The 56,151-nt window shown below is 60.7% G+C and carries 54 protein-coding genes (1 of these 54 only partly in view); 28 read left to right on the forward strand and 26 right to left on the reverse strand.

The genetic code is table 11. The features are described 5' to 3' along the window. The 8 genes from glyA to ATO7_RS13690 all read right to left on the reverse strand — a co-directional run. On the reverse strand, positions 1 to 392 hold the beginning of the coding sequence (gene glyA / locus ATO7_RS13655; RefSeq protein WP_169712865.1) for a serine hydroxymethyltransferase. Its footprint begins 874 nt before the window's first position; the window shows 392 of its 1,266 coding nt (coding positions 1-392); its start codon is at positions 390 to 392; its stop codon lies off the left edge, out of view. Between the two features lie 18 nt (positions 393 to 410). Further along, positions 411 to 1,505, reverse strand: a complete 1,095-nt coding sequence (nadA, locus tag ATO7_RS13660) for a quinolinate synthase NadA (protein WP_083562583.1) — start codon at positions 1,503 to 1,505, stop codon at positions 411 to 413. 86 nt (positions 1,506 to 1,591) lie between these two features. Continuing rightward, positions 1,592 to 3,271: a hypothetical protein gene (locus ATO7_RS13665; RefSeq protein WP_083562585.1), complete on the reverse strand. Its 1,680-nt coding sequence runs from the start codon at positions 3,269 to 3,271 to the stop codon at positions 1,592 to 1,594. Beyond that, positions 3,255 to 5,048 carry an aspartate--tRNA ligase gene (aspS, locus tag ATO7_RS13670; protein ID WP_083562587.1) on the reverse strand — a complete coding sequence of 598 codons (1,794 nt, stop codon included), beginning with the start codon at positions 5,046 to 5,048 and terminating at the stop codon, positions 3,255 to 3,257. Before aspS ends, ATO7_RS13665 begins: the two co-directional genes overlap by 17 nt. Before the next feature lie 32 nt (positions 5,049 to 5,080). Further along, positions 5,081 to 5,698 (reverse strand): DUF502 domain-containing protein, encoded by a 618-nt coding sequence (locus ATO7_RS13675; protein ID WP_083562918.1) that lies wholly within the window; start codon positions 5,696 to 5,698, stop codon positions 5,081 to 5,083. A gap of 14 nt (positions 5,699 to 5,712) precedes the next feature. After that, positions 5,713 to 5,994, reverse strand: a complete 282-nt coding sequence (locus tag ATO7_RS13680) for an FmdB family zinc ribbon protein (protein WP_083562589.1) — start codon at positions 5,992 to 5,994, stop codon at positions 5,713 to 5,715. Positions 5,995 to 6,132: 138 nt separating this feature from the next. Further along, positions 6,133 to 6,900: an SDR family NAD(P)-dependent oxidoreductase gene (locus ATO7_RS13685; RefSeq protein ID WP_083562591.1), complete on the reverse strand. Its 768-nt coding sequence runs from the start codon at positions 6,898 to 6,900 to the stop codon at positions 6,133 to 6,135. 12 nt (positions 6,901 to 6,912) lie between these two features. Then, complete coding sequence (locus ATO7_RS13690) at positions 6,913 to 7,830, reverse strand: hypothetical protein (RefSeq protein ID WP_146680357.1); 918 nt, start codon at positions 7,828 to 7,830, stop codon at positions 6,913 to 6,915. 135 nt (positions 7,831 to 7,965) lie between these two features. On the opposite strand from ATO7_RS13690, the gene ATO7_RS13695 reads away from it, so the two are divergent. The 9 genes from ATO7_RS13695 (at position 7,966) to ATO7_RS13735 (ending at position 15,473) form a co-directional block, all read left to right on the forward strand. Beyond that, positions 7,966 to 8,799 (forward strand): hypothetical protein, encoded by an 834-nt coding sequence (locus ATO7_RS13695; protein WP_083562920.1) that lies wholly within the window; start codon positions 7,966 to 7,968, stop codon positions 8,797 to 8,799. Next, the gene (locus ATO7_RS13700) at positions 8,796 to 9,569 is read left to right on the forward strand and encodes an HAD-IIB family hydrolase (RefSeq protein ID WP_083562595.1); all 774 of its coding nucleotides are present in this window, start codon (positions 8,796 to 8,798) and stop codon (positions 9,567 to 9,569) included. Before ATO7_RS13695 ends, ATO7_RS13700 begins: the two co-directional genes overlap by 4 nt. Then, a complete protein-coding gene (locus ATO7_RS13705; protein ID WP_083562598.1) occupies positions 9,562 to 10,782 on the forward strand; it encodes a glycosyltransferase family protein in 1,221 nt (406 codons plus the stop codon). The genes ATO7_RS13700 and ATO7_RS13705 overlap by 8 nt, the downstream gene beginning before the upstream one ends. Continuing rightward, positions 10,782 to 12,536: a sugar phosphorylase gene (locus tag ATO7_RS13710; RefSeq protein WP_083562599.1), complete on the forward strand. Its 1,755-nt coding sequence runs from the start codon at positions 10,782 to 10,784 to the stop codon at positions 12,534 to 12,536. Before ATO7_RS13705 ends, ATO7_RS13710 begins: the two co-directional genes overlap by 1 nt. A gap of 39 nt (positions 12,537 to 12,575) precedes the next feature. Further along, entirely contained in the window at positions 12,576 to 13,001 is a 426-nt protein-coding gene (gene msrB, locus ATO7_RS13715; protein ID WP_083562602.1) for a peptide-methionine (R)-S-oxide reductase MsrB, read from the forward strand. Between the two features lie 9 nt (positions 13,002 to 13,010). Then, the gene (locus ATO7_RS13720) at positions 13,011 to 13,334 is read left to right on the forward strand and encodes a putative signal transducing protein (protein WP_083562604.1); all 324 of its coding nucleotides are present in this window, start codon (positions 13,011 to 13,013) and stop codon (positions 13,332 to 13,334) included. Between the two features lie 123 nt (positions 13,335 to 13,457). After that, entirely contained in the window at positions 13,458 to 13,922 is a 465-nt protein-coding gene (locus ATO7_RS13725; RefSeq protein ID WP_083562606.1) for an Mpo1 family 2-hydroxy fatty acid dioxygenase, read from the forward strand. Next, positions 13,919 to 14,716, forward strand: coding sequence for an SDR family oxidoreductase (locus ATO7_RS13730; RefSeq protein WP_083562608.1), 798 nt, complete (start codon positions 13,919 to 13,921; stop codon positions 14,714 to 14,716). Before ATO7_RS13725 ends, ATO7_RS13730 begins: the two co-directional genes overlap by 4 nt. A 37-nt stretch (positions 14,717 to 14,753) precedes the next feature. Further along, on the forward strand, positions 14,754 to 15,473 hold the full coding sequence (locus ATO7_RS13735) for a Crp/Fnr family transcriptional regulator (protein WP_083562610.1): 720 nt from the start codon (positions 14,754 to 14,756) through the stop codon (positions 15,471 to 15,473). A 63-nt stretch (positions 15,474 to 15,536) separates the two neighbouring features. On the opposite strand, the gene ATO7_RS13740 is transcribed toward ATO7_RS13735, so the two are convergent. From ATO7_RS13740 to ATO7_RS13755, 4 genes are all read right to left on the reverse strand, one after another. Then, positions 15,537 to 18,056 (reverse strand): S8 family serine peptidase, encoded by a 2,520-nt coding sequence (locus ATO7_RS13740; protein ID WP_083562612.1) that lies wholly within the window; start codon positions 18,054 to 18,056, stop codon positions 15,537 to 15,539. A 154-nt stretch (positions 18,057 to 18,210) separates the two neighbouring features. Next, the gene (locus ATO7_RS13745) at positions 18,211 to 19,479 is read right to left on the reverse strand and encodes a CehA/McbA family metallohydrolase (protein ID WP_083562614.1); all 1,269 of its coding nucleotides are present in this window, start codon (positions 19,477 to 19,479) and stop codon (positions 18,211 to 18,213) included. Positions 19,480 to 19,661: 182 nt separating this feature from the next. Further along, positions 19,662 to 19,874 carry a cold-shock protein gene (locus ATO7_RS13750; protein ID WP_083562616.1) on the reverse strand — a complete coding sequence of 71 codons (213 nt, stop codon included), beginning with the start codon at positions 19,872 to 19,874 and terminating at the stop codon, positions 19,662 to 19,664. Between the two features lie 296 nt (positions 19,875 to 20,170). Beyond that, positions 20,171 to 21,190 carry an AraC family transcriptional regulator gene (locus ATO7_RS13755; protein ID WP_083562618.1) on the reverse strand — a complete coding sequence of 340 codons (1,020 nt, stop codon included), beginning with the start codon at positions 21,188 to 21,190 and terminating at the stop codon, positions 20,171 to 20,173. Between the two features lie 123 nt (positions 21,191 to 21,313). Here ATO7_RS13755 and ATO7_RS13760 point away from each other — a divergent pair, with 123 nt between their 5' ends. Genes ATO7_RS13760 through ATO7_RS13775 form a run of 4 tightly spaced genes read left to right on the forward strand, consistent with a single transcriptional unit; the run spans position 21,314 to position 23,843 of the window. Then, positions 21,314 to 22,072, forward strand: a complete 759-nt coding sequence (locus tag ATO7_RS13760) for an SDR family NAD(P)-dependent oxidoreductase (RefSeq protein ID WP_083562619.1) — start codon at positions 21,314 to 21,316, stop codon at positions 22,070 to 22,072. Beyond that, complete coding sequence (locus ATO7_RS13765) at positions 22,072 to 22,941, forward strand: SDR family NAD(P)-dependent oxidoreductase (RefSeq protein ID WP_240499479.1); 870 nt, start codon at positions 22,072 to 22,074, stop codon at positions 22,939 to 22,941. Before ATO7_RS13760 ends, ATO7_RS13765 begins: the two co-directional genes overlap by 1 nt. Before the next feature lie 57 nt (positions 22,942 to 22,998). Next, a complete protein-coding gene (locus ATO7_RS13770) occupies positions 22,999 to 23,451 on the forward strand; it encodes a hypothetical protein (protein WP_146680358.1) in 453 nt (150 codons plus the stop codon). Positions 23,452 to 23,462: 11 nt separating this feature from the next. Next, entirely contained in the window at positions 23,463 to 23,843 is a 381-nt protein-coding gene (locus tag ATO7_RS13775) for a hypothetical protein (RefSeq protein WP_083562624.1), read from the forward strand. A 44-nt stretch (positions 23,844 to 23,887) separates the two neighbouring features. Here the strand turns inward: ATO7_RS13775 and ATO7_RS13780 are convergent, their stop codons facing one another. Together ATO7_RS13780 and ATO7_RS13790 are read right to left on the reverse strand one after the other, a co-directional pair. Further along, on the reverse strand, positions 23,888 to 24,130 hold the full coding sequence (locus tag ATO7_RS13780; RefSeq protein ID WP_146680359.1) for a hypothetical protein: 243 nt from the start codon (positions 24,128 to 24,130) through the stop codon (positions 23,888 to 23,890). 622 nt (positions 24,131 to 24,752) lie between these two features. Continuing rightward, the gene (locus tag ATO7_RS13790) at positions 24,753 to 26,969 is read right to left on the reverse strand and encodes a YgiQ family radical SAM protein (protein WP_083562923.1); all 2,217 of its coding nucleotides are present in this window, start codon (positions 26,967 to 26,969) and stop codon (positions 24,753 to 24,755) included. 226 nt (positions 26,970 to 27,195) lie between these two features. Between ATO7_RS13790 and ATO7_RS13795 the strand changes: the two genes are divergently transcribed. The 3 genes from ATO7_RS13795 to ATO7_RS13805 all read left to right on the forward strand — a co-directional run bounded on the left by ATO7_RS13795 (position 27,196) and on the right by ATO7_RS13805 (position 30,029). Further along, complete coding sequence (locus tag ATO7_RS13795) at positions 27,196 to 28,329, forward strand: ferredoxin reductase (RefSeq protein ID WP_146680360.1); 1,134 nt, start codon at positions 27,196 to 27,198, stop codon at positions 28,327 to 28,329. 22 nt (positions 28,330 to 28,351) lie between these two features. Then, positions 28,352 to 29,464 carry a fatty acid desaturase family protein gene (locus ATO7_RS13800; protein WP_083562630.1) on the forward strand — a complete coding sequence of 371 codons (1,113 nt, stop codon included), beginning with the start codon at positions 28,352 to 28,354 and terminating at the stop codon, positions 29,462 to 29,464. A 70-nt stretch (positions 29,465 to 29,534) separates the two neighbouring features. Next, on the forward strand, positions 29,535 to 30,029 hold the full coding sequence (locus tag ATO7_RS13805; protein ID WP_158523216.1) for a gamma-glutamylcyclotransferase family protein: 495 nt from the start codon (positions 29,535 to 29,537) through the stop codon (positions 30,027 to 30,029). 13 nt (positions 30,030 to 30,042) lie between these two features. On the opposite strand, the gene ATO7_RS13810 is transcribed toward ATO7_RS13805, so the two are convergent. Genes ATO7_RS13810 through ATO7_RS13820 form a run of 3 tightly spaced genes read right to left on the reverse strand, consistent with a single transcriptional unit; the run spans position 30,043 to position 33,569 of the window. Then, positions 30,043 to 30,870 carry a class I SAM-dependent methyltransferase gene (locus ATO7_RS13810; RefSeq protein ID WP_083562634.1) on the reverse strand — a complete coding sequence of 276 codons (828 nt, stop codon included), beginning with the start codon at positions 30,868 to 30,870 and terminating at the stop codon, positions 30,043 to 30,045. Between the two features lie 28 nt (positions 30,871 to 30,898). After that, positions 30,899 to 32,560: a BCCT family transporter gene (locus ATO7_RS13815; RefSeq protein WP_206044943.1), complete on the reverse strand. Its 1,662-nt coding sequence runs from the start codon at positions 32,558 to 32,560 to the stop codon at positions 30,899 to 30,901. Beyond that, positions 32,499 to 33,569 (reverse strand): hypothetical protein, encoded by a 1,071-nt coding sequence (locus ATO7_RS13820; RefSeq protein ID WP_083562636.1) that lies wholly within the window; start codon positions 33,567 to 33,569, stop codon positions 32,499 to 32,501. The genes ATO7_RS13815 and ATO7_RS13820 overlap by 62 nt, the downstream gene beginning before the upstream one ends. 130 nt (positions 33,570 to 33,699) lie before the next feature. On the opposite strand from ATO7_RS13820, the gene ATO7_RS13825 reads away from it, so the two are divergent. The 5 genes from ATO7_RS13825 to ATO7_RS13845 are packed head-to-tail and all read left to right on the forward strand — an operon-like array spanning position 33,700 to position 37,086. Beyond that, a complete protein-coding gene (locus tag ATO7_RS13825; protein WP_083562637.1) occupies positions 33,700 to 33,888 on the forward strand; it encodes a PLDc N-terminal domain-containing protein in 189 nt (62 codons plus the stop codon). A 6-nt stretch (positions 33,889 to 33,894) separates the two neighbouring features. Then, positions 33,895 to 34,968, forward strand: a complete 1,074-nt coding sequence (locus tag ATO7_RS13830) for an AI-2E family transporter (protein ID WP_083562639.1) — start codon at positions 33,895 to 33,897, stop codon at positions 34,966 to 34,968. Then, positions 34,968 to 35,999: an amidoligase family protein gene (locus ATO7_RS13835; RefSeq protein ID WP_146680361.1), complete on the forward strand. Its 1,032-nt coding sequence runs from the start codon at positions 34,968 to 34,970 to the stop codon at positions 35,997 to 35,999. The genes ATO7_RS13830 and ATO7_RS13835 overlap by 1 nt, the downstream gene beginning before the upstream one ends. Beyond that, positions 35,996 to 36,661 carry a gamma-glutamyl-gamma-aminobutyrate hydrolase family protein gene (locus tag ATO7_RS13840; protein ID WP_083562642.1) on the forward strand — a complete coding sequence of 222 codons (666 nt, stop codon included), beginning with the start codon at positions 35,996 to 35,998 and terminating at the stop codon, positions 36,659 to 36,661. Before ATO7_RS13835 ends, ATO7_RS13840 begins: the two co-directional genes overlap by 4 nt. Further along, on the forward strand, positions 36,658 to 37,086 hold the full coding sequence (locus tag ATO7_RS13845; protein ID WP_083562644.1) for a YqaA family protein: 429 nt from the start codon (positions 36,658 to 36,660) through the stop codon (positions 37,084 to 37,086). The genes ATO7_RS13840 and ATO7_RS13845 overlap by 4 nt, the downstream gene beginning before the upstream one ends. A gap of 5 nt (positions 37,087 to 37,091) precedes the next feature. Here the strand turns inward: ATO7_RS13845 and ATO7_RS13850 are convergent, their stop codons facing one another. The 3 genes from ATO7_RS13850 to ATO7_RS13860 are packed head-to-tail and all read right to left on the reverse strand — an operon-like array spanning position 37,092 to position 41,830. Next, positions 37,092 to 40,229: an efflux RND transporter permease subunit gene (locus ATO7_RS13850; RefSeq protein WP_083562646.1), complete on the reverse strand. Its 3,138-nt coding sequence runs from the start codon at positions 40,227 to 40,229 to the stop codon at positions 37,092 to 37,094. A 9-nt stretch (positions 40,230 to 40,238) separates the two neighbouring features. Then, the gene (locus ATO7_RS13855) at positions 40,239 to 41,312 is read right to left on the reverse strand and encodes an efflux RND transporter periplasmic adaptor subunit (RefSeq protein WP_083562648.1); all 1,074 of its coding nucleotides are present in this window, start codon (positions 41,310 to 41,312) and stop codon (positions 40,239 to 40,241) included. Beyond that, on the reverse strand, positions 41,309 to 41,830 hold the full coding sequence (locus tag ATO7_RS13860; protein WP_146680362.1) for a GbsR/MarR family transcriptional regulator: 522 nt from the start codon (positions 41,828 to 41,830) through the stop codon (positions 41,309 to 41,311). The genes ATO7_RS13855 and ATO7_RS13860 overlap by 4 nt, the downstream gene beginning before the upstream one ends. Positions 41,831 to 41,964: 134 nt before the next feature. Here ATO7_RS13860 and ATO7_RS13865 point away from each other — a divergent pair, with 134 nt between their 5' ends. Both ATO7_RS13865 and ATO7_RS13870 read left to right on the forward strand, forming a co-directional pair. Continuing rightward, positions 41,965 to 42,537, forward strand: a complete 573-nt coding sequence (locus ATO7_RS13865; RefSeq protein ID WP_083562653.1) for a DUF3228 family protein — start codon at positions 41,965 to 41,967, stop codon at positions 42,535 to 42,537. A gap of 62 nt (positions 42,538 to 42,599) precedes the next feature. Continuing rightward, positions 42,600 to 43,754: a PQQ-dependent sugar dehydrogenase gene (locus ATO7_RS13870; RefSeq protein ID WP_206044929.1), complete on the forward strand. Its 1,155-nt coding sequence runs from the start codon at positions 42,600 to 42,602 to the stop codon at positions 43,752 to 43,754. Between the two features lie 3 nt (positions 43,755 to 43,757). Here ATO7_RS13870 and ATO7_RS13875 read toward each other — a convergent pair whose 3' ends face one another. The 3 genes from ATO7_RS13875 to ATO7_RS13885 are packed head-to-tail and all read right to left on the reverse strand — an operon-like array spanning position 43,758 to position 45,769. Next, on the reverse strand, positions 43,758 to 44,516 hold the full coding sequence (locus ATO7_RS13875; protein ID WP_083562657.1) for an HvfC family RiPP maturation protein: 759 nt from the start codon (positions 44,514 to 44,516) through the stop codon (positions 43,758 to 43,760). Then, positions 44,509 to 45,351, reverse strand: a complete 843-nt coding sequence (locus tag ATO7_RS13880) for an HvfB family MNIO-type RiPP peptide maturase (protein WP_083562659.1) — start codon at positions 45,349 to 45,351, stop codon at positions 44,509 to 44,511. Before ATO7_RS13880 ends, ATO7_RS13875 begins: the two co-directional genes overlap by 8 nt. A gap of 10 nt (positions 45,352 to 45,361) precedes the next feature. Continuing rightward, complete coding sequence (locus ATO7_RS13885) at positions 45,362 to 45,769, reverse strand: HvfA family oxazolone/thioamide-modified RiPP metallophore (RefSeq protein WP_083562661.1); 408 nt, start codon at positions 45,767 to 45,769, stop codon at positions 45,362 to 45,364. A gap of 209 nt (positions 45,770 to 45,978) precedes the next feature. Between ATO7_RS13885 and ATO7_RS13890 the strand changes: the two genes are divergently transcribed. Together ATO7_RS13890 and ATO7_RS13895 are read left to right on the forward strand one after the other, a co-directional pair. Next, on the forward strand, positions 45,979 to 46,773 hold the full coding sequence (locus tag ATO7_RS13890; protein WP_083562663.1) for an SDR family oxidoreductase: 795 nt from the start codon (positions 45,979 to 45,981) through the stop codon (positions 46,771 to 46,773). Between the two features lie 17 nt (positions 46,774 to 46,790). Further along, positions 46,791 to 47,129, forward strand: a complete 339-nt coding sequence (locus ATO7_RS13895) for an STAS domain-containing protein (protein WP_083562665.1) — start codon at positions 46,791 to 46,793, stop codon at positions 47,127 to 47,129. A 14-nt stretch (positions 47,130 to 47,143) separates the two neighbouring features. Here the strand turns inward: ATO7_RS13895 and ATO7_RS13900 are convergent, their stop codons facing one another. Both ATO7_RS13900 and ATO7_RS13905 read right to left on the reverse strand, forming a co-directional pair. Beyond that, a complete protein-coding gene (locus ATO7_RS13900; protein ID WP_206044930.1) occupies positions 47,144 to 47,383 on the reverse strand; it encodes a c-type cytochrome in 240 nt (79 codons plus the stop codon). Positions 47,384 to 47,651: 268 nt separating this feature from the next. After that, positions 47,652 to 50,246: a penicillin acylase family protein gene (locus ATO7_RS13905; protein WP_083562666.1), complete on the reverse strand. Its 2,595-nt coding sequence runs from the start codon at positions 50,244 to 50,246 to the stop codon at positions 47,652 to 47,654. A gap of 306 nt (positions 50,247 to 50,552) precedes the next feature. On the opposite strand from ATO7_RS13905, the gene ATO7_RS13910 reads away from it, so the two are divergent. From ATO7_RS13910 to ATO7_RS13920, 3 genes are all read left to right on the forward strand, one after another. Next, positions 50,553 to 51,695, forward strand: coding sequence for an acyl-CoA dehydrogenase family protein (locus ATO7_RS13910; protein ID WP_083562668.1), 1,143 nt, complete (start codon positions 50,553 to 50,555; stop codon positions 51,693 to 51,695). Between the two features lie 11 nt (positions 51,696 to 51,706). Beyond that, on the forward strand, positions 51,707 to 52,867 hold the full coding sequence (locus ATO7_RS13915) for an acyl-CoA dehydrogenase family protein (RefSeq protein ID WP_083562670.1): 1,161 nt from the start codon (positions 51,707 to 51,709) through the stop codon (positions 52,865 to 52,867). Between the two features lie 141 nt (positions 52,868 to 53,008). Beyond that, positions 53,009 to 55,594, forward strand: coding sequence for a S8 family serine peptidase (locus ATO7_RS13920; protein ID WP_083562673.1), 2,586 nt, complete (start codon positions 53,009 to 53,011; stop codon positions 55,592 to 55,594). A gap of 83 nt (positions 55,595 to 55,677) precedes the next feature. Here ATO7_RS13920 and ATO7_RS13925 read toward each other — a convergent pair whose 3' ends face one another. Next, positions 55,678 to 56,022, reverse strand: coding sequence for a hypothetical protein (locus ATO7_RS13925; RefSeq protein ID WP_083562675.1), 345 nt, complete (start codon positions 56,020 to 56,022; stop codon positions 55,678 to 55,680). Between the last annotated feature and the right edge of the window lie 129 nt (positions 56,023 to 56,151).

Here is a 56,151-nt window from a genome sequence, read left to right on the forward strand (position 1 = left end):
GAGCCATGGGTCAGGTGACCGCCATGGGCCAGCGAGAAACCAAGAAACTTGTCACCCGGCTGCAGCAGCGCCAGAAACACCGCGGCGTTGGCCTGGGCTCCCGAGTGCGGCTGCACGTTGGCGAACTTGGCGCCAAACAGCTGTTTGGCCCGCTCGCGCGCCAGATCTTCACTCTGGTCAACAAACTCGCAACCACCGTAATAGCGACGGCCCGGCAAGCCTTCCGCGTACTTATTGGTCAGCACCGTGCCTTGAGCCTGCATCACGGCCGGCGAGGCATAGTTTTCTGACGCGATCAGCTCAATATGCTGTTCCTGGCGCTTGGCCTCGGCATCGATGGTGGCAAACAGTTCCGGATCGGCTTCGGACAGCGTCGGGAAATTCACGTACACGGGCGGTCAATCTCTCTATCAGGTGATTTGCAGCATGCGTTCCAGGGCCAGGCGCGCCGGTTCAGCGACCTCGGCTGGAACACGAATCTGGTTGACGACCTCACCGGCAACGAGATTCTCCAGCGTCCAGGCCAGATGTTGCGGATCGGTGCGGAACATCGTCGAGCACATGCACACCACCGGTGACATGAACTGAACGTTGACCCCTTTGGGCTTCATTTCGTGGTGCAGACGGTTGACCAGATTGAGCTCGGTGCCAACCAGCCACGTGGTGCCGGGCTCGGAGGCACGCACGGTCTTGAGTATCGCTTCGGTGGAACCGACCACATCGGATTTCTGGCACACCTCGAAGCTGTTCTCCGGGTGCGAAATCACCTTGCCGTTGGGCTCACGCTCGCGGAAGCGGTCGATATGTTCCGGTTTGAACATCTGGTGGACCGAGCAGAACCCCTTCCACAAAATGATCTTGGCCGCCTTGATCTGTTCGGCGGTGAGGCCGCCCTGCGGTTTGTCGAAATCCCACACGACCATCTGCTCGAGCGGAATCCCCATGCCGTAGCCGGTGTTGCGCCCCAGATGTTGGTCCGGGAAGAACAGCACTTTCTCACGCTGATTGAAGGCCCACTCGAGGATGCCGCGGGCATTGGTCGAAGTGCACACCACGCCACCGTGACGTCCGCAGAAGGACTTCAGATCGGCCGCCGAGTTGATGTAGGTCACCGGGGTGACCGTTTCATCCGGATCCAGCACCTCGGACAGCTCACGCCAGGCGCGCTCAACATTGGCCAGATTGGCCATGTCCGCCATCGAACAGCCCGCTGCCATGTCCGGCAGAATCACGCTCTGCTCCGGGCGGGTCAGGATGTCAGCAACCTCGGCCATGAAGTGCACGCCACAAAATACGATGAAGTCGGCATCAGATTCCGCCGCTTCGCGTGACAGCTTGAGCGAATCACCGGAGTAGTCGGCGTGCTTGAACACCTCGTCGCGCTGATAGTGGTGGCCCAATATGGCCAAACGCTCGCCCAGCGCCGCTTTGGCCGCAACAATGCGCCCTTCGCAGCTGGCATCGTCGAGCGCGTCGAAATCCTGAATGGCAAGTGATGCAGTCATGGCGTCACCTCATACGTCCATGCCGATAATTCGGCTGTCTATTTTCGCCCAAATCAGCGCGCGGCGCAGCAACAGGCTGGCGCGCCCTACTCGGCGGGCGTCTCCTCGGGGCTGGGATTGACCAGCAGTTCAATCGTGCCGGCCACATCGCGCGCCTGTAGCTCTTCATCGAAGTACCGCGCGGTCAGCGTGACGCTCTGGTCCATCTCCTCGGTCATGATGCTGACCACACCACGGCCACCGGATTGATTGCCCACATAGGCCACTTCCGGATCGGATGAGGTCCACACCACCAAGGTGGTGATGTCCTGGGTGGTCTGCGCTTCGCCAATGCCAATATCAGCAACAGCGCGCAGCTCAACCAGTTGCCCGAACACCGGTTCGCCCTCGGCGATTTCGACATTCAGCGCGTAAACCTCGGCCACTTCGATCTCTTCACCATCTTCAGCCTGCTCTTCGCTTCCCACGATCAGCGTGGTCAACGGCGCCTCCTCAGGGCCGTCGCCACCGACGCGCAACGCCGAAACCTCAACCACACCGGTCAAGGCGGTGGAACTGAGCGCAACACCACGCGAACCATTGGTGTTCAGCACCGAGGCCAGCGACGGTTCATCAGAAGCCCAGACCACATCGCGAGTCAGATCCCAAGTCACGTCACCATCCGGACCACTGAACTCGCCGGTCACGCTGAAGGCCAGACTCGAACCCTGCAGCATCAAAGTATCGCGCGGCTGAATATCCAGCGAAGCCGGATCCAGCGTCACGTCAAGCACGTTCAGGGTGATCGGTGCGGTAACCGTTTCGTCGCCTTCCACCTCGCTGTCCGGGTCGAAGGTCGCGGTGACTTGCGCGCTGCTGCCACCCGCTTCAACCAGCGAGGTGATCACACCGGCGCCACGCAGGCTGGCGAACCCAACATCCTCATCATCCAGGCTGAACAGCACGCGGCTGGTCATATCCTGGGTGAACCCGCCACTGAAATGGCCAATGGCACGCAGCGCGACGCTGGCATCCGGCGGCACACTGACTTCACTCAGAGGACTGTCGCGGTCATCAGCACGCACCAGCTCAATGCTGTCCAGCGTCTGGTTCAACACACTGACGTCGACACCCACGGTGGTGTCGCAGAAATCGATACGGAACTCGACTCGATCCACGCCTTCTGCATCATCACGTGCGCTGAGCAGACCATTGGCGCTGTCGATGGTGCTGGCGGAAGCATCTTCCTCGGCACCCACTACGCTCCACTGCCCTAGACCGGAAAAATCCGCGGCCAGCAGCGCACTCTCACTGTGCAGCACGCCCGTGGCGCTCATGAATACGCTCTGGCCTTGAATCAGGGTCTGATTCTTGGGCGTGACGCTCAGATCGGTCTCGCTCACCGTCACTTCAATAGAATCTTCGAAATCGAGATAGTTGACGGTGAGCGTGGCGGTGCCGGGCGCGATCGGCAGAATGACACCGTTGACGAAAAACTGATCGTCCGGCGCCGGGTAATCCCCGTTGCTGACAGCCAGCACATCCGGATTGCTCGACGACCAGGTTGCCCGACCGGCAAAGTTCGACGCGGTTCCGTTGTCAAAGGTCAACACCGCACTGGGCGTGTTGATCTGGCAACGAAAGACCTCGCCACTTTCGGAATCCCCATTGACAAACAGCTCCAGGCTTACAGGCCCATTGCCATCGCCAATGCTGCCGCAGGCGGAGAACAGCACCGCCGACGCGAGGCCGGCGGGCAGAGTCAGGTGCTTAGCTATTGCTTTCATCAGTTTTCGCTTTGGCCCGCAGACGAATGCCCAGCTCACGCAGTTGCGCGTCGCTGGCCAGCCCCGGGGCGTCGGTGAGCGGGCAGCTTGCGGACTGGGTCTTGGGGAATGCGATGACGTCACGGATCGACTCCGCAGCGCACATCAGCATGACCAGACGATCCAGGCCGAAAGCGATGCCACCATGCGGCGGGCACCCATATTTCAGCGCGTTCAGCAGGAAGCCGAATTTCTCCTGCGCTTCCTCATTGCTGATACCCAGCACATCAAACACGGCTTGCTGCATCTCTGCCGTGTGAATACGTACCGAGCCACCACCAATTTCATTGCCGTTCAGCACCATGTCGTAGGCTTGGGACATGGCGCCACCGGGATCGTTCCGCAAGGCCTGCGCCTGCGGATCGGACGGCGCGGTGAACGGGTGATGCAGGGCCTGCCAGCGCTTGGCGTCGGCGTCCCATTCGAACATCGGCCACTCTTCAACCCACAACGGCGCCCAGCCTTCGGCGGTCAGCCCCATGTCCTTGCCCACTTCCAGGCGCAGTGCGCCCAGTGCGCCATTCACGACGCTGGCTTTGTCAGCGCCGAAGAACAGCAGATCGCCATCCTGCGCACCGGTGCGTTCGAGAATCCCGGTGACGGTGGCCTCGGGCAGGAACTTCAGAATCGGCGACTGCAATCCTTCCAGACCCTGAGCGATCGAATTGACCTTGATGTAGGCCAGACCCTTGGCCCCATAGCGACCGACATACTTGGTGTAGTCGTCGATCTCCTTGCGCGTCAGACGCCCGCCCTGGGGCACGCGCATCACCGCCACGCGGCCATCCGGATCGGCAGCCGGACCGGCAAAGACCTTGAACTCCACGCCCTGCATCAGATCGGCAACTTCGACCAGTTCCAGCGGGTTGCGCAGGTCCGGCTTGTCGGAACCGAAACGCTGCATGGCTTCGGCATAGGACATGCGCGGGAACGGATCCGGCAGCTGCACATCCATCACATCCGCAAACAGCTGGCGGATCATTTTTTCCATGCGCTGCTTGATCTCTTCCTCGTCGAGGAACGAGGTCTCAATGTCGAGCTGGGTGAATTCCGGCTGACGATCGGCGCGCAGGTCTTCATCACGGAAGCAGCGGGCAACCTGGTAGTACAGGTCGCAGCCGCCCATCATCAGCAACTGCTTGAACAGTTGTGGCGACTGCGGCAGCGCAAAGAATTCGCCCGGGTGGGTACGGCTCGGCACCAGATAGTCGCGCGCACCTTCCGGCGTGGCGCGGGTCAGTACCGGCGTTTCAATCTCCAGAAAACCGCGGTCTTCCAGATGGCGGCGCAAGTAGCCGATCACTTTGGCACGCAGACGCATGCGCTGCTGCATGACCGGGCGGCGCAGGTCCAGGAAGCGATAGCGCAAACGGGTTTCTTCGCCGGCTTCGTCTTCGTCGAGCTGGAACGGCACCGGCTCCGAGCGACTGAGGATATCCATCGACAGCGCGTAGACCTCAACCTCACCGGTGCTCAGATCAGTGTTCTCGGTACCCGCAGGACGGCGCCGCACGCGCGCGCGGACCTTGATACAGAACTCCGAACGCAAACGTTCCGCATCGGCGAAGAGCGCCGGCTCATCCGGGTCGAAAACCACCTGCAGCAGGCCACTGTGGTCACGCAGGTCGGCGAATATCACGCCACCATGATCGCGCCGCCGGTGGACCCAGCCTGAAACGGTGATTTCCTGATCAATCTGCTCCGCGGTAACCGCGCCGCAGTAATGTGTTCTGTACATGTAGGAATGCTGCGCCAAAAAAGCGCGCTAGCTTACGATTTCGCCGCCCGCGCCTCAAGCGCAGCCTTCTCTGGCGTGACTACGCCGAGTGTCATGATGAGCTGCAGCGCATCTTCGATCGACATATCCAGCTCCTGCACATCGGCACGCGGCAGAAACACCACGAAGCCGGAGGTGGGATTGGGCGTGGTCGGCACGTACACCGTAACCACATCACCGGCCTTGTCGCTGACCGAACGCGCCGGATCGGCGGTCTGGAAGGCCAGCGTCCAGCAATCACGTCGCGGATATTGCACCAACAACACCTTGCGGAAGGTCTGGCTGTCGCCCGACATCACCGCGCCGGTGAGTTTTTTGACACCGCCATAGACCGAGCGCACCAGCGGAATGCGCTCGAGCGCGGCCTCGGTCACCTCCACCACACGGCGACCGATGATATTGGCCACCGTTGCGCCGGTTCCCAGCACGATGATCAGACTGAGCACGATGCCCAGCCCGGGCACATCAACGCCAAGCAGATTTTCCGGCCGCCACGGCGGCGGCAGCAATACCAGGGATTTGTCGAGCAGTTCGACAACCAGTCTGAGCACCAGCAGCGTGGCCACCAGCGGCAACCACACCAGCAGTCCGGCGATGAGCCAGCGGCGCATCAGACTGGTGATTTTCACGCCGCGTCGCTGGCCTTGGACGAGGCACTGCTGCTGGCACTGTCCGACGAACTGGCCGCCGGCTTGCCGGCATCCCCGGCCAGATTGCGCTTGCCGTCCTTCTTGAAGTCGGTTTCATACCAGCCACCGCCCTTGAGGCGAAATGCGGCTGCAGAAACCTTCTTGACCAGATTTTCGCTGTCGCAGGCCGGACAATGGGTCAACGGCGCATCACTGATTTTCTGCAGGGCTTCAAGCTCATGTTCGCACGCGGTGCAACGGTATTCGTAGATCGGCATCAGGTTGTCCTGGAGTCAAACTGGCGACGAAATGGGGCCAGCGAAGTCGTTTTCAATACTGACATGCAAGTCCTGGAATCTGCTTTTGAAATGTCCGATGACAAGCGATACAAAGCAAACCCCAAGGCTCAAAGTGGCTTAAACCGGCAACTTGCCCGCGATACGCTGAGCCAGTTTGGGGAAAATGTAGGAATTCAGACCGGCCGCCAGCGCAAAACGTGGAGCAATACGCGACGGGCGCTTTTTCACCGCTTTTACGATCCAAGCGCCGGCCTGCTCCGCGCTCATACCCGGCATTTTGTCGTAAGCCTTGGTCGGCGCGATCATCGGCGTGCGCACGATCGGGTAATGCACCGTGGTCACAGCAATGCCCTTGGAAGGCAGCTCCGAGGCCAAGCTTTGGGAGAAGCCGTCCAGCGCCATTTTGCTGCCCACGTAGGCGGAAAACCGCGGCGCCGGCAGCAAGGTGCCCCAGGTCAACACATTGATCACATGACCGTGCTGCTGAGCCAGCATCGCCGGCAACAGCTTCAGGGTCAGCCGCACCGCCGAGAAATAGTTGATCTGCATGCAGCGTTCGAAATCGTGGAAACGGTCCAGTGACTCCGTGATCGGCCGACGGATGGAGCGCCCTGCGTTGTTGACCAGCACATCAACCGCGCCGAAATCGGCGAGCACCTGGTCGGCAAAAGCATCAAGCGCCTCAAAATCCGATAGATCTACGCTGTAGCTGGCCGCCTTGCCGCCGGCCGCATGAATGTCGTCAACCAGGGCTTGCAGTTCATCTTCACGACGCGCGGCCAGGATCAGCTCCGCGCCCTGCTCAGCCAGTTGGAGAGCCGCCGCACGCCCTATCCCGCTCGATGCACCGGTGATGAGGATGCGCTTGCCTGCAACACTGCTCATATTGTTCTCCGCTCAACCGTTGATGGCGCACAAACTGGCGTACTTGGCACGCGTGATCGTGCTGGTTCCCCCATCAACCGTGACACTGAGATCACCATTGCTTTGAAATTCGATGATCGCAACCTGACTGTCAGCGTTGTTCAGGCGAATACGACCCGACACCGGCTCCCCACTTTCATTCAAAGCGATCTGCGTCAGCGTGTTGTAGGTAACCGTGCCGCCCAGACCGCAATCAATGGTTGTGCCACTGGCTGCCAATCCGACCTTGCCGTTGACGAAAATCACCGGATCGGTGCCTGTCGAGTAGTCGACATCCATCTCGAAACGATCAGCCACATAGGCCAACTGCAGATCTTCGCCACGTGCCACACGGGCCTCCAGCGTCTGGGAAATGGTCTCAAAACCTTCGACATCGCTGAATTCCCACGCACCACCGATGCGGAACACTTCTCCCCCTTCGACCACGCGCACTTCGCCGCCATTGTCGCCAAAGCTGACCCGTTCATTGCTGCAGGATTCGTCCTCGAAACTGCCTGACAGACACTGCAGGGTCAGAATGCCATCGAGCACGGCACCATCCAGTCGGCAGCCGTAAAACTCGATGCGCACGGTCTCTTCGGCCGTGGTGTCGTCGTAAACAAAACGCCCGCTGTCAGCATCGCAATTGTCCTCAACCCTGAGCTTGCTGCTCATGGTGTAAACCTTGCGTGCGATTAAGGGGTTGAATTCGCCAAGTTCGCCGACCGCTCCATTGATGACGGACATGACATTGATATAACTCGCCGCAACGGCAACGTCCGTTGCGCTATCCAGTGGTGCAGGCGCACGCGCATCGTTAAGTGACGGACCGGACTCGCCATCAGAACTGCCACACCCCACCATCAATCCGCTCGCCAAAATCACGATGCCCGTCTTCACACCGATCCGCATGTCACTGTCCCGTCGAAAAAATTGTGCGCCGATGATACCGCGAGGGCGGCGCAACTGTTATGAGTTTGTCCCCGAAACCGCCGCAGGCGCTCGCTCACTGGGCGACGCACAGCGGTCCTGAATTAGAGTATGTCCATGCTCAGCACGTCCGCAGACTATGACGCCGCCCTGCTCGATTGGTTGCAGCAGCGCATCGATGCGCAAGCCGGCTGCCTGGTACTTGGCATCTGTGGCTCGCAAGGCTCAGGCAAATCCACCCTGGCCACAAACCTTGTTCAAAGCTTGCAAACGCGTGGCTTACGTTGCGCAAGTCTGTCGCTTGACGATCTCTACCTGACTCACGCCGAGCGCCAGGAATTGGCACGATCGGTGCATCCTCTGCTGGCAACGCGCGGCGTTCCAGGCACCCATGATGTCGCCATGGGTTGTTCGGTCATCGATGCTGCACGCCAACTCAGCCCCGGAGAGACCGTGCTGTTTCCACGCTTTAACAAAGCTCAGGATGATCGTCACCCCGAATGCGATTGGGATGACGTAAAAGGGCCACTTGATCTGCTGATCTTTGAAGGCTGGTGTGTCGGCGTAGGCGCGCAGGACGCCGCCGCCCTGGTGAGCGCGGTGAATCCGCTGGAGTGCCACGAAGATGCCGATGGCGCCTGGCGGCAGTGGGTTAATCAGCAACTCAAGCAAAACTACCCAGCCCTGTTTGGGCGGCTCGACGCTCTGCTCTACCTGCGCATTCCTGGCTGGTCAGCGGTGCTCGACTGGCGCCGTCAGCAGGAGGCCGAAACCGCCGCGAACAACCGCGCGCAGAACCATCGTCTGATGGATGAAAGGCAGCTGCAGCGCTTCATTCAGCATTATCAGCGCCTCACCCAGCATGCCTTGAACACGTTGCCGCAGCAGGCTGATGTGGTGCGCAGCATTGATGCGGCGCATCAGGTGATCGCTCAGGACATCCGCTCTTGAGCGCCCTGATTTTCAGCGACCTGGATGGCACGCTACTCGACCACGACAACTACGACACGCGCCCCGCCCTGGCCACGCTTGAGCAGGTCCAACAGGCCGGACATGCGGTGATACTGAACACCAGTAAAACCGCACGCGAAACGGCGCGCTGGCACCGAACATTGCACCTCAATGGTGCATATGTGGTGGAAAACGGCGCCGCCATCCATGCTCCCGACGGATCATTGCAAGCCTGCCAGGGCGTTGCGCGAGAGATTTTGCTCGACACTCTGCAGCACATCCGCCAGCAAACCGGTCTGCGCTTTTGTGGCTTTTCCGACGCCACAACCGCGCAAATCGTGGACTGGACCGGCCTGAGCCCTGACAACGCAGAGCGGGCACGCCAGCGTCGCTGGTCCGAACCGCTGAAGTGGCTGGATGACGAGGCAGCACTGCAGGTTTTTCGTCAGGCCCTGGGTGAGCACGGCCTGCAACTGCTGCGCGGCGGACGCTTCTTTCACGTGCAGGGCCGCCATGACAAAGCCAGCGCCCTGCGTCAGCTGATGGCCTGCGAGCAGGCCCCGGTGAGCGTTGCGCTGGGCGATGGCGAGAATGACGTGGCCATGATCGAGGCCGCCGACATAGGCGTGCAGGTGCGATCGCCAGCCTACGATTTCCCCACGTTGACGACACCACCGCGTCGTCTGCTACAAACCAAGAACTACGGACCGGCCGGCTGGGCCGAAGCCATGACAATCATTTTGCAACAAGGTTGGTTGAGACATGAGTGATTTTTACCAGGGCGGTGTCATCACCACGATGCACAATCTGGTGGACCGCCCGGTGCACCAGTTGGAAGACGAGCTGTGCCGTTTCAACAAGACGCGGCCGCTGACCCTGGTGCTGCCATGCCTGTATTCCGAGCTGGAAGGACCGGCCATGGGGCCGATTCTTGAAACCCTGCGCGAACTGCCGTATCTGCATCAGATCATCATCGGCCTGGATCGCGCCGACGAGGCCCAGTACCGTGCCGCGCGCGACTTTTTCTCGGCCCTGCCGCAGCAGCATCGGGTGATCTGGAACGACGGTCCACGCATGCAGGCGATCAACCAGCGCCTTAGTGCGGAAAATCTCGCACCCAAGGAACTCGGCAAGGGATGCAACGTGTGGTACTCGATGGGCTATCTGCTCTCCACCGGCACCGGCGGTGCGGTCGGTCTGCATGATTGCGACATCGTCACCTATGACCGCGCCCTGCCGGCCCGGCTGCTCTATCCGGTCGCGCACCCGGCCTTCAACTACCAGTTCTGCAAGGGGTATTACTCGCGCATTGCCAATGGTGCCCTCAACGGCCGGGTCTGCCGACTGCTCGTGACTCCGCTGCTGCGCACCCTGAAAACCGTGTTCGGCCCGCTGGATTATCTGGAGTACATGGACAGCTTCCGCTATGCCCTGGCGGGGGAATTTTCCATGCGCCTGGATGTGGTCACTGATCTGCGCATACCCAGCGACTGGGGCCTGGAAATCGGGGTGCTGTCGGAGATGTACCGCAACTATTCGACCAACCGTATCTGCCAGGCCGACATCGCCGATGTCTACGACCACAAGCACCAGCAGCTGTCACCGCAGGACGCTACCCAAGGCCTGTCGAAGATGTCCATCGACATCATCAAAGCGCTGTATCGCAAGCTCGCCACCACCGGTGTGGTCTTTACCAACGAGCACTTCCGCTCGATCAAGGCGACTTACTTCCGCATCGCCCTGGATTTCATCGAAACCTACGCCAACGACGCCACCATGAATGGTCTGAAAGTCGACATCCACGCCGAAGAAAAAGCGGTCGAGATGTTCGCCCAGAACATCGTGCGGGCGGGCAAGCATTTTCTTGATCACCCGATGGAAACGCCATTTATTCCGAGCTGGAACCGTGTGGCCAGCGCCATCGACGGCATCCTTCCTGACATCCGCCAAGCGGTGGATGAAGATCACACCCAGTACGCCTGATGGACACCCACAATCGCGAACTGCTGGCCCGGGTCACCACTCACCTCAAGGTGATTTACCCGCAGGTTGATCTCAACCCGCTGGCCCTGGAACTGCTGGATGTGATGGGCCTGACCACATCGCCGCCGCTGCCGGCCCAGTTCAACAACCCGTGGGACGAATCCGATGTCTGGCTGATCACCTACGGTGATTCGATACAGGATCCGCATCAAAAAGGGCTGGTCACCCTGCGCAAGTTTCTCAGCCGCCACCTCGACAAGGAATTGACCGGGGTTCATGTGCTGCCGTTTTTCCCCTACACCTCGGATGACGGATTTGCGGTCAGCGACTATCTGTCGGTGCGCAAGGAGCTGGGCGGCTGGGACGACATTCAGCGCCTCGCCGGCGACCGCCGCGTGATGTCGGACGTGGTCATCAACCATTGCTCCAGCGAGCATCCCTGGTTCAAGAATTTCCTCAAGAACCAGCCACCAGGACGCGACTACTTCGTGGTCATGGACGAAGGCGCCGACCTGCGTCAGGTTGTGCGCCCACGCACCAGCCCGCTGCTGCGCCCCAGCGAGACCGAGGACCGCGGCATCCTCAATGTGTGGTGCACCTTCAGTCACGATCAGGTTGATCTCAACTTCGCCAACCCGGCCGTGCTGATCGAGTTCGCGCGCATTCTGCGTTTCTATCTGGATTGCGGCATCCGGGTGTTCCGCCTCGATGCCGTGGCCTTTCTGTGGAAGGAGGAAGGCAGCCCATCCCTCAACCTGCCGCAAACCCACGAAATCGTGCGCCTGCTGCGCACCCTGATCGAGCATGTCGACACCAACGCCATCCTGATCACGGAAACCAATATCCCCAATCGCGAAAACCTGTCCTACTTCGGCAATTCCAACGAAGCGCACATGGTTTACAACTTCTCGCTGCCACCGCTGCTGTTGCACAGCTTGTGGAGCGGCGATTGCCACTACCTCAAGAACTGGCTGATGAGCATGCCCCCGGCCCAGTTCGGCACCACCTATTTCAATTTTCTCGCCTCGCATGACGGCATCGGCCTGCGCCCGGCCGAAGGGCTGCTTGATGACGCCGAGATCGATGCCCTGGTGCGCACCGCCGAAGCGTTCGGTGGCCAAGTCTCCTGGCGCGCACTGGAACACGGCGCACGCAAACCCTATGAGCTCAACATCGCCCTGTTCGATGCGCTGCAGGGCACCCATAAAGGCAAGGATGGCTACAACATCGAACGCTTCATCTGCGCCCACGCCATCATGCTCGCGCTGGAAGGCATCCCGGCCCTCTACATTCACAGTCTGATCGGCACCCACAACGATCTGCCGCGGGTCACCGCCACCGGTCATGCGCGTGCCATCAATCGCCATCAGTGGGATGCCGGGCAGCTGGAGCAAGCTCTGGCCGATCCGGCCAGCGAGCACCATCAGGTGTTCGAACGCCTCAAGGCGCTGATCCGTCTGCGCAAAGCGCAGCCGGCCTTTCACCCCAACGCCCTGCAGTTCACCCTGCATCTGAGTGACGCCATCTTCGGCTTCCGTCGCCACAGTCTGGATCGCACCCAGAACATCTTCGCGCTCAACAACATCACCGATCAGCCGCAGACCATCCCGCTGACCGAGCTCAACCTGATGCTGCAGCACGACTGGTTCGACCTGATCTCGGGTCAAACCTACGATTCGCTGACCGAAAGCCTGAGCCTGGCGCCCTATCAGAGCGTGTGGATCAGCAACCGACGCGGCAACATCGACCGCTGAAGCCGTGGCACACTGAGGTCCCTTAAGGAGATCTGTGTCATGGACAAGGACGAACGCATCAAAGCGCTCAACCCGATGCAGTATCGGGTGACTCAGCAGTCGGGTACCGAGCCCCCCTTCAGCAACGAATTCTGGGACCACAATGAGCCCGGCATTTACGTTGACATTGTCAGTGGCGAGCCATTGTTTTCCTCGCTCGACAAATTCGATGCTGGCTGCGGCTGGCCGAGTTTCATGCAACCACTGCGAGATACCCAGATCAAGGAACTCAGCGACCACAGCCACGGCATGATCCGCACGGAGGTACGCTCGACTGAGGCCGACTCGCATCTGGGTCATGTGTTTCCCGATGGCCCCGGCCCCAACGGCCTGCGCTACTGCATCAATTCCGCCGCCCTGCGCTTCATTCCGCGCGACCAACTTGAACAGCAGGGCTACGCCGAGTTCGCAGCGCTGTTCGACTGAAACCGGCCAATGACTCCGGTGTATTCCGCCCCCGCCCTGCCCACCGTGGCCTGGCTGCGCGATGTGCTCAAGGACAAAGGTATACGCTGCGTCATCCGCAATGAGTTTCTCTCCGCCGGCGCCGGCGAACTGCCACCCAATGAAACCTGGCCCACCCTGTGCGTGCTGGATAGACATCAGCTGCCGTTCGCCCAGGCGATCATTGCCGAATTTGAAAGCGAATCGTCCTACGCTAACGCACCCGACTGGTTGTGCAGCCATTGCGGAGCGAGCAATGAGGCAATCTTCAGCGCCTGCTGGCAATGCGCCACGCCAGATACGCGGCTCGCTTGAGCCTGGGTACAAGGCGCGCCGGTTTAAGCCCCGTGCGAATTTCAGGATTGTCGTGCAGATGACAGATTCAAAACCACGACCTCGATAGTCTGCGTAGATCGATATCCCAACCGAGCAAAATCCATGCGCAGCCGCTCCGAACTGATGGACGCCTATCTTCTTAGCCATCGTCACCCCACCAACTCGACCATCCACTCCATCTGTGTGCCGCCGATTGTGTTCTCAACTCTGGCGCTGGCCTGGCTGGTCCCAATCGGTCACTGGATTGGGCTTGAGGGGCCACTGGCCGACGTGGTTAATCTGGCAACGTTGGCCAGTCTGCCCATCGGGATTTACTACTTGATGCTCTCGGTCGGCAGTTTTATAACCATGAGCGTGTGGTTTGCGCTGTGCGCTGCCGGCATCCTGGCGTTTCAGGCGGCAGCCTGGCCTTTACTGCCGATCGCCGCCGTGATGTGGGTGGTCAGCTGGGCGCTGCAGATTTACGGCCACAAACTTGAAGGGGCCAAGCCGTCCGCTGCTGATGACGCGGTGTTTTTCCTGATCGGACCATTGTTCGTTACCGACAAATGGATGAGGCGACTATGACTGACCTGACAAACAAGACGATCTGGATCACCGGCGCTTCTGGCGGCATCGGCGAGGGCCTGGCCCTGCGCGCCAGCGCACGTGGCTCTCGGCTGGTCTTGAGCGCACGACGTGAAGCGGAACTGGAGCGTGTGCGTCAACGCTGTCATCGCCCACAGGATGTCGCAATTCTGCCCTGCGACCTGGAGTCACTGGATGATCCGGATGCCTTGAACAGGCAGGCCGAGTCATTTTTCGGCCCGATCGATCTGCTGGTCAACAACGCTGGCCTGTCGCAGCGCACCTTGACCCTGGACACCAGCGTGGACATTACGCGGCGCATTATGGAGGTCGACTTTTTCGCCCCAGTCGCCCTGAGTCGCGCCGTGATGCCCGGCATGCTGGAACGCGGCCACGGGCATATCGTCGTAGTCAGCAGCGTGTTCGGTCACATTGCCATGGCGCGCCGCTCGGCCTACGCGGCGGCCAAGCACGCCTTACACGGCTATTTCGACTGTGCCCGCGTCGAGCTGGGCCACAAAGGCATCCAGTTCACCCTGGCCTGCCCCGGCTTTGTCAGCACTCAGGTCTCGGTCAATGCGTTGATGGCCGACGGCCAGGCCTTTGGCGAGGTGGATCCTGACATTGGCAAAGGCATGCCGCCCGAAGTCTGCGCCGAACGCATCTGGCGTGCTGTGGAAAAAAATCGCCAGGAGGTCCTGGTTGCAGGCAAAGAAGCAATCGCCGTGTATTTCAAGCGTTTCCTGCCTCTGCCCTTGTATACCGCCTTCGCCCGCCGTTTGAAGGTCCATTGACCACTCCGCGACCACCAGAGCCACGCATCGGCCAAGCATGAAGTGGACACAGGAACGCCAGCTTCTGCTCGGCAGTGAATGGTTCAAGCCGCTGCCTGACGCGGTTGTTGATCAACTCGCCGCGATGACGCGACGGCGCAAACTGCAGGATGGCGAACACCTGTTCAGCCGCGGCGATGCTCCTGATGGCTTGTACTGTGTCGTCAAGGGCAGCATTCGCAGCTTCAGTACGTCGGCCAGCGGCCGGCAGCATCTGTTGTACCAGTTTGAAGCCGGCGCCTGGTTTGGCGAGATTTCCATGTTTGACGGCATGGGCCGCACCCATGATGGTGCGGCTGTGGGCGAAACCGAAGTTCTAATCCTGCCACGCGACCGATTTCTGGCGCTGCTTTCGGACACACCGGCGCTCTACCCGCATTTTCTCAGCATGTTGTGCCGCAAGCTGCGACTGGCCTTCGCCTACATCGAAGACGTGCAGTTTGAACCCCTTTCGGTGCGTTTGGCCCGGCGTCTACTGGATCTGGTGTCACTCTATGGTTGCGACAGCCCGGATGGACAACTGATCAACATCACACTGCCGCAAGATGATCTGGCGCAGATGCTGGGCGCATCGCGCCAGGCCATCAGCAAATTACTCAAACACTGGGAGTCGTTCGGCTGGCTGCGCCTGGAGTACCGCAAGCTTGTGGTGTGTGATCTGAACGCTTTCCAGACGATTGCCGATGGCGAGCCGGAGCCCCGTCAGCAAGAAACCTGACGCAATCTCAGCACAACGAACTCTGGCGCCACAGCGCGGCGCCAGAGTCGCTCGCAAAGGTCTTTAGTTGCGGCGGCGACGCAGACCGGCAAAGACTGCAACCAACAGCAACAGCCAGCTGCCCAGCGCGCCTCCACGGGTCAATCCGGTTGCGCGGGACGGGACCTCGTCCGGCGCTTCGCTGCCTTCACCGTCAAGCGTTGGATCAGCAACGCCGGGCAGCACTGCGACCGGCAGATGGGCCTGCGGAACGGCGGCATCATCCGGGCTCAACACCACATCGGCAAACACCCAGGTGCCGGCCGGGTAGCCACCGGTGTCTGCGCTCAGGCTCAGCACGATGTCCTCGCCCGCGGCCAGCGTGAACGTGTCCGGCGTCACCGCAACAGGCAAACCGTCAGCCGAAACCACCGAAACGCGCCAGGATGCATCCACCGTGGCGTGCAGGGTGCGTGTCCAGCTGCAGCTACCCTGACACGCTGCATGGCCCAGACTGGGCAAGTTCAGTGTGGTGGGATCGCCCCCGGCCGCCGGATCTGCGGCGCGGTAATTATCGGCGCTTTCATCCAGCAACAAACCGGCACGGGCAGCCTGGGCCAGATCAATCCGCCCCGCCCCCAGATCCAGCGCATCAGCCGGTGTTTCGCGGTCATCTTTGACCAGACCATCGCTGCCATTTTTGCCGCGCACCACGTAAGCGGTGGTCATCAGCGCCGACTTGACCTGATCGGGCGTCCAGTCGGGGTGCAGGGCGCGGATCAGCGCGGCCGCCCCGGCCGCATGCGGACTCGACATCGAGGTGCCGCTGAGCACGCCAAACTCCGGCTCGCCTTCGGCCAGGCCAAGATCAATCAGCCCTGTCTGCACCGCTGCAATGATGTCGACACCCGGCGCGGTGATATCTGGCTTGACCAGCCCCGGAACGGCCGGATTAGGTCCGCGTGAGCTGAAGCCGGCCATAACATCGCCATCGACCCGGCTTGCTGTGGGTGTGGTACCGGCAATGGCGGCGTAATGTGCCGGTCCACCGTCGGCCAGCCAGGCTTTCAAGGCCACGCCATCTTTGTAGGTGATGTGCACGCCCGGCACGGCGTAACCATCGCCATTCAGGCTCGCCCCGTTGGCTTCATCGTTGGCCAGCACAAAGCCGATGGCACCACCGGCCACCACGTTGTCGCCCTTCTCCACACGGCCATTGACCCCGCGGTCGCAGACCACGATCTTGCCGTCGAAAGTGCCTGCCTCAAACGGCGTCTGACACAACGGATCACCAACATCACCGGCATACACGATTTCAGCCTGCGGCAAAGCACTGGTCAGACTGCGTCCGGCAATGTCACCGGGCGGGGTTGTCGCGCCGCCATGCAGATCGATCAGCGCATTGTTCAGCGCGCGGTCATGGGTCGAGGCAGCGACACTGAGCAGCCAAGGCGCATCGGCCGGGGAACCCAGCGTTTCCGGCGCTGGCCCATCGTTGCCCGCTGAGGTGGCGACAAAAACGCCGGCCTCGGTGGCGGCAAGAAATGCCCGCCCGTTGATATCCGACCACGGGTCACTAGAGGTACCGCCAATGGAAAAATTGAGCACATCCACACCGTCAATCACCGCCTGGTTGGTCGCCAGCGCCGTGGCCGGCGACAGGCAGGTTCCCAGCAAAGGTGTGGTCAGACAGCCCTTGTAGGTGATCAGGTTGGCGTGCGGCGCAACACCACCAATACGGCGTTCCAACGTAGCCGTCGGGGCCTGCAAGGTCGCATCGACAATATTGCCGCCAGCGGTGGACGCGGTATGACTGCCGTGACCATTGTCATCAATCGGCGTGGTCCCGGTGAAATCCCACACCCCGATCAGCTTGTCGTTGCAGAACGGCAATCCAATGGCCGGGGCGCACAGGCCGTAGTAACGCGGCAGGCCCAGCAGCGGATCAACCCGCGGGTTGGTGTGCACGTAGCCATCCACCGGTCCAACCGCAGCAAATGACGGATGGTTGTAATTGACCCCGGTGTCGATGACGCCAATCACCACGCCCTCACCCATACTGCCCACACCGTCGTAGGTGCCAGTCCCATCGTGCAGAGCATCGGCATGTATCCAGGCGGGGCCGTTGTCGCTGTGCAGTTTGAAGGCGATCGGCGCCTCAACACGCGCCACACCGGGCAATCCAGCAACCTTGAGCGCTTCCTCCGGGCTCATCTTGATCACCAGGGCATTGAGCGCGTGTTGCATGCGATGGGTAACGTTGAGCGTACGCCCGAGCGCGGCTTCAGCCAGTTTGATCAAGGCCGTCTGCTCAAGCTCGAGAAAATCGAGATACGCCAGCGCCGCGTTGGACTGCGCATCCAGCCGTAAGGCGCCAAGCACCGCGGCGGCGGTCGGTGCCAGGCCGGCCAGTCCACCCCGATAGCTGGCCAGGGCCGGCGCCTGATGCAGCACGATGTAGTCATCGCCCACGGCGCGGTCCGCATAAGCCACCTCACCCGGCCCGGATTTCCAGCTCAGCGTTTCAGCATGAGCCAGACTGGCGCAGCCCAACAGCAGCGCACAGCATAAGCGACGCCATGCGCCAAGGTATTCAACAACCATGTTTGAGTTCCCCAATTCTTCGGTTTTTGCGGCTCGGCACCATGCATTGGCGCCTTACTTCACTTCGGAGTTTACGCCAGCAAGAATCCGGCCATCTTTTGACGAGGCGAATAAGCACCGCTGCCCTGACACACCAGCACCGATGAGCGGCGCTCTACTCCTGCGCGACAGGAAAATTGAAGAAAATGGGATTGGACAGCGCCACCATGAGGCCACCCACGGCAAGTGATCCCGGCACTTCCGGATACAGCGCGGGCGCCCCCTGAACTTCCACGCGGTAGAAGTGCCGCTGATCAGGCGCGGGCGTATCGCTGAAGGTCACCGCGCTCTGGCCCGGTGCAATCGTCAATGAAGTGAGTGCAGCGCCATCGCGGATCACGTCCACACGATATGGCAACAGGGCCGCACCAGCGCCTACCATTTCAACGCGAAAAGTGACCGGCTGCCCGCTGGCGGCAATGTTGTCGCCCATCATCGCATCGGCAACACCATCGGCATCCACATCGGCTGTCAGCTCTACCCGCGGCGAATACGGGTTGGCACTGATGGACACGCGCCCGTTGTTGAGCGCCTCCACCACGGCCGTTGCAGAACGCTCACGCGCAAAGACCCAGGTTGTCGGCGTGCCCACATAGTTGCCCAGCGCCTGAAACGAATTTTCCGACGGCTGTTCACCGGCTGCCGGCAGACCATGATGTGAGTCACTGCCACCACGCGCGGTCAACTTGCGCCCGGACTTCATCATGTCGTCCCAAACCGTTAGCGCCGATGCGTTGCTTCCGCTATTCCAGATTGCGGTTTGCCACACCTCTACGGATCGCACCAGGTCATAGCTGAACCCGAAATGATCCGCCCCCGTAGGGTGGTTGGCTGACAGATGTATGCCTTCTTGTGCCACATGCTCGCCAATCAGCACGTCCTTGGCATCGCGCAGGTCATACAGGGTCTGATGATCGTACGGCCGGTCCGAGAAGGTGTTGCCATGGCCACGGTGGGTGGTCCACTCAGCACCATAAAGCATGATGAGCGGGCTACTCAGAAAGCTCGGATCCAGCCAGGTGTGGTGGGCCACATCGCCATCAACGTGGTTGTCGTGGTCGGTAATGCCCAGAAAATGCAGGCCCGCCGCCTGCGCCGTGGCAATGATCTTTGCCACCGGATTGGCACTGCTATCGAGGCTGTGCTCGGAGTGCAGGTGAAGATCGCCGGCCAGCCACTCGCCAGCAGTCAGACTGGCTGCAGACCTTGCAGCGGTATCGCCGGACACGCTGCCCGATGATTCGTCGTGCCCGATGTACTCGGCAGCCACCGCATCACCAGCAAGCGCGGGCTGTTCGCGTCCCCCTGCCAATTCACCACAGGCACTCAGCAAAGGCAGCGATAGACAGCACGACAACAGGAACCGGGCAGACAGAAACGGCATGGCGGTCAAAGGGATATGAAAACAGCCCCATGATAGCGAGCCAGGATGACCGCAGCGTGACGCGGTGATGTGCGCCCGGGGCAATGTCACTCGGCCGCTTTTGGGCTGAGTGACATTGTCTTTTTACATCTGCCGCAAGGCGAGGTCAGTGATGACCTCGCAGCGCGGCGTATACGTCGCTATTAGAGCGGACGAATGCGCGTGGCTTGCATGCCCTTGGGGCCGCGTGCCGCAACGTATTCAACCTGCTGGTTTTCAGCCAGGGTCTTGAAACCGTCGCCCTGGATTTCCTTGAAATGGGCAAACAGGTCTTCGCCACCGTTGGACGGCGTGATAAAGCCGAAGCCCTTGGATTCGTTGAACCATTTAACGGTTCCGGTCGAAACTTCACTCATGATGTTTTCCTTGATTGGAAGTTAAAGAAGTCCAGGGCAACACGCCCTGAACGGGAGTATGCAATCAAGGTTGTTTCGGGAGGTTCGAAAAGCCACCGTAGGTGGCAGGCGGACCAAGCTGAGACGCCGCTTGTCGCAATAACGCCGCTACAGTGCATGCCAATCGAAAAAAAGTCAATCCACGAGGGTTGAAAAATCACCGTGTAGCGCAGCCATGACCGGTTTCCGACAAGCTCTACTGGAAAACATCAATCTCAGAGTTTGGCCAGCAATGACCCGACCGAGATCCATCCGCGCTATTGCTGCGGCGAATTGCGAAATTTACCCGGCGTGGTGCCGGTCCAACGCTGAAATGCATGAATGAAGCTGGCTGTTTCGGCGTAGCCCAGTCGCGCAGCAATCGACTCAACGCTCAGTCGGGCGGTGCGCAGCAGCTCGACAGCCACGCCTTTGCGTGTCTCATCCACCAGTGCTCGAAAACTGCTGCCCTGTTGATCCAATCGACGACGCAGTGTGCGTGGGCTGATGTGAAAGTGATCAGCAGTCTGCTGCAATGACGGCAAGTGCGCGATATCACGAAGTAACAAGTTGCGCACTTCACCGACGAATCCAGATTCTGATTTGCGCTTGTCGAGCAACTGCTCGCACTGCTGCACGCAGAAGGCTGCCGTCGATGCGTTGGCTTTCGGCGTGCTTTGATCCAGGTTGCTGCTGTCCAGAACCAGGCGATTGCTTGCAGCCCCCAAATGGACATCGCGAGAACTAAGCAATGGCGGCAGATCGGCCCAAGGCAGCTCATCTATGCTGAGATACAAGGCCCGAATCCGCACCGTCCCCTCACCCATCATCTCGCGCATCAACAGCAAGGTGGTGAGAAGCTGACGCTCAATTACAAACGCCTGCAAACGCAACGGAATATGCGAGACATCGATTTGCACCTCAGCGCGATCAGCGGTTTCAACAAAGCGGTACTGAGCCAGTGCGTGCGATAAGTCCACATAGCGTAAGCCCACTTCGATGGCCGAGCGGATGGTGGGACTGCTGATAATGGCGAATGCCCAGATGCCCAGCGTCGTGATCTGATAACGCTGTCCGGCCAGCAACCCTAAACCTTTGACCTGCGGCAATAAGGTCACCAGATTGTCAATCACCTGCAGCTCTTGCCCAGCCGAAACCATGGCCTCTGCCAGGTTGAGATCATGAGGCGCAATGCCGCTGTTGGCCAGGCACTGCTCAAGACTTAATCCGTGCTCCAGGCCCAGATCGACCATGCTTTTGGTGCTTGAAATGGCGCGTTGTCTGGACAATGGATTCATAGGGTTTTTCTACCGAATATGGCCATAAGTATCAATTCTTGTCCGAAAACCACATCGGATACGGCTTTTCTCCGGTTTAGACTGGATAGTCCCTAAGCAAACGCTGCGCTAAGGAGCGCCCTGATGAACAAAAGCTGTGCGCTGATCGTCGGCGTTGGTGATCGCCAAGGTGTTGGCGGCGCAACCTCTGTGCTGTTGGCGCGTAAAGGCCTGCATGTCTTCATGGTCGGGCGAACAGCTGGCAAGCTCGACCCGCTGATTGAGGAAATCACCTCCGAAGGCGGCTCGGCAGACGCTTTGACCGCGGATTGCACCGAGTCCGATCAAATGGCCGAGGTTTTTGCCCACATCAGCGAAAGCGGTATGGACCTGCGATTTGCGCTGTACAACACGGGGCGCAACATCCCTTCGGCGTTCTTAAAATCCGATCAAGACCATCTCGACGCGCATTTCAAGCGCGGAGCATATGGCGGGATGTTGCTGGGACAGGGCGCGCTGCGCCAGATGCTCAGTCAGCCTGCCAACACATCGCACCGCGGGTCGATTTTCTACACCGGTGCCAGTGCATCGTTGCGAGGCAAACCAATGTTCGCCGGATTTTCCGCCGCCAAGGCTGGCTTGCGCGCGATGGCCCAGTCGATGGCCCGCGAGTTTGGCCCGCAAGGGGTGCATATCAGTCACGTCCTGATCGACGGCATTGTTAACGGCGCGATTGTTCAGCAACTGGGATTGGGTCTGGGCAAATTCATGCTCAATCGCAAAGGAGTCGATGGCGGCCTGGTGCCGGACGAAATCGCCAAGGCTTTCTGGATGCTGCACCAGCAACCGGCCAATGCCTGGACACACGAACTGGATTTACGACCTTTCAAGGAAAGCTTCTGATGGCCGCTCAGTCACGTCATGACCGAGGTATTCTGCGCCGTTTTCTGCGCGATGCGTTGAGCAACCGGATGGACAACGTGCGCCGCAAACGCCGGCAAGCGCTGCACGCACGCTCATCAGACACACGTGCGCCGGCAGCGTTGATATTCGGCGTAGGGGCCTCTCCGGGCATCGGTGCAGCGCTCGCCCAGCGTGCTGCACAAGAAGGCATGGTCGTTTATGCCGCAGGGCGTAACCCGCAAAAACTGGAGGCTTGTGTCGATGAGATTCGCGCAGCAGGCCATCAGGCCGTGGCGCTAACCGTTGACGTGACGCAACCTAAGGCCATACAAGCGGCATTCGAAAGCGTCGTGCGCGACGGCCACCGCCTGGATCTGGTGATTCACAACGTAGGCACGAACCGCCCCACTCCGTTTCTGGAGATCAGTCCGGACGGGCTCGAACAGCGCTGGAAAGCTGACTGCCGCTCCGGTTTCCTGGTCGCCCAACAGGCTGTTGCATGCATGCTTGAATACCCCGAACGCGATCAGGGACGCGGCACCATCCTGTTCACCGGCGCCTCAGCATCACTGCGTGGCAAGGCCGGCTTCGCCGCGTTTGCTCAGGCCAAAGCCGGTTTGCGCATGCTCAGCCAGGCATTGGCACGCGAATTTGGCCCGCAAGGCATTCATGTTGCCCACGTCATTGTCGACGGCGCGGTCGATGGCCATCGTCTGCGAGAGCATCTTTCCGACGCCATCAACGCCAAGGGCGAGGACGGCTGCTTGAACCCGCAAAGCATCGCCGAGACCTACTGGGCCCTGCATCAGCAGCACCGTTCAGTCTGGACGCAGGAACTCGATCTGCGTCCGTTCAAAGAGGCGTGGTAGCCCGCCCCCTGAACAGCGGCGATGCGTACGCCCACCCCCGAATGAAACGGAAATGTCATGCCTAAAGCGCTCATTTTGTATCAATCGCAGCAACTCTCTATGGCCCAGATCCAGCAGTTGGATGCTTTGCTACTTGAGCTCTACAACACCCACGTCAGCCCACAAAAATTGCTGACGATCTGGAATCAGGTTCCACCCGGACAAGCCTTTACCAACTATCAGGATTCCAAATCCTCGCTGGTCACCATTGAATGCGCCAACGGGTTTCCCCAGCACAAGCGGGTCGGAATGCTTCAAGCACTGGATACGGGCTGGCGCGCCATCACCGCACAGCAACCACAAGAACTCATGCTGGCGCTGGTTGAAAAAGACATGTTTGCGACGCTCTACCACAGCAACCGCAAAAGGCTTAGCCGCGGCGGACAAATCAGATTCGCGTGGCACATTTTGCGCGCCGCAGTGCAGGCAAAACGCGCCGGAACGCCTTTACTTATCAACCCCAATCTGTAGAGGAATCGCACATGCCCGTTTACAACATCGCCAGCCGCCAGCCCTTGCCTTACGCCACGCGCAAAAAAACCGCTGACGCCATCACGAACATTCACTGCGATTTGACCGGCGCCCCCGCCGAGTTCGTAAACGTGGTGTTCATGCACGGCCATCCCATACAAGGCGGCAAGGCACTCGGCGTGCTCTGCAACGTGCGTAAGGGTGGCAATCGCAACAATGAACTGACCGAAGAACTGCGCCTAAAGGTGCATCAAGGCGTCGCGCAAGCGACCGGAATTGATGAGAGCGACATGCTCACCAGCGTGCTCGGTTTCCCTGCCAGTTGGGCCATGGAAGGCGGAGAAATTCTCCCCGAGCCCGGGCAGGAAGATGAATGGCTTAATCGAACTTAGCGCCTGCGCGCTACAGCGCGCCCGACAGCTTGACCGGCAAACCCTCAGCCTTGCTCAGACGACGCAGCAGGACACTTTTTTCTGAGCCAGTACAACGCCGTTGCCAGCATGCCGGTCACCGCCAGTGACAAGAAAAGCACGCTGATTGCGACCTCCCTGGCTTTGGCCTCCTGCTCCTGGTTGGGTAGGTATTCCAGCGACCCGGCAACGCCATACAGCAGCATCGTGATGTCGACAGCCACAGCGGTAAGCAGCAAACCCCAAAGCAGCTGGCGCAAGCTTTTCATAACCCGCAGCCCCAACTGTCGCGCCACTTGGGCAAGGCCGGCATGCCGTCTTGCGCCTGGGTAGCCGATGTCCAGATCAAACGGTCTGCTGGCATGGTGTACCGTCGTGCTTGCACAATCCCCAAGGGTTATCGATGTCCTGCCTTTTCACGCGTTTGATCATCCCGCTAGGTCTGCTGAGTGCTTGGGGATTTTCCGCCTGCACCGGGCCAGGCCTGGGCAAGCAAGCCCCCGCTGCGACAGCGACAAGCTCCTCACCAGTATTTGAGCACACACTCGAGCTGCGCACTGCAGACCAAACGATGGTTCGATTTGGCCTCCATCACTGCAAGGTCTACCGCCTCGAACCTGCTCAGAGTGACGCCGAATGGATTTTGCTGTTCGAGCTTCCACCCTACCCTTTGCCTCAACGCTGTGTGCGACAAAGCCTGAGACTGGAGGAGGGCTCCGTGCAGATCGAAATTGGCAAGCAGGCGCTGGGTGCCGGCGGCTGCTGTTCGAGCTTCGCGGCCTATCGCAGTCAAGATGGCCAACATTGGGAGACACGCACAGCAACCTCATCCACCACATGGCGCAAGCTTGGCTTAGAACCGCCGCGGCCATAAACCTGGCAGCCGCTGCGTCAGCGCCGCTTCTTGCGCCGCTTGTTCGGTGCGCTGCCATCATTGCGCGGCGGCAACCCGGTGTGCTGGGTCAGCAGCTTCTTGCCGCGACGTTTGCGCTCGGCCTGAGCCGAGTTCTTGCGCCGCGGGGCCTGATAGTTGCTGTCCGGCTTGCTGGCAGGAATCAGGCAATGCGCCTTGTCACCAATCAGATCCCCCCGCCCCATGCGCAGCAAAGTGGCGTGAAGCAGATCCCAGTTCGCCGGATCGTGATAACGCAGAAAGGCTTTGTGCAGCTTGCGCTGTTCGGCACTTTTCGGTGTGCTGACCGCTTCGCTCTTGTAACCGACCTTGCGCAGCGGGTTCTTCTCGGTGTGGTACATGGCCGTGGCGGTGGCCATGGGTGAGGGATAAAACGCCTGCACCTGATCCGCGCGGAACCCGTATTTCTTCAGCCACAGCGCAAGATTGAGCATGTCCTCATCGGTGGTGCCGGGGTGGGCGGCAATGAAGTACGGGATGAGGTACTGCTCTTTGCCGGCTTCGGCGGTGAATTTTTCGAACAGCGCCTTGAATTCATCGTAGGTGCCAATGCCCGGCTTCATCATTTTGGACAGCGGCGCGTTCTCGGTGTGCTCCGGCGCAATTTTCAGATACCCGCCGACATGGTGGGTGACCAGTTCCTTGACGTATTCCGGATCTTTCACCGCCAGGTCATAACGCAGACCGGAGGCGATCAGCACCTTCTTAACGCCGGGCAACTTGCGCGTTTCCCGATACAGCTGGGTCAGCGCGGAATGGTCGGTGTTGAGGTTTTCGCAGATGCCGGGATACACGCAGGAAGGTTTGCGGCAGGCCGCTTCGATCTTGGGGTCCTTGCACGCGATGCGGTACATGTTGGCGGTCGGACCGCCCAGATCGGAGATCACTCCGGTAAAGCCAGGCACCTTGTCGCGGATTTCCTGGACCTCATTGAGTATGGAGGCCTGCGAGCGGTTCTGAATGATGCGCCCTTCATGCTCGGTGATCGAACAGAAGGTGCAGCCGCCAAAGCAGCCGCGCATGATGTTGACCGAGAAGCGGATCATCTCGTAGGCCGGAATACGCTCGCCCTTGTAGCGCGGGTGCGGCACGCGGGCGAACGGCTGCCCGAACACGTAATCCATCTCTTCGGTCGACAAGGGCTGGGCCGGCGCGTTGAGCCACAGATCACGGTGACCATGGCGCTGCACCAGCGCGCGGGCGTTGCCGGGATTGGTTTCCAGATGCAGCACGCGGTTGGCGTGGGCGTACAGTGCTTTGTCGTTGCGCACCTTTTCGAAAGCCGGCAGACGGATCACCGTGCGATCGCGGTCACGTTGCGGATGCGGCATGAAGCGCAGGGGCTTCTCGGCCGATGGGTCCAGCTGTTGCTGATTGCGCCGCTCGAGTTCGCAGTCGTCCATCTCCTGGGTGTTGACGTAGGGATTGACGATACGGTCGATGCGGCCCGGCCGATCGATACGGGTGGAATCAATTTCGAGCACGTCGGCAGGCGTGTCCTGGCGCCAGAAGGCGGTGCCGCGCACATCGGTGATGGCCTCGATCTCATCACCACGGGCCAGACGTTGCACCACTTCAACCACGGCCCGCTCGGCGTTGCCGTAAAGCAGAATGTCGGCCGGCGCATCGGCCAGGATGGAGCGGCGCACCTTGTCCTGCCAGTAATCGTAGTGCGCAATGCGTCGCAGCGACGCTTCAATGCCGCCCAAGATGATCGGCGTATTCGGCGCCACCGCGCGGCATTGCTGGGTGTAAATGATGCTGCAGCGATCGGGGCGCGCGCCGGCCTGCCCGCCCGGTGTGTAAGCGTCATCCGAGCGCGGTTTGCGATCGGCTGTGTAGCGGTTGATCATCGAATCCATGTTGCCGGCAGCCACGCCGAAACACAGATTGGGCACGCCCAGACTGAGAAAGTCCTGCGGCCGGTTCCAGTCCGGCTGGGCGATGATGCCCACGCGAAAACCCTGATCCTCCAGCAGTCGACCGATGATGGCCATGCCGAATGACGGATGGTCGACATAGGCATCGCCCGTGACGATCACGACGTCACAGGAATCCCAGCCCAGCGCATCCATTTCCGCCCGCGTGGTGGGCAGGAATGGTGCTTTGTCATAGCACTCCGCCCAGTACTTGGGGTAGTCGTATAGCCGCTGACGCGGCAGGTTGGACGGCAGGGACACAGCGGGCGAAGACATGGCGATCACCAGGAAACAGATCGCCATTTTAGGCCATTCAAGGCCCGCCTTCCGAATTCAGCACGCACACATCCGCTGAAACGCCCCTGGATTCTTAAAATTCATGATGTAAACACAAGACTTGTTTGCGTTATCAATCACTTAAGTCATTTATGTGTACGCTTGTTGACTTTTAATTTCCAGACATCCATCATGTGCACATTCGTTCACTAATGGATAGATTCTCATGAGTGGCACCACCAACAACGCGTCAGGCCGCTGGTCACAGAACCTGCGCCAGGGCGTGAAAAGCCTGCTGAAATCCAGGATTGCCGAAACCCTGGCCTACCCCCACGGCGTCGATCGCTATCTGGAATACATCAACCCGGCCTGGTCGCTGAACGAAATTCGCGCCAGCGTGGTTTCCAAATGTTCACAAACCAGCGACACGGTCACGCTCAAGCTGCGCCCCAATAGCAACTGGCAAGGTTTCAAGCCCGGCCAGTACCTGCGTTTCAGCGTCAGCATCGACGGCAGTCTGCGCACCCGCTGCTTTTCGCCGGTGCAATCGGCCCATGCTGACGACGGCCTGATCGAGATCACCGCCAAACTGCCCGCTGACGCCTTTGTTACCCGTCACATGCGGGATCGCCTTGATATCGGCGATGTGGTCACGCTGTCGCAGGCCGAAGGCGAATTCGCCCTGCCCGACACCCGCCCTCAGCGCATCGTGCTGATCAGTGGCGGCAGCGGCATCACGCCGGTCATGTCGATGCTGCGCACCCTGTGCGATGAAGGTCACCAGGGCGCCATCACCTTCCTGCACTACAACAACCGTTACAGCGACCAGCTGTATGCCGACGAACTCGACGCACTGAGTCACATGCACCCCAATCTGAAGGTGCTGCGCTGCTACGCCCAGGACACGCACGGCGAACTCAACGGCCTGTTCAGCGAGGCTCAACTGGCGGCGGCGATTCCAGATTTTGATACTGCGGAAACCTTTCTGTGCGGACCGCCCGGCCTGATGCAGGCGGTGGAAACGGTTTATGCCGCACGGGCCTGCACACACAGGTTGCACGTGGAACGTTTCACGCTGGCCGCCACGCCGGTGACCAGCGAAAACCCGGCTGGCGATGTGCGCTTTGCCCGCAGCGAGCGACTCGCCGCCAACTCCGGCCAGACCTTGCTGGAACAGGCCGAAAGCGCTGGCCTGCGTCCTGAGCACGGCTGCCGCATGGGCGTGTGCTACGCCTGCACCTGCCGTAAAACCAGTGGCCGGGTGCGTGACCTGCGCACCGGACAGCTGAGCGAAGACGGCGAACAAGACATCCAGATCTGCGTGAGCGTGCCTGAAGGCAGCGTCACGCTGGACATCTGACCTACGATTCAAGGAGCTTTTGATGAGCGTATTTAACCGCCTGAGTGAAGAGCAGTTCGAGGACATTGGCCGCCGCTTTGATGCGATCCGCAGCGACGTGCTGGCTGATCTGGGCGAGCGTGACGAGACTTACATCCGCACGCTGGTCAAGCGTCAGCGTCAGCTGGAGATCGGTGGCCGCATCATGATGATGCTGCCGCCGACCTGGCCTCTGGCCGTCGCCGCACTGTCGGCTTCGAAGATTCTCGACAACATGGAAATCGGCCACAACGTGATGCACGGCCAGTACGATTTCATGAATGATCCCGCGCTCAACTCGCGTGATTTCGACTGGGACACCGCTGACACTGCCAAGAACTGGAAAGCCACCCACAATCACGAGCATCACACCTACACCAATGTGATCAACCGTGACCACGACATCGGCTACGGCCTGCTGCGCATGTCGGAAGAACAGCCGTGGGAGCCGCGCTTTCTGGCCAATCTGCCGCTGACCGTGGTCCTGCACACCTTCTTCCAGCATTTCGTTGCGGTGCAAAACCTCAAGCTGGAAGACGTTCTGGTCTACAAGACCAAAAGCGGCAAGCAGCTGCGTGAGGACTTCAAGCCGGTGTGGAAGAAGATGCGCAAGCAGCTGGCCAAGGACTACCTGCTGTTTCCGCTGCTGGCCGGACCGATGGCGCCGCTGGTGTTCGTTGGCAACGTGGCGGCCAACCTGGCCCGCAACGTGTGGGCCTGTGCGGTGATCTTCAACGGCCACTTCCCCGAAGAGGTCGAGCAGTTTCCGGAGTCGGTGGTCGAGAGCGAAACCCGCGGCCAGTGGTATGTCCGCCAGCTGCTGGGCTCGGCCAACTTCAGCGGCGGCCGCCTGATGCACATCATGAGCGGCAACCTGAGCTTCCAGATCGAACATCACCTGTTCCCCGATCTGCCGGCGCACCGTTACGCCGAAATCTCGCCCAGGGTGCGCGCCATCTGTGAAGAGTTTGGCCTGCCCTACAACACCGGCTCGTTCTGGCGCCAGACCCTGTCGACCTGGAAGCGCATCGCGCGCCTGTCGCTGCCCAGCCGCAGCCGCAACACGCCGAGCAGCGATGACGGCGACAACACCCAGGAATTGCCTCTGGCGGCCTGATCAGCCGCCGCTTGCGGCGCACACAACGCGGATGTGGCACATTGAGGTCACATCCGCTTTTTTATGCCCCGTGTCACGACTGATCTATTTCGCCTACGGCTCCAACATGGCCGCCGCGCGCCTGGGCGCCCGCATCCGCGACATCCGCAATCTGGGTCTGGCCCACCTGCCCGGCCATCGCCTGACCTTTGAACAGCGCAGCGAGCTGGATGGCTCGGGCAAATGCGACGCCAGCCCCACCGGTCAGGCCCAGGATCAGGTAATCGGCGTGCTGTGGGACATACCGGCCGAGGAAATCCATGTGCTCGACGGTTTCGAAGGCCCGGGCTACCGCCGCGCCAGTGTCTGGCTGCAGCGCGAACGCGACTGCGTATGCGGCGAGATCTATCTGGCCCGTGAACGCCACGCCGACGTACTGCCGTGGCACTGGTACAAGCACCATGTGCTGTTTGGCGCGCGCGAAAACCGCTTGCCCGACAGCTACATCGCGCACATTGCCCAGGCCACCCACAACGTGGACCCGGACGCCGCACGCAGCGCCCGGGAAATGGCCATCTACGCCTGAATCAGCCCGCGGCTCAATTGAGCTGCGGTTTGACGAACTTGAGCGTCATGCGGTCGCTTTCGCCAATGGTCAGGTAGTAGTCCGCATTCTCCTCGCCCAGACGCAAGGACGGAGGCAGGGTCCAAACCCCCTTGGGATGGTCCGCGGTATCCGCCGGATTGGCATTGATCTCCGACCCATCGACCAGCTCGAAACCAACCTCGCGGGCCACATCGATGACCAGATCCGTGCGCATGTAACCACTGGCGTCCTGATCTGAAAAAGGCCGCTCGGGCGGCAGTCGATGATCGACCACACCAAGAATACCGCCCGGCTTGAGGGCCACATACATGGCCCTGAACGCGGCGCTCAGCTTGTCTTCCCCGCCGCCACGCATGTACCAGTTGTGCACATTACGGAAGGTCAGCACCGCATCGGCGCTGCCGGGCGGCGCAATCTCCAGCTTGTGCGGCGGATCAAACACGCTCAGCCGGACCTGCGAGTAAGTCTGCGGATCGGCGGCCAGCTTGGCCTCGTAGCGCTGCCGCGAACGGCGAAAATATTCGATCTCGGTTTCAGGATCGAAATGCGCCGCATACAGCACCCCGTGGGGTTTTAAATACGGCGCCAGAATCTCGCTGTACCAGCCTCCACCCGGCCACAACTCGACCACCGTCATATCCGGCGTGATGCCGAAAAACTCCAGGGTCTGGTACGGATGACGGGCATCATCGCGGGCGCGAAACGAGGCCGTGCGGTGCTCGCCATCAATGGCTGCGCGCAAGGCGGCATTCTGCGATGCCTGGGCACTGGCCAAGGGCATCAAGGCGCTCATGACGAGCAATAAAGCAGCGGGTTTCATGGAGCGGCTCCGTGACCGTGGGCAGTTGTCAGTTATTGCTGGCCGCCGCCATACGGTGGCGCACATCCAGGCGCAAACCGCGATACAGGCTTACGCACATGACCAGCAGCAACACTGTAAACGGAAGACCGGTGGAAATGGCACCCGCTTGCAAGGCATCCAGCGCCTGTTTGCCACCGCCGTAGAGCAAGGCGCCGGCAATCATGCCCTCCATAACCGCCCAGAACACACGCTGGGCCACCGGCGCGTCTACCTTGCCACCGGCGGTGATGCTGTCGATCACCAGCGAACCGGAGTCTGAGGAGGTTACGAAAAACACCAGCACCAGAATGATCGCCATGAACGAGGTTATTCCCGCCCAGGGCAGTTGTTCGAGCATCTGGAACAAGGCCAGTGACACATCACCGATACCGCCCGCCAGCTCGCCAACACCGCCCTGAACCTGCTCCAGGGCAGCGCCGCCAAACGCCGACATCCAGATCACGGTGACTGCGGTGGGCACCAGCAGCACGGCGATCATGAACTCGCGAATGGTGCGCCCGCGCGAAATCCGCGCAATGAACATGCCCACAAAAGGCGACCACGAGACCCACCAGGCCCAGTAGAACACGGTCCAGCCGTGCAGAAAGGTGTCGTCTTCACGCCCGGCCCAGCCACTCAGGGGCACCAAGTTGGAAAGATAGCTCGTCGCGGTGCTGGCTGCCTGGGCAAAGATACCCAGCCCTGCGCCGGCCGCAATCACGAAGACCAGCAGCAATAAGGCCAGCGCCATGTTGATGTTGCTGAGCAGCTTGACCCCGCCATCGATACCGCGCAGCACCGACAGCAACGCCACCGTGGTCACGCCGAAAATGATCGCGATCTGGGTATTCAGCCCGGATGACACATCGAACAGAAAGCCCAGCCCGCTGGCCGCTTGTTGCGCGCCCAGTCCCAGCGAGGTGGCCAGGCCAAATATCGTGGCCAGCACCGCCAGGGTGTCGACCACATGTCCGGGCCAGCCCCAGCAGCGCTCGCCGAGCAACGGATAGAACGCCGAACGCATGGTCAGGGGCATATCGTGGTTGAACGCGAAGTAGGCCAGCGCCAGCGCCACCACGCCGTAGATCGCCCAGGGATGGAAGCCCCAGTGATACATGGTCGCCCCCATGGCCAGCCGCATGGCCTCCGGCGTGCCAGCCTCGACATTCAGCGGCGTGCCGTACCAACCGGTGAAATAGGCCACCGGCTCGGCCACACTCCAGAACATCAAACCGATCCCCATGCCAGCAGCAAATAGCATGGCCAGCCACGAGGCGCGGGAAAATTCGGGCTTTGCATCATCTCCACCCAGGCGTATGCGGCCCATCGGCAACACGATCATGGCCAGGCAGAACAGCACAAAGATATTACCGCCCAACATGAACAGCCAGTCGAAATGGTTGATAGCAAAGGCTTTGGCGCCGTTGAGCGTGCTCAAGGCCTGATCCGGAAAAACCAGGGTTCCGATCACGAACACCACGACCAGCAACGAGCTGATAAAGAACACCGGGTTGTGCAGATCCAACCCAAAGACCTGAACGTTGTCTTGCCCGGCTTCAAAGTCGGTATCGAATGCAGATTGCAGTTCTTCTGACACGGCAGCCTCCTTACAGATAGAAATCGATCGAGAGGTACAACGCGTCAAAATCGCCCTCACCCACCTGACCATTGCGATCGACAAAACCGTCCTGGGTCAGGTACTCCAGGTAAATCCAGCCTGGCCCGTAGTCGTAGCTCAGGCCCGGCGCATGTGCGCTCACGCTATCAACTGTCGAGCCCGCGGTGTCTGGCTCAGCCAGACTGCTGTCCAGATAGAAAAACCATGGGCCATGGCGATAGCCCAGCTCTGCTGCGATGCGCGTATTTTCAATGCGTGCGCCAGCCAGATGCCTGTCCGGCATCTCACGCTCCATCAGCACGTATTCAAGCTTGCTGTAGAACTTGCCGAATTCACCGTGATACCACAGCGCCAGGGCCTGATGACGGCCATCAACTTCACCCTCGCCGGTCGTCAGATCCTGCAAACGCCCGGCCTGGGCCGACACCGCAATACGCTGACCGGGTGCGACCAGATATTCAACGTTGCCGACCGCGGTGTGCACCTTGCGGTAGGTGGTGGAACTGCCCCAGTGGCCGTTGTCATCCACGCTGTCGGTGCTGGTCGTGCCCCAGTCATCAGCATGGTAATAAGCCAAATCGTACTTGAGCGCGCCGACTTCATCGGTCCATTTGAGGCCGACATCCATTTGATCGCCATAGCCGGCTTGGAGGATGTCACCGGGCCAGAAATTGACCGTTTTCCAGGCAAAAGGCACCTGTGATTTGCCAACCCGCAGGACGCCAGCCTGACCGAAACGCCAACCGATCCAGGCCTTGTGCAAGGCGAAGGTGTCGCCGCTTGAGTTGTTGGCCGTGTCCGTGAAAGAGCCGGGCCCGATGCGCAGTTCGGCCGAATACAGCCAGCGCCCTTGTCCGTCCTCGGCCTGGCCGTCGGCGTACAGGATCAGGGCCTCGTTCTCGATGTCTCCGCGGGTTTCTTCGTGCGCCGAAGCCGGATTGTCGAACTGATATTCGTAGTTCATCCAGACACCAGCAGACAGGCCACCGGCGGCCCGCGCCTGAGCGCCGTAAACGACGATGCTCACCCCCAGGGTGAAGATCAAGGCCGCAGTTTTCATTCTTGTCCCCTTGGTTTCTACCCTTATCTACCCTACGCATGCGCCGCGCCCATTGCCAATCGGCAAATGGTGGCTTCGTCAGCGCGCCGCGCACTTGCTATGCTGATGAGGAACTCACGGGAAGCAATTGATGAACATCGAAATTTCCGGCGTCTTCGGCCTGCTGATCCTGATCGCGGATATCTGGGCGATCCTCAATATCGTGCAATCGCGCGTCTCCACCGTGAACAAACTCATATGGATCGTGGTGATCCTGCTGCTGCCGGTGCTGGGGCTGATCATCTGGTGGTTCGCCGGCCCACGCGACAGTTCCGGCTGAGCCCACATGTCTGACACCTCCGGCCGCGACGCCCTGCCGCGCGCGGCCCTGTATTTCCTCGCCCTGCTGGCCACCGCTTATACCCTGCATCTGGCCCGCGAAATGCTCCTGCCACTGACCCTGGCGGTGATCTTTGCCCTGCTGCTGACCCCGCTGGTCACACGCATGCAGACCTGGCGCATACCGCGACCGGTCAGCTCGCTGCTGTTGATCGCAAGCATGCTGGGTGTGGCCGGTGTGGGCGTGGCCGCCTTGTCGTCCTCGGCCATGGAATGGCTGCAGCGTGTGCCCGAAGCCAGCGAAATCCTGATGCGCGAACTGGCCAGCATGGAGCGTGAGGTCAGCCGCATGGATGATGCCGGCAAGTCCATCGACGCCCTGACCCGTGAAATCGGTGTCGATGACGACAGCAATGGCGAGCAGAAAGTCATCATTGCCGAGCCTGGCTGGCGCGCCGAGCTGTGGGTTGGGATGCGCAATTTCGCCGTATTCGGCGGTCTCAGCATCATTCTGCTGTTCTTTTTGCTCAGCGCTGGCGACCAACTGGTCAGGCGATGCGCGGAGACCTTCAAGGATGAAAAAGACCGCTTGCGTGCCCTGCGCGTGGCACGTGACGCACAGCTACAGATGTCGCGTTATCTGGTCACTATCGCGGCGGTCAACACGCTGCTCGGGCTGATCGTGACCCTGGCCCTGTGGCTACTCGACTTTCCCGACCCGGCCCTGTGGGGCACGATGGCGGCGGCCCTGCGCTTTGTCCCCTATCTTGGGGTGTCGCTGACCGTGGCCATGCTCGCCGTGGTTGGCATGGTCAGCTATGACACGGTGTGGATGATGCTTGCCGCCCCGCTGGGCTATCTGCTGTTCACCTCGTTCGTCGGGCAGATCATCGACCCGCTGGTGCATGGCTACCGCCTGCGCCTGGACCCCATCGTGGTGTTCGTGTGGATTTTCTTCTGGGGCTGGATCTGGGGCGCGCCGGGGGTGCTGCTCGCGGTGCCGTTGCTGACTCTGCTGCAGGTGGTTTGTCGTCACTCCACGCGCCTGGCACCGCTGGCGCACATATTGGGAGACCGTTGATGTCCGAATTTGACTGCGCGCGCTATCGCGCCAGCCTGTGGCCGCAACCGCCACGCACGCACAGCGCCGAGGACAAACCACGTCGCATGGGCATCGAGATCGAATTCTCCGGGCTCGGCATGGAACGCATCGCCGACATCATCCGCAAGGTGCTCGGCGGACGCATCGATCAGCAATCCAAGTACGAGTATTTTCTGCGCGATGCCGAGATGGGCGATTTTCGCGGCGACTTCGGCATCGAGCTGGATTCGGAGTACATGAAGAAACTGGGTCGCGAGCACGACCCCGAGGCCGAAGTCGACGACCTGGAAAATCTCGCCGAAAGCGTGATTTCGCTGATCGCCGAACAGGTCGTACCGTTCGAGGTGGTCAGCCCGCCTATACCCCTTCCCGAAGTCTGGCGCATCGACAGCGTGATCCAGGAACTGCGTGAAGCCGGGGCGCGCGGCACCCGCCAGGCGCCGCTTTACGCCTTCGGACTGCACATGAACCCGGAGCTGCCGGATCTGCACCACAGCACCGTGCTGGCTTACCTGCGCGCCTTTCTGGCCCTGTTCGAGTGGCTGGTCAAACGCAGTGAAGTGGACCTCAGTCGGCGCATCACGCCGTACATTGATCCTTTCCCCAAAGCCTATATGCGGTTGTTGCTGGATGTGGACTATGCGCCCGACATGGATCAGCTGATCGATGACTACCTGACGCACAACCCAACCCGCAATCGCGCCCTGGACATGCTGCCGCTGTTCCGCCACATCGACGAGCAGCGGGTTATCAATGTGGTTGATGATGACCGCATCAAGGCCCGCCCGACCTTTCATTACCGCCTGCCCAACTGCCAGATCGATGAACCTGACTGGGGCCTGATCCGGGCCTGGCGCGACTGGCTGCAGGTCGAGGCGCTGGCCGCCGACGCAACGCGTCTGGATGCCGTGATGCAGGCCTGGCACAAGCACAGCAGCGGCATCACCGGAGGGCTGTTCGAGGATTGGTCCAAGGACTGCGCCAGCTTTTTGCTGCCTGAACTGCTTTGAGTGCACGCCCCCTGATCGGGGTGACGGGCCCCGACACACGCTTTCCGATTGCCTGGTGGTTCATCCACTGGGCGCTGCACCGGGTTGGCGCCGAGGCCCTGCGCCTGACCCCTTCGCGGGCGCAGCCGCCGCGCCCGCTGGATGGCATGATCATCAGTGGAGGCGACGACATCGACCCCGGCCTGTATCTGCCCGACGCACCCGACACCGCGCCCATGGATGCAGCCCGCGATGCATTCGAAATCGACACCCTCAAACGCGTCCTCGATCGTGACATTCCGATCCTCGGCATCTGCCGTGGCGCCCAGCTGATCAACGTGGTGCTGGGCGGCTCATTGCACACCGACCTGCGCCGCATCCGCATCAAGACATCCAATCGGCGCACCCCGTTTGCGCGCAAGACCCTGACGCTCGATCCGGACAGTCGCCTCAGCCACATACTCGGCTGCCAACGCACCCGCATCAACAGCCTGCATCATCAGGCAATTTCCGCGCTGGGCGAGGATCTGCGTGTGGTCGGGCGTGATCTCGACGACATCGTTCAGGCGGTGGAACATCCGGGACGGCGTTTTCTCATCGGCGTGCAATGGCACCCCGAATACCTGCCCCTGCGGCGCGAACAACGCGCGCTGTTCCAGGCCTTGCGCGACGCAGCGGCATGAGCGCCTATCTGCTGCTGTTTGCCACCGCGTTCGGCGCGGCCACCCTGCTGCCGTTCTATTCCGAGGTGCTGTTGGTGGCGCAGCTCAACCGTGGCCTCGACCCCATGCTGCTGTGGCTGTTCGCCACCGCCGGCAACACCCTGGGCGCAGTGGTCAACTGGGTCATCGGCTGGCACCTGACCCACTATGTGGACCGGCGCTGGTTTCCGGTACGCCAGCAAGCCCTGGATCGCGCGCAACGCTGGTTCCAGCGCTACGGCACCTGGACCTTGCTGTTCTCCTGGGCGCCGGTTGGCGGCGACGCCCTGACGGTGGTCGCCGGCATCATGAAAGTGCGCCTGTGGCTGTTCCTGCCCCTGGTCACCCTGGGCAAGGGCGCGCGCTATGCTGCGGTTATCCTGGCCGCTCAGGCCATCGGCAACTGATCCGCTCAGACCTCGGCCGCAGCATGGGTATGAACCGTGTTGGTGCGCCCGAGCTTGCGGTAAAGACGCTCGCCCAGCACCAGCAGGCACGGGGTCAGCACCAGCGTGAGCACGGTAGCGAAGATCAGACCGCCAACAATCGAAGACGCCAGCTGCTGCCAGTACTGCGTTGAGGGCGCACCGAAGGTGATCTCGCGCGCGAACAGATTGATGTTCATTTTCAGCACCATCGGCAGCAGACCCAGCACCGTGGTTACGGTGGTCAACAACACCGGACGCAAACGTTCGGCGCCGGTGGTCAGCACCGCATCATCAACCGACATGCCGGCGGCACGGTGCTGGTTGTAGGTGTCGATCAGCACGATGTTGTTGTTGACCACGATGCCGGCCAGCGAAATCAGCCCGATGCCGGACATCACCACGCCAAAGGTCTGGCCGGTTGCCATCAGACCGATCAGCACGCCGATGGTCGAAAACATCACCGCCGTGAGTATCAGCCACGACTGATAGAAGCTGTTGAACTGGGTCAGCAGAATCACCGCGATCAACGCCAGTGCGACCATGAAGGCCTTGGACAGAAACGCCTCGGCCTCACGGATTTCCTCATCCTCGCCCTTGAATGCGACGCGCAATGAGGGGTGCAGATGGGCATCCTCGTAGTGCGCATCAACCCAATTGCCCAGCTTGGCCAGCTGATTGGCCACGACCAGCCCGTCGGCCACATAGGATTCCACCGCGATGGCGCGATGCCCGTCGATACGGTTGATGTTGGTCACCTTGAAGGCGGCCTCGCGCTGCATGAAGTTGGTGACCGGCACCAGACCGTGCTGGGTCGTCACATGCAGTCGGTCCAGGGTGTCCAGATCCCGCATAGGCTCGGGAAAACGCACCCGGATATCCATTTCCTCAAGTGCATCGGGGGCACGGTATTCACCGACCTTGATGCCCTGGGTGACCAGCTGCAGCACCTGCCCCACGGTGGCGATATCGGTGCCGAAACGCGCCGCTTCAGTGCGATCGATGTCGATGCGCCACTCCAGATTGGGGTGCGGCAAGGTGTCGCTTACATCCACAAAACCACCGACTTCGCGCATGCCCTGGCGCAGCCAGGTCACCGCCTTGCTCAGTTCTTCCAGCGATGGTCCGTACAGTTCGATGCGCACCGGCTTGCCATCGGACGGCCCGGCCTCGGGGGTGATCACTTCCACGCCCAGCCCGGCCGGCTCGCCAACGCGCTGGCGAATCGCCCTGATCAGCTCGCTTGATGCAGGGCGCTGGTCCCAGGACTCGAAACCCAGCTGAATAATGCCCACGGTGTCCTCGGTGTTATCACCGCGGGTGAACTTCAGGCCGGAGCGGGCATAGATGGACTCCACACCTTGGATGTCCTGCACGCTGCGTTCGACCTCACTGACCAGACGATCGATCTCGTCCAGCGACAAGGGGCCACGGGCATGAACCTTGACCAGCGCATTGTCCATGTCGACATCGGGGAAAAACTCCACCCCCTTGCCGAGTTTGCCGTAGAGCATGAATGTGGCGATGAGGGCGACAAACGCGCCCATCAGCACCTTGCCCGAGTGCGGCAACAGACTTTGAACCAGCGCCACGTAGCGTCCGGTCCAGCCACTCAGTGGTTGCCCCGGCTGCCAGCCGACCTGACGCCCGGCCTGCGAGGCGCCACCGATCACCGCACCCAGATTGGGGATGAACAGCAGTGCCATGAACAACGAGGAGCCCAGCACGCAGATCAGGGTCAGCGGCAGATAGCTCATGAATTCGCCGATCACCCCGGGCCACACCAGCAGCGGCACAAAGGCCGCAAGCGTGGTGGCCGTGGAGGCAATGACCGGCCAGGCCATGCGCTGCGCGGCGTGCAGATAAGCCTGGGTGCGCGGCTGCCCTTCGGCCAGGTACCGATCGGCCAGTTCGACCACGATGATGGTGCTGTCGACCAGCAAACCCAGGGCCAGAATCAGCCCGAACAGCACCACCATGTTGATGGTTACGCCCATGCTGCCGATGATCAGAATGCCGAGCAGGAACGAGCCTGGAATTGAAACGCCGACCAGCGTCCCGGCGCGCAGGCCCAAAAACGCCACCACCACGATCATCACCAGCAGAACGCCGGACAACACGTTGTTCTGCAGGTCATCCAGATTGCGCTGGGTTTCGGTTGATTTGTCCTGTGAGTAGTTGACCTCGACCGCTTTGGGCCAGGCCTTGCGCGTTTGTTCGACCAGCTCACGCACCTTGGCGCTGGTTTCGATGATGTTGGTGCCAACCCGCTTGGACACCTCCAGTGCGATGGTGCGCTTGCCATTAAGCCGGGCGTGGCTTTCGCGGTCCATCCAGGTCCGGCGCACCGTGGCCACATCACTCAGCCGCACCACTTCGCCATCGGCCTCGCGGATGACCAGACTGAGCAGTTTGTCGACATCGTCAATAATGCCGGGCACCTTGAGCGTGAAGCGGCCGCTGCCGCTGGTCAGTGCGCCGGCGGCGACCAACTGGTTGTTGCGATCGACCGCGCCAATGACGTTTTCCACCACCAGCTGGTAGGTGTCCAGACGCACCGGATCGATGATGATTTCAACCATCTCCTCGCGGTCGCCCACCACCTCGGCCTCGAGCACTTCGGCCAGCGCTTCCAGCCGGTCCTTGAGGTCGTTGGCGATGGTCACCAGAGTGCGTTCATCCACATCGCCATAGAGATTGACCACCATCATTGGCAGCAAGGCGATATTGACCTCCTGGATGGTCGGCTCCTCGGTTTCGCTGGGTAACTCGGGGCGAGCCAGATCGACCTTGACGCGGACATCATCCAGCGCCTCGTCCACATCGGTGCCGGCCTCAAACTCGAGCTTGATGGTGCCGTAGCCCTCGGCTGCGGTGGAACGCATCTCCTTGAGGCCCTCGAGCGAACGCAGCTCCTGCTCCATCGGTTTGATCAGCAGACGCACCGAATCCTCGGGGGTGATGCCCTGGTGCACCATCGACACATAAATGGTCGGGAAGCTGACATCCGGCTCAGCCTCCTTGGGGATGCTGAGGTAGCTGACGGTGCCCGCAATCAGGATGGTCAATAGACCGACGAACAGGGTGCGCGGACGACTGAAAGCCGCGGCCAGTATCTGATCCATGTCAGCGCCTCAGGATGCGTCTGAGACGACCACCGCCTCGACATCTTCACCGGCGCTGACAAAGCCCTGGCCGACCGTGATGATGCGCAGCTGCTCAGGCAAGCCACCGAGCCAGATCTCGTCCTTGCCGGCCTGCTCGATGGTGGCACGGTGAAAGCGCACTTTGCCCTGCTCATCAACACTCTTGATACCAAAGTGCTCCTCGTTGTCCAGCGCCAGCGAGGCCGGTTCCACCACATGCACCTGCACCCGCTCCAACAGCAGCATCAGCACCGCAGAACCACCGGCAATAACCGGTTTTTCGTGCGCGGCGACCAGCAGCTCGACAGGAAACATGCGCGTGTTGGCATCGGCCTCGCGTGCGACGTGGCGCAGCACACCGCTGGCTTCACTGCCATCGGGCAGCTGGGCACGGGCGTTTTGTCCGGCCTTGAGAAACACCACCACATCCTCTGAAACCTGGGCCTGGACCAGGAAAGGTTCGATCTGGATGAAACGACCGATCGGGTCACCCACGCTAAGATAATCGCCCTGCTCGACCTGACGACTGTCGAGCATGCCGTCAAATGGCGCCCGTATGCGTGTATTGCGCAAGGCTTCCTGGGCTTGCAGCAGTTCCGCTTCGGCCAGCGAGAGATTGGATTTGGCCGAGGCCACTTCAACCGGGCTTTGCAGGTTCTGGCGCGCCAGACGCTGCGCAGCCTGATACTGCAGTTTGCGCTCTTCGACCTGAGCCTGGGCGCGCTGCACCCGGGCGGCACGATCGCCGGTTTCCAGTTCAAACAGCACCTCGCCCTGCCGCACCGGCTGGCCACGTTCCACCGCAATCGTCGTCACCCGCCCAGCCGTCTCAGCGCGCAGCGCAACCGCCCGCATTGGTGCGGTACGCGCACTGACCCGCGCCTCACGGACGCGTTCCGCCGCCTGTGACTCGACCACACGCACACGCAGCTTGGGGGCCTCCGTCTGGGTGGAGGTCTGCTCATCATGCGCGTCATCACTGCCAAATGCGCCGGATAAGAGCCAGATGCAGACCAGCAGCAGAATACCGCCCGCTATCCATCCTGGATGTCTGGATGTCATTGATCGTCCTGTTGATGAGGGTGTGCCGGATCACGCAATTTGGCGATCAGGGCTTCGGTGGCTTCAACCGCCGACTGGTGAAACTGCTGCATGCTTTCCAAACGCTGACGCACGCCGGGCATGTGTTGCAGGGGCAGCGCGCTGATCGCACGCTCGGCATTGCGTTGCTTGGCCCGCATACGGTCCGCATAGCCGTGCAACAAGGCGCCATAGGGATTCTCGGCCAGGCGGTAATAATCCTGTCGATCACCCGGCCGACTGACCCGCTCGAGTATCCCGAAGTCACGCAGCAGTCGGGCATTGGTGCTGATACTGCCGCGTGATACCTGCAAACGTTCGGCCAGCTCGGCGAAACTGCAAGGCCCGCCTTCGATCACAAACAGGCCCCACATGCGCCCGGCGATACGCGGCAGACCATCGGCCTCAGCGGTCAGGCCCATGCCTTCGATAAATTCTTCGGCGGCAGCTTCAGCGGCGGCGCGCGCGGCTGCAGGCACATTGGATTGGGGTGTGTTCATGTGGCGCGCATCGTGCATGTTTCATATCGTTCAGTCAATACTGAACATACTAATCAAACGCGCGATGCGGCAGCAGCAAGGCCTGTTGGGTACCATGCGCGCACCGCCCATCCACCACACCGCTGGAGCGCCCGATGCACATTACCCTGACCCGCTTCGCCCGCCGCCGCCTGTTTCCCAAGGATGGACGGCGCAATGCCATCACCGGCTGCGATGCGGCCAGCTTCGAGCATCACATCAATACCCACACCCCGCTGGATGTGCTGGATGGTTACGCACCGTTCTGCAAGTTGCATGTGCACCGCAACTGGACCACCACACGAGTGGCCGCGGTACCCATTACCGCCGACAACCAGCACCTGTTGCGCTCGGCTTACGAGGCGCGCAATGACGATGAGCTGGCCGTGCTCAACCGCTGGTTCGAAGGTGTCGAGCCGCCGCGCGCCGAATACCTGCTGGTGATCGTTTACGACCGGGCCCAGCTGCACAAGGAAGGCGACCCGATCGACGCCGACTGGGGCGTGGTCGGCTGTCTGGCCACGGCGGAACCCAAAGAAACCCCGCTGGCGCCGATCACCATGATGCGCAACGCGCTTGGGGTGGACGAAGGGGGTTCCGGCGTTGAGCTGGACCGCGCCGCGTATCAGCGCAGCGTGGCGTTCTGGTCCGCCCATGCCAACTGGCGCGAAGCACGCAAGGCGCGCTGAACCTGACATGCTGGCGGTGGTCGCATAAGCCGTGCACACCACCCTGCTCCGGAGCTACTGAAATGCCTCACCTGTCCCGTTACAAACATATGGCCGTGCTCGGCAGCCTGGCCCTGCTGAGCTTGAGCAGCGCGTGCCGCAGCGAACCCAGCGTGGCCACCGAGCCCGCTCCGTTTCGCGCGCAAACATTGCTTGAAGACCTGGAGCAGCCGTGGGCCCTGGCATTTCTGCCCGATCAGGCTTGGCTGATCACGCAAAAAGCTGGCGAGCTTTTGTATGTCAAAGGCAAACAACGCATCCGCGTTGCCCAGCTGCCGGATGTGGCCGTGACCGGCCAGGGTGGCTTGATGGATGTGGCCCTGCATCCGGCCTTCGCTTTGGATGGCGACAGCAACTGGGTGTACCTGACCTTCAATCAGGCGGGCGACGATGTCTACGGCACCGCTTTGGGCCGTGGCCGCCTGGTCGTGGAGGGCAACAGCGCGCGCCTGGACGATTGGCAAACCCTGTTCAGCCTGCCGCAGAAAACCGACTCCGGACGTCACTTCGGTTCGCGCATCGCCTTTGATGACGACGGTCATGTGTATTTCAGTATCGGAGACCGGGGTGAGCGCCAACGCGCTCAGGACAGCGCGGACGCGGCGGGTAGCGTGATCCGCCTGACCCTCGACGGCGGCATTCCCGAAGACAATCCGTTGCGGAACCAGAACAACGCTCACCCGGCGATCTACAGCTACGGCCATCGCAACATTCAAGGCATGGCCACGCATCCGGACAGCGGCGAAATCTGGACCCATGAGCACGGCCCACAAGGCGGTGACGAGCTCAACCGGATTGTTGCAGGACGCAATTACGGCTGGCCGCTGATCACCTACGGCAAGGAATACGGCACCGGTTTCTCGATTGGCGAAGGCAGCGAAAAACCCGGCATCGAGCCGCCGCGGCATTACTGGGTGCCGTCGATCGCGCCCTCCGGCATGGCGTTTTACCGTGGCAGCGCTTTTGCCGACTGGCAGGGCGACATCCTGGTCGGCGCGCTCAAGCACCGTCGTCTCGTCCGGCTGGATGTCGAAGATGGACGCATCGTCGGTGAGCACCGTTATGTAGCGGGCGAAGATGCTCGTATTCGTGATGTGCGGGTCGGCCCCGACGGACTGATCTATGTGCTGACCGATGCCAGCAAGGGCAAGCTGATCCGGCTGGCCCCGCCCGCCTAGCTGTCAGCCGCCGGCTCGCGCACCCAGGATCACGCCGCGACGGTGCAGGTCGTCGATCAGGTCGGCGGCAAAACTGGCGATCTGTTGCACCTCAAGCGCCGCTTCATCGGCAAGCCGGGCCAATGCTTCACGGCCGCTTTTCGGTGTGTCGGTCAACAACTGCAGAAAGCGTGCGGTCAGCACATTGAGTTCCAGAAAACCGATGCGCTCATCGCGCTGGCGAAACACCAGCAGACAGGTCGGCTCGGGCGGCGCATCATGCGGCTGGAATTGCGGACCAATGCGCTGCACCGGGAAGCTGTAGGTCAGCACGCGCATCCACGGGGTGCACACGCAAACCTGACTCATAGGATCGCCATTCGGATCAAAATCATCCGGAGCCTCGGCGGGATCAATGGCCAGGGCCAATTCCACCCATTCGTAATGGGCCAACTCGAGCATGAACGGCGGATCGACCTCGCGCATGCGGTGCGTGTGCTGCAGATAATCCAGAAACTCTTCAGCCAGCTGATAGAACTGCGGACGCTGGCAGCTGTGTCCGGCGTAGAAGCTGCGAACCAGCGCCGCCCAGTCGGCGTCGCTGTAAAGCTGACGCAGCACCGGAAACGCCTGGCACAGGAAATTGTCGATATTGTTGATGAACAGGCGCCGGTAAATCGCCATACGGCGATCCTCGACACCCGCTGGCGGCGCCTGCGTTTGGGGATCGCGAATATGCGCCGCGAACTGTGCCTGAACGGCCTGAAACCCAGGCTCAGCCATGCGCGCGCACAGCCTTGCTCAGATGCTGCTGCTGAATCTGATGAATCTGCTCGACCTCGCCAAGCAGAGCCTCGAGCGACGGGATGTTGAAATCGCGCTCAAGCAGGGTCGGCACGACACCGACATGCGCGTAGGCATCGGCGAGCAGCGCCCAGACCTCGGCATCCACATCGGCACCATGGGTGTCGACCCGCAGATCCTCGGCTTCATGGTCGTGTCCGGCCACATGAATGTAAGCCACGCGCTGTGGCGGCAAACCACGCAGAAAGGCTTGCGCGTCATAGCCATGGTTGATGCTGTTGACCACGATGTTGTTCACATCCAGCAGCAGCTGGCAATCGGCTTCATCGAGCACTGCACAGATGAACTCCAGCTCGCTCATACGGGCGCCGGGCGCGGCATAGTAAGACACGTTTTCAACCGCCACCGGGCGCTGCAGATGCGCCTGAACGGCCCGAATACGCGCGGCCACGTAGTGCACTGCGTCCTCAGTGAACGGAATCGGCATGAGGTCATACATATGACCCTGATCGCCACAGGCACTGAGGTGCTCGGAATAGCTGACCACCTCGTGCTGATCCAGAAAACCCTTGAGGCGGTCAAGAAAGTCACGGTCGAGCGGACGTGGGCCACCCAGGTCCAGAGACAGACCATGGCAGTACAAGGGCTTGTGCCTGAGCGCTTCGGCAAACTGCCGGCCCAGGCGTCCGCCCAGCCCCATCCAGTTCTCCGGCGCGACTTCAATGAAGTCGACATTTTCCGGCGGCCTGTCGAGGAACTGCGGCAGGAAATCCCGCCGCAGCCCCAGACCAGCCGCAGCCAGTTGTGATGACATCAGCGCGCGATCACTTGCCGATCATGCGGTCCATGGTGGACTGGTTGCCACCACACTTGCCTTCACCGCACTTGCCTTCACCACATTTGGCTTCCGATGCCTTGGAACCGCCGCAACGGCCTTCACCGCATTTGGCTTCGCTGGCTTTGGCGCCGCCGCACTTGCCCTCACCACACTTGGCTTCACCACATTTGGCCTCACCGCATTTGGCTTCGCCACATTTGGCCTCACCCGCTTTGCTGCCGCCGCAACGGCCTTCGCCACATTTGGCTTCCGCCAGCTGCATGTAACCGTTGCCCAGATCCGTGGCCTGGAACGGATTGGCTTCGGCATGAACGCCGCCGGACAACGCCATGGACAGGGCCAGTGCCGAACCCGACGTCAAAACGATGGATTTGCCGATTTCTTTCTTCAACATGCTGTTCACTCCTTGCGATCAAACAATACCCCGGACGGGGATAACAAACCGAGATTACATTTCTCTGAACCAGCAGACCGTGGCGTCGGCGTAAAACTCACACAAGCCGCCAAAAAAGCGCGCATGAACCTTGTCCTGGATGCGACATTCACGCGCCGGATCGTGCACACTTGGCGGCTGTTCAACTTGGCGAAAAACAGCACGCACCTATGTCTTCGACCACCAAATACATTTTCATCACGGGCGCAGCAGCCGGCATCGGCAAAGCTTGCGCACAAGCCTTTCACCGTGAAGGCTGGCATGTGGGTCTGTATGACATCGACAAAGCCGGTTGTCAGAAGCTGGCCGAGGAACTGGGCAATCAACGCGTGACGTTTGGACGGCTGGATGTCACCGATCCGCTGGAGTGGAAAAACACCCTCAGTGCCTTTTGCGAGGTCAGCGGTGGGCAGCTGCACGGCGTGCTCAATAATGCTGGGGTGCTCAGCTCCGGCGAATTTCAGGACATCGATCTTGAAACCCAGCACCGCATGGTGGATATCAACGTCAAAGGTGTGATGAACGGCTGCCATCTGGCTTTTCCATATCTGCGTGACACGCCGCAGGCCTGCCTCATCAATATGGCCTCAGCCTCAGCGATATACGGCCAGGCCGACCTCGCCACCTATTCTTCCAGCAAGTTCTTTGTCCGCGGACTGACCGAGGCATTGGATCTGGAATGGTCGAAGTACGACATTCGTGTGGTCGATATCTGGCCGCTGTTCGTGCGCACCGCCATGATCGACAACCTCGACAAAGCCCAGAGCGTCAAGAACATGGGCGTCAAACTCACCCCCGACGACGTGGCCAAAACCGTTATCAAAGCCGCCACCTACCGCGGCGCCATACCCAAAGTGCACTGGACCGTAGGCTTCTCCACCAAAGCCCTGTATCAAGCAGTTAAGATGGCGCCCCTGTGGTTAACCCGACAGATCAACCAGCGACTGACCCGCGCCCCTCACTAAGGACAACATTGCGAATCATGGAGATTCATTCCGAGACGGTTAACGGCATTTTCGTGGTTTACCCGCAAGGCCCACTGGATGCAGATGCCGCGCCTCGCCTTACCGAAATCAGTGCCCGCATGGCGGCTCACGACGGTCAATGCAGCGCCATAGCCCTGGCCGATGTCAGCTTTGTCGACTCCACCGGCATCGGCGCCCTAGTTTCCATTCACAAGCAGCTAAAAGCCTTCGACAAGACCGTCTGCTTCGTCGGCGCCAAGGGCCAACCTGCAGACATGCTGAGCTTTCTGCGTATTGATCAGGTGATTCCCACCTACCCATCTTTGGACGACATGCGCCGCGAACGCGGCCTGTAGCCAGGCCAGCAAGATTACGGCTTGGTAATCTTGCTTTGCGCCATGTATTCGATCAGATCGATGAATTGCTCATCCGTGCAATCAGTACACATGCCCATGGGCGGCATGCCTATCCAGCCTGATTTGGTGCGCTTGAGCAGCATTTCCCGCCCCTGATCAATCCGCGCAGCCCAAGCCGTCGCATCGCCAGTGCGCGGCGCGCCGGCTGACCCGCTGGCATGACAGCTGATGCAGCTGCGGTTGTACAGTGTCATGGTCGCTTCGCTGGCTTGGATTACGGGCTCTGGCGTAGCAACAGGCGTATTCGTTCCGCCGCCGTTACAGGCTGTCATCAAAACCAAAAGCACCCCGCACAGTGGCCAGGCCACGGTGTATGTCTTTGTCATTGTTGTGGTGTCTCACTCCCCTCGGTTTCACCAATGTACCGTGATCCGGCCAGAAATTCAGGTGATACCCGGGACTCAAGACCTGTGTGCCAGCCCGCAGCCACCGCGGGCTGACACACATTAAGACGCAGAAGGTCTAGTCGACCCGCTCGAAGCCGATGATCTCGTTCCAGCTGCCACGATCCTGATGCGGCATGGTCAAGCATGGACCGATGATGCCGGACAGAGAGCAGACGTCGTCGCGGTGATGAATGCGACGGAAATCCTCTGGATCGGCAGAGCCATATTCGGCTTCCAGACGCGTGCGTGCCTCGGCCAGGCCATCCTGTATCCACTGATTCACGCTTTTACCCTGCAGGTAATCCAGCCGCAGCGGAATACCCGAAATACCTGGATTCAGGGCCTTGAGTACCAGATTATCCAGCGGAGAAGCATCGTATTCGTGGCTGCCCACGATGGACATGTGGCGGTAGTACGACGGCGGCAACAGATCCTGCAGCATCATCTCGCGCACGGCATCCACGAACACATCGAAGATGGTTTCGGCTGGACGATCGCGTGCCTCTTCATCCTCGATGTCGATAGCGGGGTTGTAGTGCAATTGATCCCAGGCCAGCAGGATTTCAGCCAAGGCTGCCTCTGCAGGCTCCAGCACGCCAGCCTGATGTGCTGCACTGATCAAAGGCAGCCACGGCGCGGCGCGCACGTCCAGACGACCTGACAGCTTGTCCATTTCAATCAGGTCTTCGAAACTGATTTTGTCCGCCGCCGCCAACTGCTGCTCCCAGTTCACATTGCGCTGGATCGGCCCGGCCGGTCGGGTTGAAGCATCACCACCGACATTCTCACCCCAGCCAATGGCCGGCTTGTTGTTCCAGTTGGTCACGTAACCCTGCTGCGGATTGAGCACCTGTGGCGTTTCCGCAAAGCTCAAGAAACCCAGATGATCGTGCTCGCCGGTGCCGCGACTGGGGAAGCGCAGATCCGTGCCTGGCGCCCGGCGTGGATGCAAGCCGGGATGAAAATACGCGGCATTGCCATCGGCATCGATCATCATGGTGTTCTCGTTCCAGGTCACCTTCTCCATCGCAGCCTTGAACTCATTGTAATTGCGCGCCTGTTGCCAACCGATAATGCCCTCGATGGTGTCCACTTCACGTTTCCACATGGCGTACTGCACGCTGCGGGCGTAGTTGCCATCCTCACTGCGCGCTACGACCGGGCCATGCACCGTGCGACAAACCTCGAACGTTTCCGAAAACAGTGGCGGCAAAATCGGTACACCTTGCGGCGCTTCGCGATAGTTCACCGTCTCTTCGCGACAGTCCATGGTTTTCACTTCGCCATTGTGCAGATACTGGTTGGGGCCATCACCAACCGAGGTGTCTTCAATGAAGCTGTCGATGGTTTTGGAATAGCCGGTGGTCACACCCCAGGCCACACGTTCGTTGTAACCAATCCCGATCACCGGCAACCCCGGCACGGTAGCACCGCGCGCATGCACACCACCGCCGTGCACCTCAAGTTCGACCAGCAGGCTGGGATAACCGTAGCCCAACTGCGGCCCGTTGATCAGCAAGGGCATACCGTTAGCTGATTTTTCCCGCGTGACGATGGCCATGTAAGAGCCGCCGTGCAATCCACGCATGTACTCGATGACATTCTGCGCCGCCTCAGCCGCCGGATTGGCGACTGTCTGCTTGAGAATCGGCAGGCCGGCCGGTTCAGGATAATCGCCGGTGCCCGGCCCCTCGGCCAGTTCAGCCGGCAGCGTTTCGACGAAATCTGCCAATGCATTGAACGCAGCTTCACGCTGGTTGGCCGGCGTGCCCATATTGGTAAAGGTGCCCTCGCTGGCTGGAATCGTCACCGCCGCTTTGGGGTCATCAATCCACAAAATGTCCTGCAGGATGTCACGCGCTCGTGCTTTGCCGTGCATCTCCTGCAAGGCTTTGAGCGCCTCGACCGTTTTCATTTCATAGCTGCCATCGGACGCGACCTGACGGGTCATCAACACGCCAGCAGCCATGATGTCGCTGAGTGAGAAGCGCTGCGGCAAGGTGGTCAGCAGGACAAATTCAGCCGGCAACAGCACCGGATTGAGTGTCACCTCCCCGATACGCTGATTAACCCCATCGCGATAGCCAATAGCCGCCTGCTGCGCTGCCTCCGACAGCCCATCGAACATGGCCTGATATTCCGCTTCGGTGTAGGTCAGGGTGCGAGCCTGCACATCATCCGGCACCGCCGAGGGGCCCGTCAGCTCAGCCAGCGTACCCTTGGCTTGGCGGCGCACGCCGTCCATCAGGAACAGACGCTGAACGGCCATGATGTAACCCGCACCGAACCACACATCTTCAACAGACTCGGCGTGCACTGCGGGCACCCCGAACTCATCCAGATAAATACGCACACCTTCGCGCGGTTCATAGTCTGGCTGACGATCAGTAATGTCCTGGAAACGGCCGTCCTTGAACTCCGAGTTCCAGTACATCAGGCGTTGATCATCGATGTGATCACCGAAATCAGCCGGGTTGCCGGTCAGCGTCCCCACCGCCTGCCCGTCGACCGAAACGTGGCCGGATTGCCCCGGCGGCAACAAGTTGGAGACGCGCATCTGCACGTTTTCGCCGCCTTGATGCACGCCCGATCCGTCGCGCCCTCCACTGGTATTGCAACCACTCAACAGCACAGCAATCAGGCCGCACAGCAGCACGTTTTTCTTTCGCATGATTCTCTCTCGCACACAGCAAACACGCTTCTTCGCGCGCCTCTTGGCATCGATTCAAACGACGGCAAGAGTCATAAGTAACTTGAACTATTTTCTTTATAAATCTGTTTTTCTTGAGTTTTTAAAAATTCACAAAACCCTGAAAAAGAGCATGGAGATGCGCTAGCCGACATCTCGTTTCATGACGCTACCTGAGTGCAGCCGGAATGTGCAGCGCAGAGGATGCGGTAGCGCTTGCGACCAATGTTACCAGTCGATAACATCGCGAGCTCCATTCACCGCGTCATAACAGCAGGAGTCCGGCCCATGAATCTGGAATTCAGCGCCGAAGAGAAAGCTTTCCAGCAGGAAGTCCGCGAGTGGCTGCGCGCCAACAAACCCGATTTCCCGCCCTCCCTCACGCATTCGCGTGAACAAACCCTGGCCTGGGAACAGACGCTGGCCAGCAAAGGCTGGCTGGCCACCGGCTGGCCCAAGCAATATGGCGGCACCGGCTGGACCGCGACCCAACGCTACATCTGGGACACCGAATGCGCGCTGGCCAATGTGCCCGGCGTGAACCCTTTCGGGGTCAGCATGTGTGGCCCGGTGATCATGGCCTTCGGCAACGACGAGCAGAAAGCCGAGCACCTTCCACATATCGTCAACGCCACACGCTTGTGGTGCCAGGGCTACTCCGAGCCGGGCTCAGGTTCGGATCTGGCTTCGCTCAAGACACGTGCCGAACGCGACGGCGACGATTACATCGTCAACGGCCAGAAAATCTGGACCACCAGCGCCCACATCGCGGACTGGATTTTCTGCCTGGTGCGCACCGACGCCAGCGGTCGCAAGCAGGAAGGCATCTCCTTTTTGCTCATCGACATGAAAACGCCGGGCATCGAAGTGCGCGAGATTCGCAGCATTGACGGCGCCCACCACCTCAACGAGGTGTTCTTCAAGGATGTGCGGGTGCCGGCCAAGAATCTGGTTGGTGAAGAAGGCAAAGGCTGGACCATCGCCAAGTTCCTGCTCGGTCATGAGCGCACCACGATTGCCGGTGTTCCGTTGTGCCAAGCACAGATCGAGGAACTCAAGGTGCTGCGAGATGCCGACCCCAATCTGCGCAACGACCCCAAGATCGACGAAGACATCGCCGCACTGGAAGTGGACCTGCTGGCACTGGAGTACACCAACCTGCGTGCCCTGGAGCGCGCCGAGAGCGGCAAGCCACCGGGTCCGGAAAGCTCCGGCCTGAAGATCAAAGGCACCGAGCTGCAGCAAGCCCTGGCTGAGTACAAGGTGGAAATGGGCGCCTACGCCAGCCTGCCGTGGCAGGCCGAGGCGATTGGAGAAGCTGCTTACGCCCAGGCCACGGCGGCCTACAACATTGGTCGTGCTTCCACCATTTATGGCGGCACCAACGAAATTCAGAAGAACGTCCTGGCGAAATTCGCCCTGGGCCTGTAAGGAGCTGACACATGGACTTTTCCTTCACTGAAGAACAAACCCTGCTCAAAGACAGCTTCCAGCGTTTTCTGCAGGATGCCTACGGCTTCGAGGACTACCGCAAGATCATCGAAACCGAACAGGGGTACAGCGCCGACACCTGGGCTCAGATGGGTGACCTGCAGTGGCAGGGCCTGCCCTTTTCCGATGCCGACGGCGGTCTAGGCTACGGCCATATCGAACTGCTGCTGCTGGCTGAAGAAATGGGCCGCGGACTGTGCGTGGAACCGTACATGGCCAATGTGGTCCTGGCCGGCCAGACCATCGCCAAGCTGGCCAGCGCCGAGCAGAAAAGCGCTTTGCTGCCAGGGCTGATGGACGGCTCGCGCCAGATCAGCCTGGCGCATGCTGAACTCGGCGGGCGCTATCAAGCTCTGTGGTGCGAAACCAGCGCCAGCGAACAGGGCGACAGCTGGACGCTGAAAGGCCACAAATCCATGGTCCTGAATGCGCCCAACGCCGATCAGTTCCTGGTGGTGGCACGTATCAGCGGTGCCACCGATGAGGCCACAGGCCTGGGTGTGTTCCTGATCGACAAGGACGCCAGCGGCGTCAGCCTCAAAGCCAACAAGGTGCTGGGCGGCGGCGTGGCCGGCGAGCTGAGCCTGAACAACGTCGCCGCGCAGCGTCTCGGCGGCGAAGCTGGCGAGGTGATCGAAGATGTGCTGGATCTGGCCACCGCCTATTCCTGCGCAGATGCTTACGGCGCCATGCAGGCCCTGCTGGCCAAAACCGCGGAATACAGCAAAACCCGCAAACAGTTCGGCATGCCGCTGGGCGCGTTCCAGGTTCTGCAGCACCGCATGGTCGACATGTTCATCGAAGTGCAGCAAAGCCAGTCGATGATTCTGATGGTGATGCTGCGCTTGTCCGACAGCGACCGGGCCGCACGTCAGAAAGCCGTGGCGGCCTGCAAGGCCTACATGCACAAAGCCAGCAAGTATGTGGCTCAGCAGGCCGTTCAGCTGCACGGCGGCATCGGTGTGACCGAAGAACTCGACATCGGCCACTACTTCCGTCGCCTGACCGCGTTCGGCAGCCTGTTCGGCGATCGTACGCATCAGCTGCGCCGCCTCGCCTCACTCGACAAGGCGCAGCGTCAGGCTCAAGGCAAGCTGGCCAACGCGGCCTAGGCAACAAGCCACAGTGAAAAAGCCCGGTTCGCCGGGCTTTTTTTGTGCCTGGCATCCGGCAGCCGCAAGGCCAGTGGGAACCAATTGGCAAGCTTGTGCGTGCTTGCCAGTGTCACAAAACCCATAAAGAGAGACCTTGCCATGACGACCACGGCACGCGCGCTGGCCTATCCTCGCGGATGGCATCCGGCGGCGCTCCTCATGACCCTGCTTGTGCTGAGTATGCTGCTGGTGCACAACGCCCATGCGGCCAGCAGCACACCCGGCCTGCGCGCCATACTCGGCTCCAATATCCCGGTCGACGAACCCATTCGCGCTGTGGCCATGCTCGACACCGTGCCCAGCGACAGCGATGTCAATGCACTGGCCGCACTGGGCCTGGTAGCCCAGCCGCTCAAGCATCTGCCCATGGTGCTGACCAAAGGCACCGTGACCCAGCTGACCCAGGCGGTGCGTGGCGGTCTCGCGCGCGACGTCTACATCGACAAGGCGCTGGAATGGCATTCGGCCGAATCCACCGCAGCCATGAGTGCCGACATCACCCGTGAACTGGGCTATGACGGCGGCGGTATCGGCATTGCCATCGTTGATTCGGGGATCGATGCCTCGCATCCAGACCTGGAAAATCGGGTGGTCCACAATGTGCGCGTTTACTCGCCTGAATATCTGGACATTCTGGGTGTGAGCGAACCGCTGGGCATCAGCTGGCCAGGCAGCCCGGCCCTGGTTCTGCCCTTCGACAACCTGCCCTACAACAACACCGACACCATCGGTCACGGCACCCATGTGGCCGGCATTGCCGCCGGCGAAGGCGTCGATGACGGCAGCCTCATCGGTGTCGCCCCCGGCGCCCACATGGTCGGCTATTCGACTGGCGAAGTGCTGTTCATCTTCACCGCCCTGGCCTCCTTCGATGACATCCTGGCCAAGCAGGAGGAATACAACATCCGGGTGGTCAACAACTCCTGGGGCAGCCGCTTCCACGTGTTCGATCCCAACTCGCCGATCAATGTAGCCAGCAAAGCGCTGGTCGATGCGGGCATGACGGTGGTCTTCTCGGCCGGCAACGACGGCCTGGAGATGACCACCAACGTTCATTCCATGGCCCCCTGGGTCATCATGTCCGGCTCGGCCACACTGTCAGCAGAAAAATCCGGCTTCTCCTCGTCCGGTCTGATGTTCGACAACAGCACGGTCAAGGAACTGGACGAAAACGGCCACGTGCACTACGCAGGTGATGGCCTGGGCCTGTCGCATCCGGACGTGTCCGCGCCGGGCAGCAACATCACCTCAACCTGCACGCCGACCGGCGTGGTGGTGTGCCCCGGCACCCTGCCCAACGGCTCGGCCGTGGCCTCGGGCACCTCGATGTCCGCACCGCATATGGCTGGCCTGGCCGCCGTGCTGTTGCAAGCCAATCCGGAACTGACCCCGGACATGGTCGGCAAGGTCATGCAGGTCACCGCCGATGCGATGCGCGATGATGCCGCCTTCTGGCAATCGGGCTATGGTTTCGTCAACGCCAAGCGAGCTGTGGATCTGGTCCTGCGCGAAGACTTCTCGGCCGAGCTGCTGGACAGCCTGCAGGCCGACATTGAAGCCCGCGCCCTGGCCGCTCGGCCGTATTCGGTGGTGGCTTCTGATCAGTGGGAATTCATCTCCATCGGCGCCACCGCGCTGGGTCTGGAGAGCTACGACTTCCCGATTGAAGTCAGCGCCGACACCGACGCCATTCGCGCCGGCGTGGCCTTTCCTTCGGATCTTGGCCTGCTTGGCCTCAACCTGCTGTATGAATGGTCGCTAACCTTGATCGACCCGGACGGCAACGAGGTGGCCAGTTCAGAACTGACCGAAATCGGTATCGGGCTGATGCAGGTCGATTTTGACGAACTCGGCATCGAGCGCAAACCCGGCACCTGGACCCTCAACGCCGCGGGCATTCTGCATGTTTCGCAGCCGGGTCTGCTGTGGGGCCATTCAGTCACCGTCGTCGCCAACCAGCTCAAAGCCCAGAACGCCAACTTCGATGAGCCCAGCGGCCCCGAGTATGTGGCCGACGGCGAATTGCACTTCAGCCTGAGCGGCGGTGAAGGCGGCATGTCCTCACCGGAAGGCTGCGCCTACGACCTGCAAGGCGCCTCCGGCCAGCTCAGCCTGGGCGATGCCGATGCGCAGTGCCACGCCGGCACCGTCGGCTATCTGGTCAATTACGGACTGGGTGTGCCGGCCACCTTCACCTCCGCCCCACTGGAACAGGACACGCTCATCGGCGGGGATGCGTTGCTGACCCTGTATCTGGCCACTGAGCTCTATCCGATCTACAGTCTGGCCTTCAGTTCCAGCATTAACTATCAGCTGGATGCCGTTGATAATGAAGGAAATCTGATCATGTCCATCGGGGCTGGAGAAGATTTGAGCATCGTCGGCGCCACACCGGAGCAGGGTCTCTATCCATTCACGCTGCCGCCCACCAGCGTGCCAGCCGGCGCCCAGCTGCGGCTGCAGCTCAACTTCACCGGCGTATACACCTCGGCCATGCGTCTGGTGTGGGGCGGTGACTACGGTGATGCCAGCCTGCAGCTGACCACCGGCAAACTGGTGGATGCGGCGAACAGCGACGACGAAACGCCGTCACGAAGTCTGGATCCCAACCGTGGTGGCAGCACCGGCTGGCCCGTACTGCTGATACTGATCGGTCTGCTGGGCGTGCGCCGCCGCGCTCGCTAAACCGCAGACCTGACCCACACAGGGCCGGAGGCGTTTCTCGTCCCGGCCCTTTTTTTGTGCATCCGAACAGGGAAAAGGCTGGCTTAGCGGGCGCCCGCGCGAACGCCAAGCAGCATCTGGCGCACATCACCACGGGCCACCAGACTGGCATGCAGCAGATAAGGGAAACTGAACATACCGCCCATCACAATGCTCAAAAACCCGAACACATAGCCACGCGGCGTGGCGCCTTCGCGCCACACCACCCAGCCAGCCAGCAACAGCAGATGGATGATGAAATCAACATCGAACTGGCTTCGCCAATTCAGACTGGCGATATCGCCCAGCGCCACAGCAGGCCAGTTGTAGCCTTGCGTCGTCACGGCCAGGATGGTCAGGGCATAAATGGCCAGGGTGGCAAGCACAAGCGAACTGCGAAAAATCGTCATAAAGCGGAGTCCCGTGACACAAAACGACGATTAGAACGCAGCGATCAGCGCACGTCGATAACCTCACAGGTCATCAAAACAGCACATTATTGATCGTTGTACACACGCATCAGCAGACACACAGACCAC

This window comes from Oceanococcus atlanticus, from assembly GCF_002088235.1.
GTDB classification, from domain to species: Bacteria; Pseudomonadota; Gammaproteobacteria; order Nevskiales; family Oceanococcaceae; genus Oceanococcus; species Oceanococcus atlanticus.

Bases quoted from the DNA above. Each gene is read 5' to 3' on its own strand.
- nadA (WP_083562583.1), bottom strand. From the start codon at position 1,505: ATGACTGCATCACTTGCCATTCAGGATTTCGACGCGCTCGACGATGCC.
- ATO7_RS13665 (WP_083562585.1), bottom strand. From the start codon at position 3,271: ATGAAAGCAATAGCTAAGCACCTGACTCTGCCCGCCGGCCTCGCGTCG.
- aspS (WP_083562587.1), bottom strand. From the start codon at position 5,048: ATGTACAGAACACATTACTGCGGCGCGGTTACCGCGGAGCAGATTGAT.
- ATO7_RS13675 (WP_083562918.1), bottom strand. From the start codon at position 5,698: ATGCGCCGCTGGCTCATCGCCGGACTGCTGGTGTGGTTGCCGCTGGTG.
- ATO7_RS13680 (WP_083562589.1), bottom strand. From the start codon at position 5,994: ATGCCGATCTACGAATACCGTTGCACCGCGTGCGAACATGAGCTTGAA.
- ATO7_RS13685 (WP_083562591.1), bottom strand. From the start codon at position 6,900: ATGAGCAGTGTTGCAGGCAAGCGCATCCTCATCACCGGTGCATCGAGC.
- ATO7_RS13690 (WP_146680357.1), bottom strand. From the start codon at position 7,830: ATGCGGATCGGTGTGAAGACGGGCATCGTGATTTTGGCGAGCGGATTG.
- ATO7_RS13695 (WP_083562920.1), top strand. From the start codon at position 7,966: ATGCTCAGCACGTCCGCAGACTATGACGCCGCCCTGCTCGATTGGTTG.
- ATO7_RS13705 (WP_083562598.1), top strand. From the start codon at position 9,562: ATGAGTGATTTTTACCAGGGCGGTGTCATCACCACGATGCACAATCTG.
- ATO7_RS13710 (WP_083562599.1), top strand. From the start codon at position 10,782: ATGGACACCCACAATCGCGAACTGCTGGCCCGGGTCACCACTCACCTC.
- msrB (WP_083562602.1), top strand. From the start codon at position 12,576: ATGGACAAGGACGAACGCATCAAAGCGCTCAACCCGATGCAGTATCGG.
- ATO7_RS13720 (WP_083562604.1), top strand. From the start codon at position 13,011: ATGACTCCGGTGTATTCCGCCCCCGCCCTGCCCACCGTGGCCTGGCTG.
- ATO7_RS13725 (WP_083562606.1), top strand. From the start codon at position 13,458: ATGCGCAGCCGCTCCGAACTGATGGACGCCTATCTTCTTAGCCATCGT.
- ATO7_RS13730 (WP_083562608.1), top strand. From the start codon at position 13,919: ATGACTGACCTGACAAACAAGACGATCTGGATCACCGGCGCTTCTGGC.
- ATO7_RS13735 (WP_083562610.1), top strand. From the start codon at position 14,754: ATGAAGTGGACACAGGAACGCCAGCTTCTGCTCGGCAGTGAATGGTTC.
- ATO7_RS13740 (WP_083562612.1), bottom strand. From the start codon at position 18,056: ATGGTTGTTGAATACCTTGGCGCATGGCGTCGCTTATGCTGTGCGCTG.
- ATO7_RS13745 (WP_083562614.1), bottom strand. From the start codon at position 19,479: ATGCCGTTTCTGTCTGCCCGGTTCCTGTTGTCGTGCTGTCTATCGCTG.
- ATO7_RS13750 (WP_083562616.1), bottom strand. From the start codon at position 19,874: ATGAGTGAAGTTTCGACCGGAACCGTTAAATGGTTCAACGAATCCAAG.
- ATO7_RS13755 (WP_083562618.1), bottom strand. From the start codon at position 21,190: ATGAATCCATTGTCCAGACAACGCGCCATTTCAAGCACCAAAAGCATG.
- ATO7_RS13760 (WP_083562619.1), top strand. From the start codon at position 21,314: ATGAACAAAAGCTGTGCGCTGATCGTCGGCGTTGGTGATCGCCAAGGT.
- ATO7_RS13765 (WP_240499479.1), top strand. From the start codon at position 22,072: ATGGCCGCTCAGTCACGTCATGACCGAGGTATTCTGCGCCGTTTTCTG.
- ATO7_RS13770 (WP_146680358.1), top strand. From the start codon at position 22,999: ATGCCTAAAGCGCTCATTTTGTATCAATCGCAGCAACTCTCTATGGCC.
- ATO7_RS13775 (WP_083562624.1), top strand. From the start codon at position 23,463: ATGCCCGTTTACAACATCGCCAGCCGCCAGCCCTTGCCTTACGCCACG.
- ATO7_RS13780 (WP_146680359.1), bottom strand. From the start codon at position 24,130: ATGAAAAGCTTGCGCCAGCTGCTTTGGGGTTTGCTGCTTACCGCTGTG.
- ATO7_RS13790 (WP_083562923.1), bottom strand. From the start codon at position 26,969: ATGTCTTCGCCCGCTGTGTCCCTGCCGTCCAACCTGCCGCGTCAGCGG.
- ATO7_RS13795 (WP_146680360.1), top strand. From the start codon at position 27,196: ATGAGTGGCACCACCAACAACGCGTCAGGCCGCTGGTCACAGAACCTG.
- ATO7_RS13800 (WP_083562630.1), top strand. From the start codon at position 28,352: ATGAGCGTATTTAACCGCCTGAGTGAAGAGCAGTTCGAGGACATTGGC.
- ATO7_RS13810 (WP_083562634.1), bottom strand. From the start codon at position 30,870: ATGAAACCCGCTGCTTTATTGCTCGTCATGAGCGCCTTGATGCCCTTG.
- ATO7_RS13815 (WP_206044943.1), bottom strand. From the start codon at position 32,560: ATGGTCAGGTGGGTGAGGGCGATTTTGACGCGTTGTACCTCTCGATCG.
- ATO7_RS13820 (WP_083562636.1), bottom strand. From the start codon at position 33,569: ATGAAAACTGCGGCCTTGATCTTCACCCTGGGGGTGAGCATCGTCGTT.
- ATO7_RS13825 (WP_083562637.1), top strand. From the start codon at position 33,700: ATGAACATCGAAATTTCCGGCGTCTTCGGCCTGCTGATCCTGATCGCG.
- ATO7_RS13830 (WP_083562639.1), top strand. From the start codon at position 33,895: ATGTCTGACACCTCCGGCCGCGACGCCCTGCCGCGCGCGGCCCTGTAT.
- ATO7_RS13835 (WP_146680361.1), top strand. From the start codon at position 34,968: ATGTCCGAATTTGACTGCGCGCGCTATCGCGCCAGCCTGTGGCCGCAA.
- ATO7_RS13845 (WP_083562644.1), top strand. From the start codon at position 36,658: ATGAGCGCCTATCTGCTGCTGTTTGCCACCGCGTTCGGCGCGGCCACC.
- ATO7_RS13850 (WP_083562646.1), bottom strand. From the start codon at position 40,229: ATGGATCAGATACTGGCCGCGGCTTTCAGTCGTCCGCGCACCCTGTTC.
- ATO7_RS13855 (WP_083562648.1), bottom strand. From the start codon at position 41,312: ATGACATCCAGACATCCAGGATGGATAGCGGGCGGTATTCTGCTGCTG.
- ATO7_RS13860 (WP_146680362.1), bottom strand. From the start codon at position 41,830: ATGAACACACCCCAATCCAATGTGCCTGCAGCCGCGCGCGCCGCCGCT.
- ATO7_RS13865 (WP_083562653.1), top strand. From the start codon at position 41,965: ATGCACATTACCCTGACCCGCTTCGCCCGCCGCCGCCTGTTTCCCAAG.
- ATO7_RS13870 (WP_206044929.1), top strand. From the start codon at position 42,600: ATGCCTCACCTGTCCCGTTACAAACATATGGCCGTGCTCGGCAGCCTG.
- ATO7_RS13875 (WP_083562657.1), bottom strand. From the start codon at position 44,516: ATGGCTGAGCCTGGGTTTCAGGCCGTTCAGGCACAGTTCGCGGCGCAT.
- ATO7_RS13880 (WP_083562659.1), bottom strand. From the start codon at position 45,351: ATGTCATCACAACTGGCTGCGGCTGGTCTGGGGCTGCGGCGGGATTTC.
- ATO7_RS13885 (WP_083562661.1), bottom strand. From the start codon at position 45,769: ATGTTGAAGAAAGAAATCGGCAAATCCATCGTTTTGACGTCGGGTTCG.
- ATO7_RS13890 (WP_083562663.1), top strand. From the start codon at position 45,979: ATGTCTTCGACCACCAAATACATTTTCATCACGGGCGCAGCAGCCGGC.
- ATO7_RS13895 (WP_083562665.1), top strand. From the start codon at position 46,791: ATGGAGATTCATTCCGAGACGGTTAACGGCATTTTCGTGGTTTACCCG.
- ATO7_RS13900 (WP_206044930.1), bottom strand. From the start codon at position 47,383: ATGACACTGTACAACCGCAGCTGCATCAGCTGTCATGCCAGCGGGTCA.
- ATO7_RS13905 (WP_083562666.1), bottom strand. From the start codon at position 50,246: ATGCGAAAGAAAAACGTGCTGCTGTGCGGCCTGATTGCTGTGCTGTTG.
- ATO7_RS13910 (WP_083562668.1), top strand. From the start codon at position 50,553: ATGAATCTGGAATTCAGCGCCGAAGAGAAAGCTTTCCAGCAGGAAGTC.
- ATO7_RS13915 (WP_083562670.1), top strand. From the start codon at position 51,707: ATGGACTTTTCCTTCACTGAAGAACAAACCCTGCTCAAAGACAGCTTC.
- ATO7_RS13920 (WP_083562673.1), top strand. From the start codon at position 53,009: ATGACGACCACGGCACGCGCGCTGGCCTATCCTCGCGGATGGCATCCG.
- ATO7_RS13925 (WP_083562675.1), bottom strand. From the start codon at position 56,022: ATGACGATTTTTCGCAGTTCGCTTGTGCTTGCCACCCTGGCCATTTAT.